Consider the following 48,126-nt stretch of genomic DNA (forward strand, 5'->3'; position numbering starts at 1 on the left):
CCCGGATCAGGGAGCACCTGGCCGCCCTGCCGGTGGCGGGCATCGGCCACGGTCTGCTGCGGTACCTGAATCCGGTGACCGGGCCGGAACTGGCCCGCCTCCCGGAGCCGCAGATCCAGTTCAACTACCTGGGCCGCTTCGGCGTCCCGGAGGCGACCGACTGGTCGTGGGCTGCCGAGGCCGAGGCCGCGGAGCCGGGCGACGACCCGGAGACGCCGATGTCCCACGCCCTGGCCGTCAACTGCCTGACCGAGGATCGGCCCGGAGGACCGGAGTTCGTCGCCTCCTGGTCCTTCGCCTCGGGGGTGCTGACCGAGGAGGCGGTCGGCGACCTGGCCGAGACCTGGTTCCGGGTGTTGGAAGCCCTGGTGGACCGCGCGCGAGCGCTGGCCGCCCCCCTACACACAACAGAGGAGAATCCGGCATGAGCAACCCGTTCGACAACCCCGAGGGCGTCTACTCCGTCCTGGTCAACGGCGAGGGACAGCACAGTCTCTGGCCCGACTTCGCCGAGGTCCCGGCCGGCTGGACCGTCGTCCACGGCCCCGGCAGCCGCCAGGAGTGCCTGGACCACATCGAGGCCAACTGGACCGACATGCGTCCCAAGAGCCTCATCGAGTCGTAGCCGTCACCGCGCGCGTTGAAGAAGGGGCCGGGCCGCGAATCGCTTCGCGGCCCGGCCCCTTCTTCAACGCGGCACATCCGGTCAGGACCCCGGATGCTCCACCTTCGTGGCGGTGTCGCCGTCGACCGCCGCCGAGAGCTGCGGGACGAGGCGCTCCAGGACGTACGGCAGGCTCAGCACGGTGACGAACGAGAAGGCCTTGCCGTAGTCGGTGCTCTCACCGATGAAGACCTCACGGCTCTGCTTGGCCACCTTCAGGTCCTTGTAGACGCCGTCTCTGTGAAGCGTGTCCGGGTCCTTGGCGACGTCGGGCACGGTCCACACGATCGCGTCCTGGTCGAGCAGATCGCTGCGTTCCTTGCTGATGCTGACGCCGAACCGATCGCCGACTGTCTTGTCGAGATCGGCCGGCAGCTTGAAGCCAAGCGAGGTGAGGGTACGCGAACGCGAGTCCTGACTGCTGTAGACGAAGAATCCCTCGTACGGCGCGGCGACCACGACGTCGGCCCCCGCGAACTCCGGGTGCTCCTTCTTCGCGGCCGTGAAGGTGGCCTCGACGTCTTCGACGAGCCTCCTGCCCTCGGCCTCCTTGCCCAGAGCCTTGGCGATGGTCTCGGTCTGCTGTTGCCAGGGGATGCCGTAGTCGATGTACTCCTTCGGCTGGGCCACGACCGGTGCCAGCTTCGACAGGGTCTCGTACTGCTCCTTGGTGAGGCCCGCGTACAGCGCGAGAATCAGGTCCGGCGCGAGCGCGGCGATCTTTTCCACCTGGGGGCCCGTGCCGGTGTCGGTCAGCATCGTCGGCGCGGCGGCACCGCCCAGCTTTCCGGTGGCCCAGGGGCCGATGGCGCCGGCGTAGCCGCCAAGCCAGTCGGTGGTGCCGACCGGGATCTCGCCGAGGGCCAGCACGGCGTCCTGGTCGGTCAGGCCGACCGTGACGATCCGCTTGGGTTCGGACGCGATGGTGGTGCTGCCGAACTTGTGCTCGACCGTCACCGGGAAGGCGCCGCTCTTCGGCGCGGTGGTGGCGGGATCAGCGGTGGTGGAGCCGGAGCCGGAGCCGCACCCGGCGACGGCGCCGAAGAGCAGCAGCGCGGAGGCGACCGCGGTGGCGAGCCGGCCGCCTTTCAGGAAGGGGAGCATCAGGGGTCCTCTGTGTTTCCGTCAGGTGGTGGATTCGTCGTGTGCGGGGGGTGATGACGGGCGGTGGTACGGATGTCCGACCATGCCCCCCACAGGGCGGCGTACTGTCCGCCGGCGGCGCGCAGCTCGTCGTGCCCGCCGCTCTCCACGATCCGGCCGCCGTCCATGACGACGACGCGGTCGGCGGTCGCGGCCTGGGTGAGGCGGTGGGCGACGACCAGGGCGGTGCGGCCCTCGATCGCGCGCCTGGTGGCCTTCTCCAGGGTGAGGGCCCCGGTGCTGCCCGCCTCGGCCGTCGCCTCGTCGAGCACGGCGATCGGCAGGTCGGCCAGGACCAGGCGGGCGAGGGCGAGCTGCTGGACCTGTGCGGCGGTGAGGCGGTGGCCGCCTTCCCCCACGATCGTCCGCAGGCCGTCGGGCAGCGCCTCGGCCCAGGTCAGCGCGTCCACGCGGCCGAGAGCCTCGCACAGGTCGTCATCGGTGGCCTCGGGCCTGGCCAGCCGCAGGTCGTCGGCGAGAGTCCCGGCGAAGACGTGTACCTCCTGGGTGACCAGCGCCACCGAACGGCCGATCCCGGGCCGCTCGGCGACGGCCAGCCGTACCGAGCCGGTGGTCGGCCGGTGGATGCCGGCGATGAGCTTGGCGAGCGTGGTCTTACCCGCGCCGCTGGCGCCGACCAGGGCCACGTGTTCCCCGGGCCGCAGGGTGAGGTACACATCGTGCAGCACGGGCCGCCCGGGTTCGTAGGCGTGACCGAGACCGGTCACCGTCACCGCCCCGTCCCGCGGCGCGGCGGCCTTCCGCGGCTCTTCGCTCGGCCGCTCCGGCTTCTCCTGCGCCGGCTGGTCGGCGACCCCGACCAGCCGGGAGAGGCTCGCACCGGCCGACTGGGCGTCGTCCAGCAGCACGAGCGCGGAGTTGACCGGCCCGAACAGGCTGTGGAAGTACAGGGCCGCCGCCGTCGCGGTGCCGATGGACGCGCTCCCGTCGCGCACCAGGAGGAATCCAACCACCAGCACCGCCGCCAGGCCGGTGTACTCGGCCAGATGCAGGCGGCTGTAGAACCGCAGCACCAGCCGTACCCCGCGCATCGTCAGTTCCACCGCCGCCTGGGAACGCCGGGTGACCCGCTCGGTGTGCCCGGCCTCCAGCCGGAACGCCCGCACCGTGGCGGCGCCGCCGATGGTGTCCAGCAGCTGCTGCTGCTGGGCTCCGGCGGCGATGCGCTGCCGGGCGTAGAGCGGCACGGCGTTGCGTACGTACCAGCGCGCGGTGTGCGCCTGGACCGGCACCGCGAGTAGCGCCGCGAGCAGGAACCGCCAGTCGAGCAGGGCCAGCGCCCCGAGGGTCAGCACGATGGCCAGCAGGGAGCGGGCCAGCTCGGGCAGGGCGGTCCGCATCGCCTCGGACACCTGCGACACGTCGCCGGTGACCCGGGCGGTGAGGTCGCCCGAGCCGGCCTTCTCCACCTGTTCCAGGGGCAGCCGCAGGGCCCGCTCGATGAACCGCTCGCGCAGCTCCGCCAGCGCGGTCTCGCCGAGCCGCGAGATCAGCGACAGCCCGAGCGCGGTGGCGCCTCCCTGCGTGAGCGCGACGAGCACCAGGAGCGCCGCCGGCAGCGTGAGCGCCCCGGCCGGGTGCCGGTCGGCGACCAGATCCACGATCTGTCCCAGCAGCGGCTGTGTGAGCAGTCCGACGGCGGTCGCCGCGACCATCACGGCAAACCCGCCGAGCGCCAGTCCCCGATGGGGGTGCAGCAGTTCGCGGACGGCGGCGCGGGTCCGGGCGGGGGCCGCGACGGGCAGCAGTTCGCGGCCTTTCTCCGGTGTCCGCCGCGCGTCCGCCTCCCGGCTCCCCGTCGTGTCCGCCGTGCCGCCCGCGGACGGATCCGGCACCTGGTGGTCCGCCGTGGTCATCGCCTCCGCCCTCCCGGTGACGGGTCCGCCGGTCATGCCAACACCGCCGTCCGGTAAAGGGCGTGGCGCCGTACCAGTTCGGCGTGCGGGGCCTCGTCGACGACTCGGCCGTCGTCGAGCAGGACCACCCGGTCGGCGACCATGAGCAGCGCGGGGCTGGTGGTGACCAGGATCGTCGTGCGGTCCCGGCGGATCTCGCGGATGCCGGCGGCGATACGGGCCTCGGTGACCGCGTCGACCGCGGTGGTCGGGTCGTGGACCACCAGCACGGGCCGGTCGGCGGCCAGGGCCCGGGCGAGGGCCACGCGCTGGCGCTGCCCGCCGGACAGTGAGCGGCCGCGCTCGCTCACCGCCGTGTCACCGCCCTCCGGCAGTGTCCGGGCGATCTCGTCGGCCCCGGCCGCCGCCATCGCCCGCGCCGGATCGGCCGATCCGGGCGCGGCGGCGCCGACGTTGTCGTGCAGGGTGCCCTCGAACAGATCCGCGTCGTGCTCGGCCACCAGCACCGCCATGCGGATGTCGGCCGGGTCCAGGTCGCGCATCGTCACGCCGTCCAGCTCGACGACCCCGGTGTCGGGGTCGGCCTGCCGGCTCAGGCAACGCAGCAGGGCCGCCGCGTCCGCCGGGTCCGTCGCGGCCACGCCGATCATCTCGCCGGGCGCGAGGTCCAGATCGACCTCGCGCAGCCCGCCATGGCTGACGCCGCGCAGCCGTACCCCGCCCCGCACCGGTTGCGGCAGCGGCCTGCCGCCGCCCGTCACGGCCGGCGGCGCGGCCAGGACCCTGGCGATACGCGCCGCCGACGCCCGGCTCTGGGCGAGCTCGGCGTTCACCCAGGAGAACACCTCCAGCGGTCCGAGCAGGAACAGCGCGAGCCCGACCGCCGAGACGAGCTGGCCCAGGCTGATGTCGCCCTGGGCCGCGAGCCGCCCGCCGACCAGCGCGACGACGGCGATGAAGCCGCCGGTCAGGGCGAGGACCATGCCGCTCTGCCAGGATTCCGCGCGCGCCGCGCGCAGCGTGGCCGTCAGGGACTCGCGGCTGGTGCGCCGGTAGCGGGCGACCGCCGCGGACTCCGCGCCGATCCCCTTGAGCACCCGCAGCCCGGTTATCAGGTCGGCGGCGACGCCCGACGCGTGCGCCGCCCGCTCCTGCTCGGCCTCGCTGCGCTGCTCCAGCGGCTTACTCAGCAGGTGGCCGAGCCAGAGCAGCACCGGCGTTCCCAGCAGCACCATCAGGCCGAGCGGCACCGAGGTCCGCAGCAGTACCACCGCGCCGACCAGGAGTCCCGCGAGCGCCGATATTCCCGACATCAGCGCCATGTTCACGGCGCCGACACGCTTGGCGTCCTCGGTCGCGATGACGGTCAGGGCGCCGGGCAGCCGGCCGTTCTCGGCCCCGCCGCGGGGGTCCAGCACGCGGCGCACCAGCTCCAGGCGCAGTGCGTGACCGGCCTGCTCGGCGGCCCGCTCCCCGGCGCGGGCGCCGAAGCGGAAGCTGAACGACAGCCCCACGTAGACCACGGCGAGGACCGCGAGCCAGCGCAGCAGCGCGCCCACGTCGGACTCGGCGACGGCCTGGTCGATAACGAGGCCGATCAGGACCGGCACCAGCGCCTCCCCGGCCTGGTGCCCGGCTCCCAGGAGGGAACCGAGGGCGACGTCGCGCCGCTGCCCTCGGACCGCACGCCCCAGAACGTTCCGTCCCGACGGCCCTGACACGCCCACCACCCCTCCGTGTAGCCGATCAAAACTTAGGTAAGGCTAGTCTAAGTTTGTGGTCGTGAACCAGTCCCGTCGAGGGCTGCGGCCGGTTCGCCTACCGGCCGCGGACGCCTTAGCCGACGGTGACGGGAGGCCGGGAGGCGACGGCCGCGGAAGGCGTCACTAGTACTGCTCGGAACGGCCCATCCGCCAGTAGCCCATGAACGCCACCGACCGCCGGTCCAGCCCGCGTTCGGCGACCAGGTGGCGGCGGAGCGTCCTGATGACGGCCGCCTCGCCGGCCAGCCACGCGTACACCGGGCCGCCCGCCCGCGCCCCCTTCTCCTCCTCCGGCACCTCCCACAGCTCCTCCACGTCGACGTCCACGTCCGTGACATGCCGGGGAGAGAACGGGGAGGGCAGCAGCCGGTCGGCGGCGGCCCGTACGGCGGGCACCAGCCGGCTGCCGTGGCCGGAGCCGTCACGCGGCAGCCAGGTGACGACCAGCCCGCTCGGCGCGTCGATGTCCAGGATGTCGGCCTCGTGCGGCACCTCCAGCAGCGCCTCACCCGAGCAGTGGCGGGGAATGCGCTCCAGGATCGCGGTGATCGCGGGCACCGCGGTCTCGTCGCCGGCCAGCAGCACGGGGCCGCTCTCGGAGGGCAGACGGAACTCCACCCCTCCGTGCTCCCCGTCGTGCCGGGCGTCGGGGCCGAACAGCGCGACCTCGTCGCCGGGCCGTGCGTCGCAGGCCCAGCGGGCGGCGGGGCCGGCGTCGTCGTGCAACTCGTGCATGACGATGTCGACGTCCACCTCGCGCAGGCCGGGCCGGACCGCCCGGGCGGTGTAGGTGCGTACGGAGTTGCGCAGCTCGTCGGGGAGTTCGCGCCAGCGGGCGTACCAGTCGGGGCCGGTCGGCAGCGAGGTCAGCCCGTGCCCGGGCAGCGGCAGGATGATCTTTATCCGCTGGTCCAGCCCGTTGTCGGCGAACAGGTCGAGATCGTCGCCGTTGAAGGTCACGCGCATGAATGTGGGGCTGAGCCGTCTCAGTCCGCTCACCCGCACGTGAAAGATGCGGAAGGGGTCAATCATCGTCTCGGCTGCCCTTTCCCTCGCGAGCACCCCGCCGGCGACAAGGTAAAGTTAGGCTAGCCTATCTTTTGTCTCCGGGGTATTCATCGAGCCCCACTCGGCACCGCCCCACGTCAAGGCCTCCTGCGGTCGGCCGCCCGGTCCGCCTTCTCCGGAATGACCGCTCGGATACCACGTCTGCGCAGGTAGAGGTACAGCCGGAATACGCCGGAACCACACTGACGGCCTGGAAGCCGTTTCTCAGCGAGGTGGACGGTGCGCCGGTCGGTGTTGTGCGTGTCGAAGGATCAGTAGCTGACCGATCTCGGCGACGTTCTTTGTCAGCTCGATGTTCACCCACGCGCACATGTCGGCGACGGTGTGGCCCGCCCCTGCGGGCCAGGGGAACGCCGACCGGTCGTCGAGGCGGTCGGTGGCGGACAGCGCCGTTCGCCACGCCTGGTGGATGTTCCCCAGCCATTCGGTGATCGAGGCGCAGGTGCCCGGCCAGCCGATGTCTTCGCGTGCCGGGATGTCGGTCTGTTCCAGATGAGCGAGTGCTGTGGTCCACCACCAGCCGATGTGCCAGGTCAGCCATGCGATCGTGGGGGCTGGGACAGGAGTGGGCTCGACGTCGGCAAAGTCGGGAACCCAACTCCCCTCGACCCTGTGCATGGTCCAGTGCGACGGTGCCGGTTCCCAGAACAGGTCGTCGTCGGACCACTGCTGTGCGTGGTAGTCGAGCAGTGCCCAAGTGATGGACATCTGCTGTTGGAGTACCTGCTTGACCTCGGCCATTCGGTCCACCTTCGTTTCGGCCGCGTTCACCTTGAACACGAAACCCTCCATACGGGCTCGTCGGAACGCGAGTCGCATGTAATGGGGCTGCGCCGTTCAGCGAACGTGCCAGGGGTGACGCCGCCGATGGGGCGTTCACGGAGCACCATCTGGCGGAGGGTCCGCACGGGCATGGACTTCAGCCTCTGAGGTCATCGTGATGGGGGCCTGAGTTCAGCGGATGCGGCGGCGTCGGGCGGGGTCTGCTTCGGCGGTGATGCGGGCGGAGGTCTCTTCGCCCAGGCGGACGTAGCGGCCGAGGCTGGCCAGGTGCTGGTGGCGGCTCTTGGCCTGCAGTTCGGGCGCGGTGCGGCCGGCTTGCGCGAGGTGCTGCAGCGCCGAGTGGCGGAGCTGGTGCAGGGTCCACCCCTGGCGGTGCGGGTCGAGCGTGGCCGAGGCGGTCTTGAACAGGTATTCGGCGCGCGGGTAGGACAGTCGGCCGCGTTTGGTGACAGGGTCGATGTCGTCGGCCGCCGGCGCGCGGCGGCCGGAGGCGGGGGCGCGCCGGTCGGCCAGGAACACCGGCCCCGTGGTGCGGCCACCCAGCAGGCGGGGCAGCAGCCGGGCGGTGGGGGTGGCCCAGTGAACGTACTCGACGGCGCCGCCCTTGCTGGTGACGCGGGCGCGGCGGAACTCCAGATCGAGGTCCTCGACGTTGAGGGTGAGGATTTCCTCGGCGCGGGCGGCCGTGTCGTACAGGAGCCGCCACAGGACCCGCTCGCGCAGGGCATGCGCGGGGTCGGTGAAGAGCGCGTCCAGCCGGGTGCGCGGGATTGCGCGGTCGCCGCGGCGGGCGCTCTTGCGGCGCTCCAGCCGACGGGCGGGGTTGGTGGCCAGGAGTTCCTGGCGCTGGGCCCAGGCGGTGAAGGAGCACAAGGCGGACAGGTGCCGGTTCCAGGTCGCGGCGGCAGCGGTGTGCCAGCGGTCCATGACCGCGGCGTAGTGCTCGGGGGCCAGCGCTGCGACGAGATGCTGCGGGCTGGTGACGGCGGTCAGCCGGGTGAGGGTCTGGGCGTAGCCGGCCCGGGTGGTGGCCGCGGTGATGGAGTCGAGAAAGCGCTCGACGGCGGCCGCGGTCGTCGGGCCGGGCCGGCTCGGCTGGCCGGGGAAGGCCACGACGGACATGCCGTCCTCCTCCGAGGCAATGTGACACATAATGTTGCCGAGTCGCGGTCGCGGCGTTGGATGCCGAGCTGGGCTGACACGACCCGCCGACTGTCAGTGTGACAGATAATTGGAGTTCTGTGTCACACATCGCGAATGCCTTGTGGCGGCCCTGCGAACGGGTCCGAGAACGGTTCCGAAGCCGAGTGTGCGGGCCGTTACAGGGCGGGACACGGGACCGGTTGTTGGCAGAACACGCTGCTCGCGGTCGGTGCGCGCCCTCGAGGCCGAGTGGCGGCCTGCCAGCGATCGGGTTTCCATCGTTGGCAGGCCGCCCGCCTCAGAGGCCATCCGGGTAGGTGCGTCACAAGGACAGAGCAGCTGTGGTCCAGGAGTTGCCGAGAGCTCAGAACCTCTGGATGGCCGTGGTCTCCTCCCGGAGGGCCTGGGTCAGACTCCGAACGCCGCCGGGTAGCGGATGGTGCCGGTTGGCACCGGCCGGGAAGGGTCGAAGACGAGCGCCATCATGTACTTGTCCTCGACGTCGAAGGGCGGCCGGATGAAGTGGCTGGAGGCCGGGACGAAGCCGAAGCGGGGGTAGTACTCGGCGTGGCCGAGCACGAGCACGAGGTTCTCGCCTTGCTCACGGGCGGCGTCGAGGGCGCCGTGGACGGCGGCCGCACCGGCGCCGCGCCGCTGGTACTCAGGCCGCACGGCGCACGGGCCCAGAGCGAGGGCCGGAGAGCCGTCGACGTGGCAGCGGGTGATCAGCGCGAACCCGGCGATGGAACCGTCGGGCGCCTCGGTGACCCAGGACAGGCCGGGGATCCACGCCTGCGGGTCGGCGCGCAGCGCCTCGACCAGGTCGGCCTCGTGCGAGGTGGGGAAGGCCGCGAGGTTGACCTCGCGGATCTGGGCGAGGTCGGCGGCGGTTTCGGGGCGGGTGATCCAGGAAGTGGTCATGGGAGTGTTCGCGTCCGTTTCTGTGTTTGCCTGGGGGCGCAGGACATAGCCGGTGTACTGGTAGTCAGTGCCGTGCTCGTGGCGCATGGTGATTTCTTGCAGGGTGGCCGCGACCGCTTCGCGCATCCCGGTCACGGTCGGGTCGGCTGAGCGGGTTCGTTGCGACAGCGGCGTGTAGTACTCCTCGAACCAGTCGCTGTCGGGGAGCGGGTGCAGCGCGGCGACGGCGTATCCGGCAGCGCGCGCCGCGGCGGCGTTCTGCTCTTGGGTGCGCAGCTGGTAGTGCCGGTCCCAGAACGCCCGTGCCTCGGCGGACGGGGAATGGGTGGTCCATTCGCATTCGGTGACGACCAGCGTGCCGCCGGGGGCGAGCAGCCGCTGCCAGGAGCGCAGCGCGGTGTCGAAGCCGATGTGGTAGGCGGATCCTTCAGCCCAGATCAAGTCGAAGCTCTCACTGGGGAAGGGCAGATCCGCCATCGACGCCCGAACCGTGCGGATGGCGTGGCCGACGCCGCGGGCGGCGGCGGCTCGCGTCAGCTCGTCGAGGAACGGCTGGTGCAGGTCGATCGCGGTGACCTCGGCGGCGGCCTCCTCGGCCAGCACCAAGCTGGAGCGGCCCGGCCCGCAGCCGATGTCCAGCACGCGCGGGTGCGGCGGAAGCGGTCCGGCCAGGGCGAGCAGGCGGCGGGTGGTCGCGTCGGAGCCGGGACCCTGGCGGGGCAGGCCGTGGTGCAGGGCGAAGAACGCCGTCACGACCGGGTCGGTGATCGTGTCGTGCGGGGCGTCGCTCGCGGCGGCTGTTCCTTGCGGGGAATGGCCCGGCCCGGGGCCGCACTCGGTCGGCGGGTGGGTCTGCTGCGTCGGCGGGATGCGGTCGGTCATGACTGCTGGTCCCTGAACTTGTAGGTGGCGCGCAGATGGCTGGTGATGGCCTTCTGCTGGTTGGTGCGTTCGCCGCGTAGCCGGGCATCGGTGCGCGAGGCCGCCCACGCGTTCTCGCGTTGTAGCTTGCGGTAGCTGTTCAGGCGGCGCTCGGTCAGCTTGCCCGCCTGGATGGCGGCCTGGACGGCGCAACCTGGTTCGGTGCCGTGGGCGCAGTCGCCGAAGCGGCAGTCCCGGGCGAGGCTTTCGATCTCGGCGAAGACCTGTTCCAGGCCGTCGGCGGCGTCGTACAGGCTGATCCCGCGCAGGCCGGGCGTGTCGATGAGGACACCGCCACCGGGAAGGGGAACCAGTTCGCGGCGGACGGTGGTGTGGCGACCCTTGCCGTCCTGCGCCCGTACCTCGCCGATGGCCAGGAGCTCGTCGCCGAGCAGCGCGTTGCCGAGGCTGGACTTGCCCGCGCCCGAGGATCCGAGCAGGACCGTGGTTCCGCTCAGCAACGCGGTCAGTACATCGATGTTCTGGCCGGTGGCCACGCTGGTGACCAGGATGTCCACACCTGGCGCCAGCTCGCTCGCTTCGGCGTGCACGGCGTCGGCGTCGGCGGCCAGATCCGCCTTGGTCAAGACGATCAGCGGCCTGGCGCCGCTCTCCCAGGCCAGGGCGAGCAGCCGCTCCAGTTTGGCCGCGTCCAGCGCGGTGGCCAGGGACAGGGCGAGGACGACGGTGTCGATGTTGGCGGCCAGCACCTGCCCGTGGGAGGTGCGTGACGCCGACGAGCGCACGATCGCGCTATGACGCGGCAGCAGGGCCACCAGTTCCGGCTCGCGGCCCCGGCGCAGCGCGGCCCAGTCGCCGGTGCAGGGCGCCAGGAGCGGGTCCGGCGAGTACAGCGCCGTGAGGGCGGCCCGGACCGGGCCGGACTCGGTGACCGCGTCACACAGGCCGCGATCCACCCGTGCGATCCGGGCCGGTACCAGGCCGGCCTCGCGGTGGTCGGCGAAGGCGTTGTCGAGTGTTTCCGTCCATCCGTACCGGGACAGGCCGGCGTCGGATGGATCGGTGAAGAGGTTTGGCAACGTGAGACACCTTGCGGGAAGGGGCCCCGACGAGACGCAGGCATCACCCCCGCCTCGTAAGCCGGACGGCTACGGCGAGGGAAAGAAGTGGGTCAGACCGGGGCCCGGGACGTGAGGAATGTCCGGGCGCTGCACACGGCAGCGGTCTTCACCGCGGTCATCAAACCTCACCTCCCTCTCATCCGGAAATCCAACACCAAACGATCAATAGCCTAGCACTCCCAGCAGAATGCCCTGTCACGGGTTCCTGCGCTGGAGGGTAAGGAACCTCGTGTTCTGGCTCTTGCCGTAGGCCATCACGGGGCGAACTCGCCAGCGGAGGACGGCCCAATTCTTGGCAGTGCCCGTTGCGCCACAGGGCGCTCTCACCGATCGGACAGTAAGTGGTGTTACCCACCTCGGCGTAGCGTCTGACCAGCCTGAGCGCGCCGATGACGGGCCGACGGGGGGCCAAACCCCTCCCCGCATTCCAGGGCTCCCCCTGGTGCGATGGAAACGAGAACGTACGCCAGCGCCTTCTGCGCAGTGTCGGTCGCGCTATAGCTGAGCTGGGCGAACGGCCCTAGCGTACGTTTTCGTCTCTCCACATTTCGAGGACCGGAACGCGGCGCAGGGCCTGTCAGGGCGTCAGCCCCAGTTCGCGCAGTTGCGCGGGCCGCAGCGGCCGCCATCCGCTGGTGTCGAGCTTGGCCAGTTCCGCCTCGACGTCGACGTTGATGACGCCGAAGAAGTTGATGTTGTCGCTGTGGCCGGGCGAGATGTGCGACAGGATCTCGTCCCGCACCTCCCGGCCCTGCGAGCGCAACTCCAGCACCGCCCGAGAATAATATTCCGTCGTCCACGCGACCACCGAGTTGGTCAAAACGGTCAGGCACCACGCCTGCTCGGTCTGCTGCTCCAGATGCGGGCGGGTGACGGCGCCCTGCTGGGCGTAGTGCAGGTCCCGGCGCAGCGCGTGCAGGCTTTCCCCCTTGTTCAGCTGCCGGGAGATCTTCCTCCGGAAGGCCGGGTCCGACAGGTATTTGGCCAGGTGCACGGTCCTGCGCAGCATCCCCCACTCCTTCAGCGCGGCCGCCAGGGTGTTCTGCCGGGAGGCGGCCGACCACTTGCCGACGATCAGCGACGCGGTGGCCTGGCCGTACTTCAACGAGCCGGCCATCCGCAGCAGGTCCGGCCAGCAATCGGCCACCAGATCCTCATTCCAGCGCGCGCCCAGCAGCGGCCCGGCATGCGGGTAGCGCCTACTGATCTCGGTCGGGGTGTCGTCGCGCACCAGGGTCACCCGGGTCAGATCCCGCATCCGCGGGGTGAGGGCCTTGCCGACCAGGTCGAACAGTGCAAAGTTGATCAGCGTGGCGCCGTGTGTATCGGTCGCGTGCTCGACGATCGGCAGGTCGGTCGCGTTGCCGAGGAAGTCGTCCAGGACGAAGTGCGCCTCCCGCGCCGTCGGTACGATGATCTTCGTGCCGTAGGTCGACCACTGATCCGAGACGTGGGTGTAGGTCGACAACACCTGACCGCCGTGAATGACCATGTTCCGGCCGGTCAGAGTCTTACCCCGGACCGGGAAGCGCTGGCCGTCGGATGAGCTCATGGTGCCGCCGCCGAACACCTTGGCCAGCTCCAACTGATAGTGGTGGTCGACGATGACCGTGTTGGCCTCGCGCAGCGTCTCCTCCCGCACGTACCACTCCATCGTCCAGGCCAGCACGTCGTAGGACACCCCGCATGCCTCTGACATCCGTGCCAGGCCCAAATTCGTGGCCATCGCGATCAGCACAGCGAGGATGTTGCGCTTGGTCTCCGCCGATGTGGCCAGCTTGTGCCCGCCGGCGTGGGTGAAGCAGTCCAGGAAGCCGGTGCGGGCGTCCAGCTCGATCAGCAGCGAGGCGATCGGCGCGAACGGCAGCATCGCGGCCAGCTCGTCCCTCAGCTCCTTGGCCTCTGCCGGCACGTCCTCGGCCGACAGCGGCGGTACCACCAGATGCGCCTCCTCATCCAGCCGGACCGTGCCGGCGTCGTCGGGCGCGGCGCCGGCCAGGGTCTTCTCCAGCTCCTCCAGAGCCTCGTGCAGTTCCTCCTTGCCCTGCTCCAGCGCCTCAGCCGCGTTCGGCGGCTTGCCCACCAGGCGGCAGTACTCGGCCTGCTTGGGCGTCCACTGCTCGGGGGTGTACAGGTAGGTGGCCGGGTCGGCGTAGCGGCGCGAGCCGGGCACGAACACATCCCCGCTGCGCAGCCCGTCGCGCAGGCACAAGATCACGCAGAGCTCCCAGTAATGCCGGTAGGCGGTGTCCTCCCCGGACTTGCGGGCCTTGTCGGGGTAGTCGGCGTACTTTGGGCACGAAGCCGGTCGGCGCGCCCGCGGGCACCTTGCGGCCACTGGTCCGGTTCAGCTCCTTCAACAGGGCCACCGCCTCCATCAGCTCGCCCGTGCCCGGCCCGCCCTGGAAGTCGATCGCGGCCAGCACGATCGGGGTGAACTGACGCAGGTAGGTGTAGGAGGACTCCAGCTCCGACAGCCGACCGTGATCGCGGGGCAGCGGCTTCCACGCATCGGAGGTGATCTCCCGCAGTCGCTGCATGCCGATCCGCTCGCGCAGCATCCCGCCCACCTCATCGTCGGGGATCGACGGGTCGGCCAGCGCGGGCAGGATCTCCTCCATCAGCAGCTGCCGTGTCTCGCCCTTCTTGGCCCGCTCGATCAGCGCCTCATCCGTCTTGGACTTCGCCCGTGACTCCCGCGCCGAGACGGCCTGGTCGAACAGGGCCACCACCTCATCGAGCTGGTCGATGGCGGCTTGGGCCACGAACGCCAGCAGGATCGGGAACTTGCGCTCCTTGCGCCGCTCCAGGCCCTGGTTCGTCGAGCGGCGCGCGACCTGGGCCAGGAACCGGCGTCGTTCGTTCGGCAGCACCGACACATCCATCCGGTGGGCGTCGATCGCGCGCAGCCAGGTCAGCTTGTCGATCGCCGTCTTCACCGAGGTCGCCGAGGCATCCTGGGCCGGGCTGACCAGCCACTCCAGCCGGGTCATCCCCAGCCCCGCATCCACCAGCAGCATCCGCTCCAAGTCAGCGCGGACCTCCTCCGTCAGCAGGTGCCCCACCAGCTGCGAGGTCAGATCGGAGGCGCCCTTGCGGGCCGTGCCGACCATCCTGGCCAAGATGAGCGCGCCGGGCCGGATCACCTTGGCCGCCATCAGATACTCGCGCGCCAGGTTGAACAGCAGCGTCGGCGAGTCGTGCTCCATCGCCCGATCCAGCAGGAACTGCTCCAGCTCCTTCATCGCCTGACCACCCACCGGGGCGGTCTTCCACTCCAGGTACTCGGCGGCCTGCGCCAGATGGTCCGAGCGGGTCTGCGCACGTTGCCCGTACAACGACAACGCCGCCGGCGACACGCCCAGCCGCTCCGCGACCCGGGCCACCGCCACCGGCGGCGCCAAGGCCACATCGTCGGGCACGAACCCGAGCCACGGCAGCGTACACAGCTGAACCAGCATGCCCAACTGGTCCACTGAGCGCCGCCCACGACCTGGATCGACGAACGCCACATCAGCCGACGTCGGCGTGAAATACCGAATCAACTCATCTGCGCTGATCTCCGGAAACGAGCGCAGCTGCTCCAACTGCTCCTCGGAGAACATCTTCTCTGACAACGCACCACCCCACGTGCCGTACCGGACAAAACCGGAACGAACGTAGCGGCAGCGATCACCAACCAGCCACAGGCGGTCAAACCCCTCCGTCACCGCAGGTCAGAGGCTACTTCGTTGGAAATTTCTTCATTACTACCGGGACCCCCGAAGACGCGCAGCTCGCCGTTGCGCTGTCCTTCCTTCAGCAGCGCGATGACGTCGGAAAGCGACGCCGCCACGAGCTCGTCGTAGACGCCGGCCGCCGCTGCGGCGCGGTGGGCGACGACCGCGACCAGGGCGCGCGTCTCCACCGGCCGCCGCGCGCAGTTTGGAGAAGGCTCGCTCGCCCGGTTCTGACGGCGGCGGCGTGGCAAGGCTCCCCTGCTACACGATCGCTCCCTCGGCCCCGGACAAGGGCCTGCGGCCGCTGCCGGCGGCGGCGCTGCCCCAGGACGCTCCTTCCGCCGTCCTGGACGAGGACGGCGTCTAAACCTGAAGTGATCTCGGCGTGGCGTTCGCCCTTGGTAGAGGCTGCTATCAGGCGGTCCTGCGGCGGTAGGTGTTCATGGCGAAGGCGAACGCGACGATGAGGATGCCGACACACCAGGCGAGGGCGACCCAGATGTCGGTGCCGACCGGCTGCTGGGTGAACAGATCGCGGATGGCGTTGACGATGGACGTCACCGGCTGGTGCTCGGCGAAGGCGCGCACCGGGCCGGGCATGGTGTGGGTGGGCACGAATGCCGAGCTGAGGAACGGCAGGAAGATGAGCGGGTAGGAGAACGCGCTCGCGCCGTCCGCGGACTTCGCGGACAGACCGGGGATGACGGCCAGCCACGTCAACGCCAGGGTGAACAGGATCAAGATGCCGGCCACCGCGAGCCACGCCGGCACTCCCGCCGCCGAGCGGAAGCCCATCAGCAGGGCGACGCCCACGACGACCACGAGCGAGATCAGATTGGCCACCAGCGAGGTCAGCACGTGCGCCCACAGCACGGACGAGCGCGCGATCGGCATGGACTGGAATCGCTCGAAGATGCCGCTCTTCATGTCCAAGAAGAGCCGGAACGCGGTGTAGGCGATGCCCGAGGCGACCGTGATGAGCAGAATGCTGGGCAGCAGGTAGTTCACATACGACTCCGACCCTGTTTTGATCGCGCCGCCGAACACGTAGACGAACATCAGCATCATGGCGATCGGCATGATCGCGGTGGTGATGATGGTGTCCACGCTGCGTGTGATGTGGCGCAGGGACCGTCCCAGCAGGACGGCGGTGTCGCCGAGAAAATGCTTGGTCATCGTGGTTCCCTACGCGTTCGTACCGACGTTGCGGTCATGGCCGTTCTTGCCGTTGTCGCCGACGAGGGCGAGGAAGACGTCCTCAAGGGTCGGCTGTTTTTCCACGTATTCGACCTTGGCCGGCGGGAGCAGTTGCTTGAGCTCGGCCAGGGTGCCGTTGACGACGATCCGGCCCTCGTGCAGGATCGCGATCCGGTCGGCGAGGTGTTCGGCCTCGTCCAGATACTGCGTCGTGAGCAGCACCGTCGTACCCTGGTTGGCGAGCTCCCTGACGGCCTGCCACACCTCGATGCGCGCCTGGGGGTCGAGCCCGGTCGTCGGCTCGTCGAGGAAGACGACCGGCGGATTGCCGATGAGGCTCATCGCGATGTCGAGGCGGCGGCGCATGCCACCCGAATACGTCGACACCTTCCGCGCGCCCGCGTCCGTCAGCGAGAAACGCTTCAGCAGGTCATTCGCGACCTTGCCCGGATCCTTGAGGTGCCGCAACCGGGCGACCAGCACGAGGTTCTCCCGCCCGCTGAGGATCTCGTCGACGGCGGCGAACTGTCCGGTGAGGCTAATGGACGCCCGCACGTCCGCAGCCTGCGTGGCGACGTCGAAGCCGTTGACGCCGGTAGTCCCGGCGTCGGCCTTGAGCAGCGTGGACAGGATTTTTATGACCGTGGTCTTGCCCGCCCCGTTCGAGCCGAGCAGGGCGAAGATACTGCCCCGTGCCACGTCGAAGTCCACACCGCACAGCACCCGCAGTGTCTTGTACGACTTCGTCAGGCCCCGCACGTGGATCGCGGGGTCCTGGACCTGATTGACCGTCATCCGGATATCCGTTCTCTGTTTGGTCACGGTTTGTCACCCGTGACGCGATCGATGGCGTCGGCCAGTCGTTTCCGGCCGATCCATGAACCCTCCGGGTGGTTGCGGAGGAGCGCCTCGGCGAACTCCACGGGGTCTCGCTCGACGGCTTCGCGGACCGGGATTTCGTCCGCCGCGCTCTACTCGACCAGGTCGGCCGGATCCTCCACCCCGCGGTCGAGGGCGGCGACCTCTCGGACCGCGTCGGCGATGGCCGGGGCGTCCTTGCGCAGGATGGCACCGTGGTTGCTGGGGACCTTCGCGCTGATCTTGATGTTCGGGTTGCGCTCGACCACCTGAGTGAGGCCGGCGCGAATGCGTTCCTGCTCATCACCGCGGCTTCCGAGGGACGCCCCCGACGCGACCACATACCGCGTGGGGACGGTGATGTTGTCCAGCACGGGGCCCAGCTCGCGCTCGCGGGCGATCCGGCCGATCTCGATGTTGCTGTCGGCGATCTGTTCGGCGGTCATCCGCGGGGTCAGGCCCGTCGGGCGCAGCAACGGCAGGAGCCAGCCCATCCGCCGAAACAGCCTCCGGATCCGCCGCTCCATGGCCTCGTCGAGCCAGTCGTACGGCTGCGCGCCCTCGACCAGGACCGCGCCCAGGGTACGGCCGGGATTGCGGCTGGCCCAGTGCGCCGCGACGAACGCCCCGTAGGACCAGCCCACCAGCAGCGCCCGGTCCATACCCCTGGCGGCGAGAACGGCATCGACGTCCCGGACGTTCGTCTCGAACGAATAGTCCGCCGAACGCTTCGATTTGCCGCGGGCACGCATGTCGTAGGTGATGTGCCGCCACCCCGTCCCCAATTCGGCGATGACCCGCCGCCAGTACCCCTGAGTGGCGGTGTGGCCATTGAGGTAGATCACAGGGATACCGGCACCGCCGGTGTCGGTGACGGCCAGGGCCGTATCGTCAACCGGCATCATGCCGGTCCACTTCGCGTTGGTCATGGTTCCTCGTCTCTGTTTTCGTTGTCTTGTGGGTTCGTCGGAGTCGCCGGGCGGAGACCGGGAGCACATGTCACCGGTGTTGGTGTACGCGTGCCTTGACGATCTGCTCGGCCTTCTCCGGGGTCGTCGGCGGTGCCCGGCTCGTCGCGCACGTTGCCGGCCATGGCGTTCACGTCGAGCCGGCCGGCGGTGCTCTCGCGGATGCCGACCTCGCGGTTTCCGGCGTAGGTGTGGAGGAACACCTCTCCGGCCCGGATGGCGCCCGAGGCGGTCTTCGCGGTGAGCGCGCCGTGCGCACGCTCGACGACGATGTCGCCGCTGGGTGAGTTCACCCGGCAGGTCGCCGGTGGCCTCGCCGATTCGGGGCATCCGCCGGAGTTTATCGATGGCGCCGCAAGCGCCGATCGCGCGGACGCGGAGCGCGCCGTTGCCGGTGGAGATGTCGACCGGGCCGCGCCGATGAGCGGGCCGGCGAGGGCTGGAGTTCGGATTCAAGATGACCGAGGCCGCGCTGGAGGCACCGACCGAGACGGTTGAGGACGTCATCTATCCCGCGGTGCCCGGCGGCTACAAGACTCTGGTGACGCCGCTGCACGGGCTTGATTCAGATCATCGAGGCGCTGGAGTTCGGGTCGACCAACACCGTGCACGCGCCGATGATGCAGGCGACGGCGCTGATCAAGCGGTATAAGGCCGGGTCGACGGGCGTTACCTCTCGGCCGTGCCGGGTTCCCCTCTGATGGACTCCTGATAGATGTCCGCGTGGGTGCGCGAGTCCTTGACCACGTCGTCGCAGAAGGCGGCGACGTCGTTGCCGATGAGTTCCAGGACTCCCTTGCCGGCCGCGACGCCCTCCTCGAAGAAATCGACGATCCCTGAGAGCAGGGACCCGTCAAGCAAGTCGATCGGTCCAACCTTGAAGATGTACCTCTGAATCTCCTTGTAGACGATCTGGTAGTCCGGCGGGAGCGCCTTGACCCGCGCCATGTGCGCCCGCCACTGCCTCTTGCCCTCGATGATGTCTTGGATGCCCACGTCAGCCTCCTAACTGGCCCAATTTCCTTGCGACGTTCCTGTTCAACTGCTCGCGCCACCGGTCGCGAAAGTTTCGAGCCCCTTCTCCGCCGGCCAGCGCCGCGCAGAAGCCCTCGATGTCGTCACCCAGCACCTCGTGAATGCTCCGCCCATCGGCCGATGTCTCTTCGAGCAGCCCCAGAGCACCGTCGAGAATCGGCATCAGGTTTCGACCTGTGAAGTCCGAGTAGGGAGAAAGATGACCCTTGATCTCTTCCCACGCCGCCCGGTAGTCGGCCGACAATGCCTCGGCCCGAACTTCGAACGCCTTCCATTCCCTGGTGAGATCGCTGCCTGTCATGGTCTCCCAGAAGTTCATCTCCCGCCCTCCTTGAGCTTGTCGATCCGTGATGTGATGTACTCCCATTTCGCCCAGAATGTCGAGAGTTCCTCGCGCCCCGCGTCGTTGAGCGCGTAGAACTTGCGCGGCGGGCCCAGCCCGGACGGTCGTTTCGTCACCTGGACGAGCCCGTTCTTCTCCAGTCGCAGCAGGATGGTGTAGACCGTCCCCTCGACGACGTCGGCGAAGCCGAGTTCGTTCAGCCGACGCGTGATGGCGTACCCGTAGGTCTCCTCGCTGCCGATGATTTCAAGCACGCAGCCCTCAAGCGTGCCCTTCAGCATCTCCGTCAGGTCGTCCATCGTGGGTCCTCTTCCACCCTCCTGGTACTCGGTGGTACTGAGTACCACTATACAGTACCACGGAGTAGTGGGCCATACCCGGCAAGCGGCGAGCACAGGCCGCGCCGGTCGGCCGGGGGAGCCGCCGCCGCCATGCGGAATCGCGCAGCACGATCTGGATCAGACGCGCGTTGAGGCAGGTGATGGCGGCGACCAGGCGCAGGGCGAGGGCGGAGACCCCTGCGTGCTCGCGGTCGCCGCCGGTCAGATCGCCGCCGAGGGTGAAGCGGGCAGCATCTGGTGCGACTCGACGGTACGCAGCCGCAGTGCGGTGGCGTGCTTGATTATCACAGCCGTTGGGTTCGGCCGTCTTGGCTCTGGCACAGCCCCGAGCCGTTCACCCTGACCCGGGTCAGGGGCTCGTGAGGATGACGAGTCGCTGGGTCGCCCGGGTCATCGCGACATAGCGGTCGACCGCTCCTTCGATGCCCTTGCCGAACGCCTCCGGGTCGATGAGGACGACCAGGTCGAATTCGAGCCCCTTCGACAGTTCCGGGGTCAGTGACCGGACGCGGGACGTCGCCCGGAACGTGGGGTCGCCGATGACGCAGGCGATCCCGTCGGCATGCGCGGCGAGCCAGGTGTCGAGGATCGAGCCCAGGTCCGAAACGGATCCGTGTACGACGGGGACGTCGCTGCTGCGGATGGAGGTCGGCACGTTGGCGTCCGGGAGCACCGCCCGGATGACCGGCTCGGCTTCCGCCATGATTTCTTCCGGCGTCCGGTAGTTGATGCTCAGGGAGGCCAGGTTGATCCGGTCGAGCCCGATCCGCTCAAGCCGTTCCTGCCACGACTCCGTGAACCCGTGCCTGGCCTGGGCGCGGTCCCCGACGATGGTGAAGCTCCGCGACGGGCAGCGGAGCAGCAACATCTGCCACTCTACGTCGGTCAGTTCCTGAGCCTCGTCCACGACGATGTGCGCGAACGGGCCGGCGAGCAGGTCCGGTTCGGTGCTGGGCGGTGCGGTCTCGTCGACCAGGGTGTCCTGTATGTCCTGTCCGCGCAGCATCGTCACCACACCTTCACCGTCGTCATCGGCCTCAAGCAGAGCGTCGACGACCTTGGCCATGTGCTCGCGTTCGGCGGCGACAGAGGCGTTGTGCCGACGCTTACGTCGCGACGCCTCCGGGTCGCCCAGCCGCTGCCGTGCTGCGTCCAGGAGCGGCAGGTCGGACACCGTCCAGGCCTGGGCGTCCCCGCGCTGCAGCGCCTGAACGTCGTCGGGGCTGAGCCAGGGAGCGCACTTCCGCAGGTAGGCGGGTACCGACCACAGGTCTCCGACGAGGTCAGCCGCTTCGAGCAGCGGCCACGCGCGGTTGAAGGTCGTGAGCAGCTCCCTGTTCCGCAGCAGCGACCTCCGAAGCAGGTCAGCCGGGGCGTCGCCGTCGTGCTTGTCCACCAGGATCGTGAGCAGCTCCTCCCAGATCTGGTCGCGCGCCTCGTTGTGCGGAGTACCGGGTTCCGGTGCTTCGAACGCCTCGGCCCAATCGTCGGCGCTCAGCCAGATGTCGGACCAGTGTGTCGTGACCGTCATCCCCTTGGTGGGCGGGTTCTCGTAGAACCCGACGGCCGCCTCGATCGCCTTCACCAGGTTCGCGGACGACTTCAGGAGGGCCGCGTTCGGGTCGGCCTCGATCGCTGCTGCGGCTCCCTCGGCGACGAGGTCCCGCAGGGTGCAGGTCTGTACGCCCTCCTCTCCGAGGCTGGGGAGGACGTCGGCGACGTAGGCCAGGTAGGGCTGGTGCGGACCGACGAACAGCACGCCGCCCCGGCGGTGACCGAGGCGAGGGTCGGAGTAGAGGAGATAGGCGGAGCGGTGCAGAGCGACGACGGTCTTCCCCGTCCCCGGACCGCCGTCGACGACGAGAGCGCCGCGGGATCCCGCGCGGATGATGGCGTCCTGGTCTGCCTGGATGGTGCCGAGCACGTCTCGCATCCGTGCCGACCGGTTGCCGCCCAGGCTGGCGATGAAGGCGGACTGGTCGTCGAGCGCGGCGTGCCCTTCGAACCCGTCCGCGGTGAACACCTCGTCCCAGTAGTCGTTGATCCGGCCGCGGGTCCAGCGATACCTGCGGCGGCTTGCCAGCCCCATCGGGTTGGCGTGGGTGGCTCCGAAGAACGGCTCAGCCGCGGGGGAGCGCCAGTCGAGCAGCAACCGACGACCCGCGCTGTCCGTGAGGCCGAGTCGTCCGACGTACACGGGCTCGGGGTTGTCCACGCTGACCATGTGCCCGAGGCACAGGTCCAAACCGAAGCGACGCAGGGCGCGCAGGCGAGCGGTCAGCCGGTGGATCTCCAGGTCCCGGTCCATCGCCTGCCGGCCTATGCCGCCGGGCGCCTTGCGTTCGGCGTCGAGGCGGTCTGACAGGTCGGCGATCGACTGCTCAAGGCTCTCCGCGACGGCCGCGAAGTGTTGCTCGTCGCGGGCGATCAGCGTCGGGGCGGCCTTGGGGGTGAGGTGGTCGGGAAGGTCGAACGCGCTGGTGGTCAGGGGATTCACGTCATCGGCTCCGATCTGAGGTGGACAAGGCACTTTCCCGGCTCGACGATCCCGCGTGGTTCACGCGGGACACCGGTGGCCTTTCTCGGCTGATCGCGTCGAACGGCAGTGTCGCGGCCACCGTCGCCCCGTCGGTGCGGGTCTCGGGGCCAGGTGGGCCCAGCCGCGGTTGAGCGCCGCGCCGAACAGCGCGTTCACACTCTGGGCGTCCAGGTCCACAGCACCCGGTTGCCGCTCACCTTCGGTGGGAACGGCCGGCCCGGCCGCGCCTGCGGCGGGTGGTACGGCCAGCGGTTCGACGTCCCCGCGCGACCCACACGTCGACAACAACACACGCACCTCGCATCCCCTGTTTCCGCAGGTTCCGGCCTCGGCCGACGATTCTGCGGCACGACCCGGGTCTTGCCGCAAGCCCCCCGGTGCGCTATACGTTGAGAGTGGAAAGGAGTGGGTACTCCCCTTTCCACTGATCGTCCGTTGCGGACGGACAAGCCCTTCGGGAAGCGGCGCCGCGCCGCGTACGGCGATGCCGCCGGCCCAGGAGGATCTCCCATGGACCTGCGGATGCGGCCCGGGAACGAGAAGTTCTCCACTCTACTCACGCAGCCGGGCCTGTGACACCGGCCGCCAAATGGTTGACCTCGGGAGGAGCGGCACGGGGCCGGCCGATGCCGGGTCCGGGGCCGGATGGGTCGAAGGGCAGGGACACAGGAAGCCCCCGATCAGACGGGCACGGGGTGGGGGCGGGTGAGGCGGCGGCGCAGGGCCAGGGAGAGGTAGACCAGCGCGAGGAGGACGGGCACCTCGATGAGCGGGCCGACCACCCCGGCCAGGGCTTGGCCGGAGGTGACGCCGAAGGTGGCGATCGCGACCGCGATGGCGAGTTCGAAGTTGTTGCCCGCCGCGGTGAACGCCAGCGTCGCGGTGCGCGCATATCCCAGGCCCACCAGGTGGCCCAAGGCGAAAGCGCCGACCCACATGAGCGCGAAGTAGACCAGCAACGGCAGCGCGATCCGGGCGACGTCGAGCGGCTTGGAGATGATCGCGTCGCCTTGCAGGGCGAACAGGATCACGATGGTGAACAACAACCCCCACAGCGCCGCCGGGCCGATCCTCGGCAGGAACCGGGTCTCGTACCAGGTGCGGCCCTTGGTCTTCTCCCCCAGGCGGCGGGTGAGGTACCCGGCGGCCAGCGGAAGGCCGAGGAAGATGAGCACGGAGCGGGCGATGTCCCATATCGACACGTCCAACCCGGTGACGGGCAGGCCCAGCCGGCCCGGCAGCAGGTCGAGGTAGAACCAGCCGAGCAGCGCGAAGGCGAGGACTTGAAAGGCGCTGTTGAGGGCGACCAGGACGGCGGCGGCCTCCCGGTCCCCACAGGCCAGGTCGTTCCAGATGATGACCATGGCGATGCACCGGGCCAACCCGACGATGATCAGCCCGGTGCGGTAGGCGGGCAGGTCGGGCAGCAACAGCCAGGCCAGGGCGAACATCAGCGCGGGGCCGGCCACCCAGTTCAGCACCAGCGAGGTGGCCAGCAGCCGCCGGTCGCCGGTGACCGTCTCCAGCCGGTCGTAGCGGACCTTGGCCAGCACCGGGTACATCATCACCAGCAGGCCGAGCGCGATCGGCAGCGAGATGCCGTCGACCTGGACGGCGTTCAGCGCGGCGCCCAGGCCCGGGATCGCCCGGCCCGCGACCAGGCCGGCGGCCATCGCGGCGGCGATCCAGACCGGCAGCAACCGGTCCAGCATCGGCAGCCGCCCCGCTGCCGGCGCCGCTTCGGCCACCGCGGGTGGCTGAGTGGACGGTGTCTGCGCGGTGTCGCTCACGCCATCGCCGGGAGGCGCGGCCCCAGGATCGCCGACAGCCGCGCCAGCACTCCCGGGTTGACCCAGTAGTAGACCCAGGTGCCGCGTCGCTCGCAGTCGATCAGCCCCGCTGTGCGCAGCACCTTCAGATGGTGGCTGATCGTCGGGCCGGTCAGGTCGAAGGCGCCGGTCAGGTCGCACACGCACGCCTCGCCGCCCTCGTGGCAGGCGATCAGCGACAGCAGCCGCAGCCGCACCGGATCGGCGATCGCCTTGAACAACGGCGCCAGCTCCTCGGCCTCGGCCGCGTCCAGCGGCTCGCACACCAGCGGCGCGCAGCACGCCTGCCCGGCCTGATCGACCTGGTCGGTCCCGGCCAGGCTCACGATCGGCAACGCTTGTTTCGACATACCTCTAAGTTGACAGATCTCTAAGCAGCATTGCAAGCTGAGGCCGAATCACTGTCTAGATGTTCATCTAAACAGCACCGGGTGGTGACCGTCACCACCCGCCAGAACTCTGCGGAGGATCGCCATGTCCCGTATCCAGCTCGCCCTGCGCGTCGCCGACCTGGAAGGCTCGATCGCCTTCTACTCCAAGCTGTTCGGCGTCGAGCCCGCCAAGCGCCGCCCCGGTTACGCCAACTTCGCGATCGCCGAGCCGCCGCTGAAGCTGGTGCTCCTGGAAGGCGAGGAAGGCCACGACACCCGCCTGGACCACCTGGGCGTCGAGGTCACCGACACCGCTCAAGTGCAGGCGGCCACCCAGCGGCTGAAGGACGCCGGGCTGGCCACCTTCACCGAGAACGACACCTCCTGCTGCTACGCCCTGCAGGACAAGGTCTGGGTGACCGGCCCCGGCGCCGAGCCGTGGGAGGTCTACGTGGTCAAGGCCGACGCCGACGTCCTGGGCAAGTCCGCGAGCGCCACCCAGGACCCCGCAGCCCCATGTGCCTGCGGACCGGACACTCAGCAGGCACATGGTCAGCCGGTCGGCGCCGCAGCGAGCACCGGCTGCTGCTGAGGACCCGCGGGAGACCCCCTGCCCGCCACGGCGTGTACCTCGGCAGGACTCCCGCCCTCAGGTCGGCTCGCAGCAGACTTTCGGCTGTACCGCCCGGGGCCGCCGGACGGTACAGCCAGCCTCCCTGCCCACCTCTTGAAGATACGGCCGTAGTGAGCGAACGCCTCGCCCAGGCCGGTGGTGCGCCCATCGGCCGACAACATCCGGAGAACGTGCTGGGCCGCTACCCCTCCGCGCCCCCATCCCGGCTGGCGGCGGCATCGCCGTACGCGGCGCGGCGCCGCTTCGCGAAGGGCTTGTCCGTCCACAACGGACGATCAGTGGAAAGGGGAGTACCCACTCCTTTCCACTCTCAACGTATAGCGCACCGGGGGGCTTGCGGCAAGACCCGGGTCGTGCCGCAGAATCGTCGGCCGAGGCCGGAACCTGCGGAAATCAAGAGTTCGCGAAGTGCGTGTGCTTTTGGCGACGTATGGGTGATGCGGTTGCGGGCGCCCGGCGTGAAGGCGCGGGTGTGCGCGCCGCCGGACCGCGCGGAGCGGCCGGCCGAAACGCAGCCTTGTCGAATGGGGGTTTCATGATTGACGTGATCGTTGCCGGCGGCGGGCCGACCGGCTTGATGCTGGCCGGCGAGTTGCGGCTGCACGGCGTGCACACGCTCGTGCTGGAGAAGGAGGCGGAGCCGACCGGATATGTCCGCGCGCTCGGCCTGCACGTGCGCAGCATCGAGGTGATGGACCAGCGCGGTCTGCTGGAGCGGTTCCTCGCGCTCGGCCGGCGGTTCGCGGTCGGTGGTTTCTTCGCCGGCATCACCAAGTCGTGGCCCGACCGGCTGGACACCGCGCATCCGTACATTCTCGGCATCCCGCAGACCATCACCGAGCGCCTGCTGGCCGAGCACGCCGGCGAGCTCGGCGCCGAGATCCGGCGCGGCTGCGAACTGGTCGGGCTGAGCCAGGACGAGCACGGGGTGACCGCCGAGCTGACCGACGGCACGCGGCTGCGCTCGCGCTACCTCGTCGGCTGCGACGGCGGCCGCAGCACGGTGCGCAAGCTGCTCGGCGTCGGCTTCCCCGGCGAGCCCTCCAGGGTCGACACGCTGCTCGGCGAGATGGAGCTGACCGAGGATCCGGCGGCGCTCGCCGCCATCGTCGCGGAGGTCCGCAAGACCCAGCTGAGGTTCGGCGCCGGGCCCCTCGGGAACGGGACGCACCGCGTCGTCGTGCCCGCCGCAGGGGTGGCCGGGAACCGCACGGTCCCGCCGACCCTGGAGGAGTTCAAACAGCAGTTGCGGGTGACCGCGGGTACCGATTTCGGTGTGCACTCGCCGCGTTGGCTGTCCCGGTTCGGCGACGCCACGCGGCTGGCCGAGCGCTACCGGACCGGCCGGGTGCTGCTGGCTGGCGACGCGGCGCACATCCACCCGCCGATGGGCGGGCAGGGGCTCAACCTCGGTGTTCAGGACGCGTTCAACCTCGGCTGGAAACTGGCCGCCGAGGTGAACGGCTGGGCGCCGGAGGGGCTGCTGGACAGCTACCACACCGAACGGCACCCGGTGGCCGCCGAAGTGCTGGACAACACCCGCGCGCAGATGGAGCTGCTGTCCACCGAGCCGGGTCCGCAGGCGGTGCGCCGGCTGCTGGCGGAACTGATGGACTTCGAGGAGGTGAACCGGTACCTGATCGAGAAGATCACTGCGATCGGGGTGCGCTACGACTTCGGCGAGGGGCATGACCTGCTCGGCCGGCGGATGCGGGACGTGAAGCTGAAGCGGGGGCGCTTGTACGAGCTGATGCACGGCGGCCGCGGGCTGCTGCTCGACCAGACCGGCCGGCTCTCGGTGGCGGGCTGGGCAGAGCGGGTCAACCACGTCGTCGACGTCAGCGAGGAACTGGACGTGCCCGCGGTGCTGCTGCGGCCGGACGGCCACGTGGCGTGGGCCGGTGACGATCAGCAGGAGCTGCTCAGCCGGCTCTCCAGGTGGTTCGGCGCCCTCGGGTAGGACGGGCAGGTCGTCGACGGCGATGCCACCCCAGCCGGACACCAGCACCGCGCGCATGCCGGTCGGGCGGTTATGTCGCCACTGGCAGGCATGCGAGCATTGCGGTCCATGACGGCCTTGGAGCGAGAGACGATCACCGCTCGCCTGGCGGCGGGCGCGGTGGAGTACCGGCTGGAAGGTGACGGCCCTCAGACGGTCGTGATCTTCCACGGCGGTCACATGCGGGCCGGGCTGGCCCTGGGGGAGGAGGTCTTCACCACCTCGGGCCACCAGGTACTCGCGCCTTCTCGCCCCGGATACGGACGAACCCCCCTGAGCACCGCCACCACGCCCGCAGCCTTCGCCGACGTCACCGCGCAGCTGTGCCGCAACCTGGGCATCGAGCGGCTCGCCGCGGTGGTGGGCATCTCGGCGGGCGGGCGCACCGCCTTGACCATGGCCGCCCGCCACCCGCACCTGGTGGGCGGGGTGATCCTGCAAAGCGCGGTCGGCTTCGCGCCCTGGCCCGGCGACCGGCGCACCCGCCTGGGCGGTCGCCTGATGTTCAACGCCCGCGTCGAAGCCGCGACCTGGGCGGCTGTGCGGCTGCTGATGCGCACGACGCCGCGGGCGGGGTTGCGGTTGTTGCTGCGCGACCTGTCCACCCGGCCCGTCCGCCGGGTCATGGCCGGCCTGAGCGAGCACGACCAGGCCGAACTCCTCGCACTGTTCACCCTCATGCGCTCAGGTGAGGGCTTCGTCAACGACATGCTGCCCGTACCGGACTGCGCGAGGCAGGTCACCCAACCGGCCCTGGTCATCGCCACCCGCACCGACCGCTCGGTCCCCTTCACCCACGCCGAATCCCTCGCCGTGACCATCCCTCGGGCCGAGCTGGTGGAAAGCCGGGCCGATGGCCACATGATCTGGTTCGCCCCGGACTACCCCGCGATCGCCGGGAAGATCAAGGATTTCCTCGCCACGGTCTGAGCATCTGCGGCGGCCCTTCCGACCCGCGGTGGAATGCCGTTGATCCCGCCGAGGGCACACCGACTCACGATGATCATGTCGACGAATGTGACATCAGCCCGGGCTCACCGTTCCGTTCCTACCGGACCCCCATGTCGACACCGTCCTGGTGACCGGGTCGTGGCGGCGGCCGGCCGCCGTGACCGTTCGCATGGTTCAGGCCCACAACGCCATTGGGGAGGGCGCTGCGGGCCTGTCCACTGTGCCGCCGCGCTCAAAGAGCGTCAGCCGAATGGGTTACGGCGGCCTGGGTGGATTCCCGTGACCGCAGTCCGTCACGCCGGTTCGACGGGTAGCCACAGCTCGCATGTCGCGGTGCTGAAGTCGTCCGCGCGCTCGACGACCACGACGATCGAGGGACCTGGCCGCAGACGCCACGGGTTGGAGGGGAACCACTCGGTCGCGGTCGCGGCCCAGGTCGTCTGCAGGGCCTGCGGATGCGGTCCGGCAGTGCGGAAGACCGCCCACATGCCGGCCAGTACCTCGATGGCGTCGAGGTCGTCGGGGGCCGGCGTGTTCCGGGAGACAGCGACCCCGTGCAGGTAGGTCAGCTCGCTCCCCTCTGTGCCGTCGGGGTCGAGGTCGTCGCAGACTTGCAGCAGACCCCCCGGTTCGGTGTCGCCGAGGGCCTTCAGCCGGAGATGCTCCTCCTGTGGCAGTGCGGTGATGTGCCGCTGGATGTGCGGGTTGATGCCCTGGTGGATGAGCGGAACCCGGGTTGCGTGTCCGACCAGCCGGAACGCGGGGCGGTCGATGAGGCGGGTGTCCATGGGGGTGCTCCCTTCGACGGTCAGGCGGAACCTGATCTGTGGTTGTGTGCGCAGGGGGCCTCCGGCGCGGCGCACGTCACCGGGACCGGAGCCGTGAACCGCGCGAAACGCGCGTCCGAACGCCTCGGTCGAGCCGTATCCGTGCCGGACGGCGATGCTCAGCAAATCGTCCTCACCCCGGACGACGTCGGCGGCGGCGACGGTCATGCGGCGGCGGCGCACGTACTCCGACAGCGGCATACCGGCCAACGACGAGAACATCCGGCGCAGGTGGTACTCGGTCGTGCCGAGCTCCCCGGCCAGCCCGTGGACGTCGAGATCCTCGGCGAGGTGCTCCTCGACGAGATCGACAAGCTGGTTGAGTGCCGAGATCATGAGGCCTCCTTTCGATGTCAACCCTGCCGGAAGAACCCCGGCCGTACCCGACCGCCGCGATCCGATCCGATCAGGCGCCTGGACGGACGCGAAGCCGGCGCACACCCATGCCGATGGGCAAGCGCTTGCTTAAGGACAACGCGTTCCCGACCTCCGCCGCAGTAAATGCCGGATTTACTGCGGCGGAGGCCCTACGGTGATCCTCGCCACCCGCGGCGGGACGATCCGGCCGCACCCGCGGCCCGCTGTTCCTCACCGACCGCGACCCCGCCGCCGGGGCTGAGCCGCACACCAGTGCCCCGGGCGTACGGCGGGACATGACCGTCGAGTACGCCTTGTAGACGGCCGGTAAACTCGACGGCTGTGGCGGACACCCAGTACGAAGACCTGTTGCGGCTGGTGCTCACCTCCGGGACGGCCAAAGCCGACCGGACGGGCACCGGTACCCGAAGTGTCTTCGGGCACCAACTACGCTACGACCTCTCGCGGGGATTCCCGCTGGTCACCACCAAAAAGGTGCATCTCAGGTCCATCGTGTACGAGCTGCTCTGGTTCCTGCGTGGCGACTCGAACATCGGCTGGCTGCGTAAGCACGGCGTCACCATCTGGGACGAGTGGGCCGACGCGAACGGCGAACTCGGCCCGGTTTACGGCGCACAGTGGCGTTCTTGGCCCGCCCCGGACGGCAGGCACATCGACCAGATCAGCGAAGTTCTCGACACTCTGCGCCGGGACCCGGACTCCCGCCGGATGATCGTCTCCGCCTGGAACGTCGCCGATCTGGACAAGATGACTCTCGCGCCCTGTCACGCCTTCTTCCAGTTCTACGTCGCCGACGGCGAGCTCTCCTGCCAGCTGTACCAGCGCAGCGCGGACCTGTTCCTCGGCGTACCGTTCAACCTCGCCGGCTACGCCCTGCTCACGCACATGGTGGCGCAGCAGGCCGGCCTCAGGCCGGGCGACTTCATCTGGACCGGCGGCGACTGCCACATCTACGACAATCACGTCGAGCAGGTGACCGAGCAGCTCTCGCGCACCCCATTCGAGTTTCCCGGGTTGCGTCTGCGCCAAGCCGACTCGCTTTTCGACTACGCCTACGCCGATGTGGAGGTGCTCGACTACCGGCACCACCCGGCCATCAAAGCCCCGGTCGCGGTGTGAACGTCGGGCTGATCTGGGCGCAGACCCTCAATGGCGTGATCGGCTCGGACAACGCGATTCCGTGGCGACTGCCTGAGGACATGGCCCATTTCAAGGCAACCACCCTGGGGCATCCAGTGGTGATGGGGCGCAAGACCTGGGATTCGCTGCCTCCGCGTTTCCGGCCGCTGTCGGACAGGCGCAACATCGTGGTGACTCGCGATCCACACTGGGTGGTCGAAGGCGCGGAACGTGCCGGTTCCATCGTCCAGGCTCTGGAACTCGCGGCCGAGCCGTCGCAGACAGGCGCCCCTGCGGCGGCATGGGTGATCGGTGGCGGGGAAATTTATCGTGCCGCCCTGGAGTACGCCACGATGCTCTCGGTGACTGAAGTCGACTCGACAGTGAACGGCGACACCTACGCCCCGACACCGGACCCGACGTGGAAAGTCGCCGAGGACAAAGGCTGGCAGTCCTCGACGTCCGGGCTGCGCTACCGTATCCGCAGATACACGCGGTGACAGTCAATTCACAACCTTGATTACCTCCTGAACCGGCCCTGGTGCTCAAAACACGAAGGTCACGGGCTTGGGCTTCCGACCGACCGGCCGAAGTCGCGATCGTCTCATCCTGCTGGGACCGCCTCCAGTCCCAGGTCCGCGAACACCCGAGTCGCCACAGGCCATCTCCTGCCAAAGCCCGAAGATCTTCAGCTTGAGGCTGTTGGCCATATCCGCCCGATTTTCGGCGATCACTACGGCAACCCCGGCGAGCGCACCCTCTGACGTGCGGGTTCCGGAGCCGGCCTGTCGTGTCGTGATCGGCTGAACATCCAGCCTGAGCCAGAATGGCGCCAATCTGAGCCAATATGGCTTGTTGATGGCATCACGATGTGCCATAGTGATGCCATGGACCTGACCCCGTATGTGGCCTCCCTCGGTCGCGAGCTGCTGACCGCCGTCGAGACCGGTGATGGTGACGCCAGTGCGCTGATCGAGCGGTTGACCGTGTCGATGGAGTCTGCGATCCGGCTCACCCTGCTCGAAGCGTTGTCGGCGGCTGCCGACGAGATCACCCGAGACCTGGCTCCCGGTTCGGTCCAGGTGCACCTGCGTGGGCGTGACCCGAGCTTCGTCGTGACGGTTCAGCAGGCGGAGCAGCCGCTTGAGGACACCCCGGATCTGGGCGCGGTGTCGGCTGACGACGCCGCGGCGAGCTTCGAGGACGGCCCGGTGGCACGGATCAACGTCCGCCTCCCGGAACAGCTCAAGGCCGCGATCGAGGAGGTGGCGGGCAAGGAGGGGCGCTCGCTCAACGCCTGGCTGGTGCGGGCCGCCTCGACCGCGCTGCGTTCCCCGGAGCGCGACCGCGGCTCCGACCGGCGCGGCAAACGCGGCACGCAGCGTTACACCGGCTGGGCTCGCTAGCCCGCGCCGACACCCAGAACTACTTTCTTCGTACATCTCCGACCAGCGGAGATGTTCTTCTGACTCATTCTGAGGGGATAGCCATGCCTGTTTTCGCCACGCCTGAACCGATTTCCGCCACGATCGAGCTCTCCGTCGGTGACGTGCAGATCATCGCGAGCGACCGGATCGACACCGTCGTCGAGGTACGGCCGAGCGACGAGTCCGATGAGTCCGATGTGGACGCCGCGCAGAAGACGCGCGTCGAGTACGCCAACGGCACGTTGACGGTCCGTGGGCCGAAGACCCGCATACTCGACTTCTCCAAGAAGACCAGGTCGGTCGACGTACTGATCGAACTTCCCGCCGGCTCGCACGTGCACGCGGACCTGTCGGTAGCGGACCTGCGCGGCGTCGGCACGCTGGGGGAGTGCCGGCTCAAGGCGTCGGTCGGGCATTTCCGCCTCGACCGGACCGGACCGCTTCGACTGGGCACCTCCGGCGGAGACATCACCGTCGAAACGGTCGCGGGCAACGCCGATGTCTCCACCGGCACCGGGCGCGTGCACATCGGCGAGATCGGCGGCACCGCCGTCATCAAGAACTCCAACGGCAACACCGACATCGGCACCGTCACCGGCGAACTGCAGGTGCGCTCGGCCAACGGTGACATCTCCGTCGACCGGGCCGACGCCATGGTGGAGGCCAAGACCTCCAACGGAACCATTCGCGTCGGCCAGGTCACGCGCGGCACCGTCACGCTGCACACCTCGACGGGCCACCTCGAAATCGGTGTCGCCGCCGGCACCGCCGCATGGCTCGACCTGAACACCTCGCACGGGCGGGTGGAGAACTCGCTGGACGGTCTCAGCGAAGCACCGGAGAAGTCCGAGCAGACCGTCGAAGTCCGCGCGCGCACGTTGTTCGGAGACATCACCGTCCACCGTTCCTGACCAGATCTCGAAGGGGTTCTCATGACCATGCCATCCCAATCTGCGATCACGGCGACCGGACTGCGCCGGTCGTACGGCGACCACGTCGTGCTCGACGGTGTCGACCTGAACGTCCCGCGTGGCACCGTCTTCTCGTTGCTCGGCGCCAACGGCGCCGGCAAGACCACCACAGTCAAGATCTTGTCCACCCTGATCCGTGCCGACGGGGGAAGCGCGCGGATCGCGGGTCATGACCTGTCCGCCGAGCCGGACGCGGTGCGTGCCGCGATCGGCGTCACCGGCCAGTTCTCGGCGGTCGACAACCTGCTGACCGGTCAGGAGAACCTGACCCTGATGGCGGATCTGCACCACCTCGGCCGGAAGGCGGGCAGGCGCAGGGCCGCCCAGCTGCTCGAACAGTTCGATCTTGTCGATGCGGCCAAGAAGACGGCGGCGACCTACTCCGGCGGGATGCGGCGGCGGCTCGACCTCGCGATGACGCTGGTCGGCTCACCGCAGGTGATCTTCCTCGACGAGCCGACCACCGGGCTGGACCCGCGCAGCCGCCGCGCCATGTGGCAGATCGTGCGGGAGCTCGTGGCGGGTGGCGTCACCATCCTCCTCACCACCCAGTACCTGGAGGAGGCCGACGAGCTCGCCGACCGGGTCGCGGTGCTCGACCACGGGAAGATCGTCGCCGAGGGCACCGCGGACGAGCTCAAGCGGCGCATTCCCGGCGGCCACGTCCTGCTGCGGTTCGCCGACGAGCGCGCCCTCGAATCCGCCGCGCGCGCCGTGGGCCAGGTGTCCCGCGACAGCGACACGCTCGCCCTGCGCGTACCGCACGACGGCAGCCTCAGGTCGCTGAAGGCGCTGCTCGACCGGCTTGACCAGAACGCGGTCGAGGTCGACTCGCTGAGCGTGCACACCCCCGACCTCGATGATGTCTTCCTCGCTCTCACCGGCAACAAGGAGAAGGTGACCGCACGATGAGCACTGTGCCGTACGCCCTGACCGACTCGGCGACGATGCTCCGCCGCAACCTCAAGCGCATGGTGCGCTACCCGTCCATGACACTGACGCTCATCGGCATGCCGATCGTCTTCCTGCTGCTGTTCGTCTACGTCTTCGGCGGCACACTCGGCGCCGGGCTCGGCGGCGCCTCCGGCGGACGTGCGGAGTACGTCAACTACGTCACCCCCGCGATCATCCTGATGACGATCACCGCCGCGGTCCAGGGCACCACCATCTCGATCGCCATGGACATGACCGAGGGCATCGTCGACCGGTTCCGCACCATGGCCATCGCCCGCGTGTCCGTCCTAACCGGACACGTCATCGGCAGCCTCATCCAGACGATGCTCAGCATCACGGCGGTCATCGGCGTAGCGCTGCTCGTCGGCTTCCGGCCGTCGGCGGGGCCCGGCGACTGGCTCGCCCTCATCGGTGTCCTGGTGATGATGGCCTTCGCCTTCATCTGGCTGTCGGTCGCGTTCGGCCTGGCCAGCAAGACCGTCGAGTCGTCGAGCAACGTCGGTATGCCGCTGATGCTGCTCCCGTTCCTGGGCAGCGGATTCGTCCCGACCAACTCGATGCCCACCGTGCTGCGCTGGTTCGCCGAGTACCAGCCGTTCACGCCGCTCATCGAGACCCTGCGCGGCCTGCTGACGGGCACGCCGATCGGGAACAACGCCGCCATCGCGGTCGGCTGGTGCGTCGTCATCGCGCTCGGCGGCTACCTCTGGTCGAAGAAGCTGTTCAACCGCGAGCCCACCCGCTAAGCCGCACGTGAGCCAAGGAGAAACGATGCGGCACCAACAGATTCCGCCGGTCGAATCGCCGCCCATCACCCGCCCCGGGGGCTGTCCATTCGATCCGCCACAGAAACCGGGCCGCATCCGTGAGGCGAACCCGATCACGAGGATGACCTAATTGCCTTGATCGGCGCTAATTACCCGCCTGAATGCACTTCCTGCGGTTGACGGAAACCTTGAATGCAACGCGGCTTTCGAGCCGTGCCAAATACGTACTATCGCGAGTAGAACCTAAGTCGATAAGAGGAATGGTCATGGGTGAATCCCTCCACACCGTCACGACGCTGCCGGCGGCGCGCCGGCCCGGCTGCCCCTTCGACCCGCCGGCAGAGCTGATCGACGCCCGCCTGCACGGCCCGATCAGCCGCTACACCTTTCCCGGCGGAAAACCCGGCTGGCTGATCACCGGATACGACCTGGTCAGGTCGGTCCTGGCCGACTCGCGGTTCAGCTCGCGCAAGGAGCTCATGCTCCACCCGTCCATCGACATCACCGGCATGGAGATTCCTCCGGCGCCGCCCGGCGAGTTCCTCCTCATGGACGAGCCACAGCACGGGCGCTATCGGAAACCACTGGTGGGCAAGTTCACCGTACGGCGGATGCGACTGCTCACCGAGCGCGTCGAGCAGATCACCGCCGACCATCTGGACGCCATGGAGAAGACCGGGCCGCCGGTGGACCTGGTGACCGCGTTCGCCAAGCCCATCCCCGCCATCATGATCTGTGAGCTGCTGGGGGTGCCGTACCAGGACCGGGGCTCCTTCCAGGAGCAGATCGAGTCGTTCCTCAGCGGGGAGACAAGCGACGAGGACCTGATAGCGGCCTACACCGCGACCCAGCACTACCTCGCGGAGCTGGTGGCCGCCAAGCGCGCGAACCCCACCGACGACGTGCTCAGCGACCTCATCGACAGCGATCTGACCGATGAGGAGCTGAGGGGGATCAGCCTGCTTCTGCTGGCGGCCGGGTTCGACACCACCGCGAACACGCTGGCGCTGGGCACCTTCGCGCTGCTGCGCAACCCGGCGCAGCTGGCCGCGCTGCGCGCCGATCCCGCGCTCGCCGACCGGGCCGTGGAGGAACTGCTGCGGTATCTGAGCGTCGCCAAGACGTTCATGAGGACGGCGCTGGAGGACGTCGAGCTGGGCGGCCAGACCATCGAGGCCGGTACGACGGTCATCCTGTCGTACAACACCGCCAACCGCGACCCCGAGCGCTTCGCCGACCCCCACGTGCTCGACCTCCGCAGGCAGGACGGCGGCCACCTGGCCTTCGGCCACGGCATCCACCAGTGCCTGGGGCAGCAGCTGGCCCGCGTCGAGATGCGGGTCGCCTTCCCCGCGCTGGTCAACCGCTTCCCCACTCTGCGCCTGGCCGTACCGGCTGAAGAGGTCGGCCTGCGCCCGGAGACCGCGGACATCTACGGGGTGAAGAGCCTCCCGGTCACCTGGGACGTGTGATCCGCGGCAGCGGCGCCACAGAAGCCGGGTGGGGACGCACCATGAGTCACCGGTCGAGCACGGTGACCGCGCTTGCTGGAGGCGGTGGAGCGCCGGGGAGGCCTGCAGGCGGGCGGCAGACGCACGACCGTGCGCTCTTCGTAGCCGACCACGATCGGCCGACGAGTCCGGGCGCATGCCGGACACAGGCGTGGCGATCGTGAGCATGGACAAGCCGTCCCTGACCGGTTCCCGCAATCTGTGCCCGGTGAGGTGGCGATCGTCGAGTGGCACGCGGGCACTACCGGAGGCCGGGAAAACGCAGAACGGAGCGTTTTCCTGATCGTCCTATGCGACTGCGCACCCTGGCCTGGCATGGCGAGCGAACCTCCAATGGAAAGCAGCGAGATGCCTGCGATCGGCTTCTGAGGCTCCGTGACCAAACACAGGACCGCATTTTTTCACCGGATGAGTCGAGCGCACCGAATCACGGGCCGGTCACCTGGGCGGCGGGCATAGACCGCGCCGACCCTCATGAGAACAAGAAGCGCGACAACGGTGTTCGGGGTCCGTTCGCCTCGCACGACCACCAGTTTTCCGGAGGATATGACCATTGTTACGAGAGCGGCGGCTCAATCCGCATTCGCGAACCGTCTCACCGTAGGTGAGCGTAGTGTCTCGATGTCGTACGGCGGGCAGGTCGGGATGACGGCCGGCTGCCGGCTCCCCAAGCCTGTCGATGCGCTCTCCCGGGGGATATGGCGATCGCGGATCGTACAGGACCGACGGGAAAATCCGCTGCGATTACTTGTTTCCCCAGGATGACCATCACAAGTCCGGCTTGGTGACCTTAAGCCTAGACTGAGGGGCGTCTATATCCCTTCGGGAGATTGGAGCTCGATGGCCAGGGTTTCCCACGTCGTACGGTCCGAAGTTGATGACGGCCGGGTGCCGGCGGTCACAGCTAAAGGTGTGTGCGTTGCCTTGGGCGCTTTCACAGTACTCGACCACTTTGACCTCAAGGTGGATTCAGGGGAAATCATCGCACTGATGGGTGTGAACGGTGTCGGAAAATCAACCCTGCTGCGCTGCTTCGCCGGTCTCCAACGGGTAGCGGAGGGAGAGATTCTGGTCTTTGGCGCTCCGCCGAGGGACGATGAGGCGTTCTGGCGTGATGTCGGCCTGGTCACGGAGGAACAGGCGTGGTATCCGTGGCTCACGGTCCGTGAGCATCTGGAATTGGTCAGAAAGATCCACGCGCCGATTGAGGACTCGTGCCTGGAATCGGAGGCGCTGCTCAAGATGTTTGGTCTGTCCGACCGGGTCGACGTCGCACCGATGATGCTCTCGACCGGCCAGCGGCAACGGCTGTCGCTGGCCGCGGTGTTGGCCAGGCCGAGCCGTCTCCTCCTGCTTGACGAACCTGAGCAGGGGCTGGATCAGGCTTTCCGCCGTAGCCTCGGCACTCTGCTCACGAAGTACGCCGACAACGGTGGCACCCTTGTGATGGCGACACACGATGCGCAACTTGCCGAGTCCGTGGGGGCGCGTGTGGTCACACTCCACGGAGGGGGGCGGGCGTGATGACGGTTGCTCAGCTGACCCGACGTCGCCGACCGGTTCGGGAGTCGGGTTGGCAGCGAGCGTATTACTGGCTGATCGCCGTGGGGCTCGCCGCCGCGATCGGCGTCCCGCAGTTCGTCCGATTCACCTCCTGGCTCTTCAGCGGGGCCGGACTGGCCGGCCCCGCGTTGGGCCTGGCACTCCTCCTGACCCTTCTGGCCGGTCTCCTCATGCTCCTGGCGTGGGCGGGGCCGGTGGTGTCGTCGCCCGCTGATGTACGGTGGCTGGTTCTCTCCCCACTGAATCGCCGTTGGGTACTCGCCCGTAACGCTCTGGTGCTCCTGGCATCCTCAACGGTCGCGGGACTGGTCCTGGGCTCCTTGGGCGCGGCCGTGTTCGGCAGGCCGCAGGATGTGATTGCCGGCGTGTCCCTGGGCATTGCCTCCGCGGTCACCGCGGGTTCGACGGCTGTGCTGGTCCAAGCAGCCGAAACCAGACGTGACTGGCTTCGGCTCACCGTGATCCTCTTGGCCGTGGTGGTGGGGGCGCTCATCTTGCTGCGTCCGGCCCTTCCCGGTCCGCCCATCACTTTGATCGCGTGTTCGGCTCCGGTGATCGCGGCGTTCCTGGCGTGGCGTGCGTGGCAGGCGCTGGCGCGCTTCCCCTCGCGTGCACTCTTGGACGCTTCAGCTCGGATGGGTACGCTGGTCGCCTCTTCCTTCAACCTCGAACCTGCCGTGTTGACATCGATCGCCGAGCAACGGTTCTGGCGGTCTAAGCGGCTGCGCTCACGTGCCTGGCCGACGGCTGGTCGGTCGGCGATGGTGCGGTCGGATGCGCGCATGCTGAGTCGCCGTCCGGGCCGACTTGTCGTACTGGCAGCCCTGACCTCACTGCCTGTCCTCGTCTGCTCCGCTGGAGGAACGACCAGCCTGGCCATGGTCGTGCTCTTCTGCGGAGGCCTGGCAGCAGCGACAGCGGCAGCCGCCGGAGCGCGCTGGGATGCTCAGCATCCTGAACTGGCCCGTCTGTTCACCATGAAATGGTCCACTACGAGGGCTGTGATGCCTGCCGTTCTCGCGTTCCTCTGGATTAGCCTGGCTCTCACCCTGTTGTCCATCGCAGGGTTCATGCCTGCTTGGAGTTGCCTGTACGGCTTGGCGACGGCTCCCAGCCTCGCTGCGGGAGCCCTGCGCATGGCGCGGCGGAGTGCGATCAACCATGCGATGCCCGTCATCGACCTCGGCTTGGGAGGGATTCCCACCGGTCCCGTACTGTGGGCGATCGCGGGAATAGACCTGGCCGCTCTCGGCAGTGCGCCGCTGCTGCTGGCCGTAACGCCGACCTCGCTGGCGATCGAGGCTCTGCTGAGTACCGTTCTGCTCGGCGTCTACCTGCGCCGTCAACGTAGGAGCCGGTGAACCAGTCGAGTGCCGCCGCGCACGCCTCGGCGGCGTACCCGCACCCCCACGCCTCCGGCAAGAACATGTAGCCGAGCTCGGCCTCCCCGGCATCCGGACGGACGTGACCCGGGCGCTCTGCGTCGCGCCGATCGAACGTGATCATGCCGATCATCGCTCCGCCGAGACCGATCACGAAAAGGCCAGGGCGTCGCCCGGGCGCCTCAGACAGCGTCCGCTCAAGCTCATCACGCGGTCGAGGGCCACCGATATAGGTGCCCACCTCTGGCGAGGCGAACAGCTCGATGAACGCCGCACGGTCCCGGGCCTCGGACTCGCGGAGCACGAGCCGTTCGGTCCTTATCGGGGCAGGTGGCCAGGCGACGGGGCCGAGCTCAGTCATGGCGGGCAACCTACCGCACGCCCGCCGAGCAACTCGCGCTGTCACGACTCACGAACAAAGCGCGGTGTCTCAGATCACGCACCCGTCCTTGTGGAGGTTTTGGGGTCCAGCCGAGGCCTCCGCTATCCGCCGGTAGTCGGGGCAGTGGGTGAAGTCGTCCGCTGTGCACTGCATAAGGTGCTCGATGAGCGCCTTGGAGGCCGATATTTCGTGAAGTCGACGTTCCAGTTCCGCGTGGTGCCGCTGGAGGAGTGCCTGGCGCCCGGCCTGGCCGGAGACGGTGAGGATCTCGCAGATCTGCTCCAGGCTCATGCCCGCCGCTTTGGCGCGGATGATCGTCATGACGCGGATGACGTGGTCGCGGGTGTAGCGGCGGCGGCCGTTGACTCTGGTGGCGGGGACCAGCAGACCCATGGCCTCCCAGTGGCGCAGGACATGCGGGGCGAGGTCGAACCGCTCCGCGAGTTCCCCGATCCGCATGGAATCGCTTGACTTCATGTTGACATTAACTTGCAGACTTGCCTTCACGTCAAGCGATGACCGCTTATTGGAGGCAAGACATGTTCGACGTCGTCATCGTCGGCGGAGGTCCGGCCGGCATGGCCGCTGCTCTGGCCCTCGGACGGGTCCACCGTACGGTGCTGTTGATCGACACCGGGGAGGGCCGCAACGCCGCCGCCGACAACGTGCACAACTTCCTGACCCGGGATGGCACACCCCCCGCTGAGCTGCGCAGGCTCGGCCGCGAGGAACTGGTCGCGTATCGGACGGTGCAGACAAGAACGGAGATGGTCACCGATGCCCGCGTGCTGGACGGCGACGGCTTCCAGCTGGACCTGTCCGACGGTGGGACTGCGGCCGCGCGGCGCCTCCTGCTGGCTACCGGGCTGGCCGACGAGCTTCCCGGCCCGCGTGGGGTGGAAGCGCTGTGGGGCCGTTCCGCCTTCCACTGCCCCTACTGCCACGGCTACGAATGCACCGGCAAGCAGGTCGCCGTGCTCGGCACGGACCAGGCACGGATCCGGCTGGCGCTGCAGCTGAGCCGCTTCGCCGCCGACGTCGTACTCTGCACCGGCGGCCGGCCGCTCGACCCGGCGGCGCAGGCCGCGCTGGCATCGCACGGTGTCGCGGTGCGCTGCGAGACCATCGCCCGCCTGGAGGGGACGGGCGGTCGGCTGGAGCAGATCGTGTTCGAAAACGGCCCCTCCCTGGCCAGGGACGCGGTGTTCGTCGTCAACGTGCCACGCCAGCGCTCCGATCTGGCTGATCGCCTCGGCTGCGCGACCTTCACCGACGGGTGCGTGGAGGTGAACGAGTTCGGCCAGACCAGCGTGCCCGGCGTGTACGCGGCCGGTGACATGGCGCGGCGGTCCGGCGTGCCGATGCCCATGGCCGCGGTCATCGCCGCGGCGGCCAGTGGCACCGTCGCCGCGGCGGTCATCGACCAAGATCTGCTGTGCGCCGACTTCGGCCTGCCCAACCCGCTCGCGCGGGCAAGGGGCTGATCATGGTGTCCGCAGACCTCGCGCAGACCGCCTCCGCACCGCCGAAGGACAGCAGCAATGTGCCGATCGCCACGGCCGGCCTGCTGATCGGCATGCTGCTGTCGGTCCTGGACCAGACGGTGGTGGCCATCGCCCTGCCCGACATCGCCGCCGACCTGGGTGGCATGGACGCGATCGGCTGGATCGTCACCTCCTACGTGCTGGCCTCGACCGCGACCGGCGCGCTCTACGGCCGCATCAGCGACCGGTTCGGCCGGCGCCCGGTGTTCGTCACGGCGGCCGCCGTCTTCGTCGCGGGCTCCGTACTGTGCGGCCTGGCCCAGACGACGCCCCAGCTGATCACCGCCAGGACCTTCCAGGGCATCGGAGCCGGAGCGCTGTTCGTGCTGCCCACGATCGCGCTGTCGGAACTGTACCCGCAGCATCTGCGCAGCAGGATCCAGGGCTTCACCGGCGGCGTCTTCGCGCTGGCCGGCGTGGGCGGCCCGCTCGCCAGCGGCGCGATCACCGACGCATGGGGCTGGCGGTGGATCTTCTACATCAACCTGCCGCTCGGCCTGCTCGCCGTGGCGCTCACCGCGTTCGCGCTGCGGCTGCCCAAGACCGGCGGGGACGGCAAAGTCGACCTGGCCGGGGCCGCGCTGATCGCGGGCGCGACGGTGAGCCTGCTGCTGGTGGCCGAATGGGGCGGCCGCGTGTACGCCTGGACGTCCGGCGTGATCCTGACGCTGATCGGCGCGGTGGCGGCTCTGGCGGCCCTGTTCGTGTGGCGGGAACGCCGGGCGGTCAACCCGCTGCTACCGCTGCGGCTGTTCGCCGACCCCACCCTGCGCGTCGCGTTCCCCGCCACCGCGCTGCTCGGCGCGCTGCTCGGCGGCTCGATCGTCTACCTGCCCACCTATCTGCGGGCCGCGTACGGCATGGGGGCCACCCAGGCGGGTCTGGCGCTCACCCCGTACGTGCTGACGTTCATGGCGGTCTCCTCGCTCGCCGGCGCCCGCGTCGGCGCGAGCGGCCGGTTCAAGCCCTACCTGCTCGCTGGCTCGGCGATCGCGGTGCTGGGATTCGCGCTGCTGAGCCGGCTCACCCCCGGCACCCCCTACGCCCTGCTGGCCGTGGAGATCGCGATGCTGGGGGCCGGGTTCGGGCTGCTGATGCAGAACCTGGTGGTCGTCGCGCAAAACGCGGCCTCCCCCTCGGATCTGGCTGCCACCACCTCCGCCGCGGTGTCCGCCCGCGGCCTGGGCCTGTCGCTCGGCGTGGCGGTCTTCGGCACCCTCCTCGCCCGGGAACTTCAGGGCCGGGCCCCGAGCCCGGCGGCGACCGCCGCCGCCATCCCGGACATCCTGTTCTGGGGCGCTCCGGCTGCCGCCGCCCTGGTGACGCTGATGGCCCTGCTGCCCTGGAAGGCCCAGCCCCCCACGTCGGGAGAGGCGACGGCATGAGCACCGACAAGCAAACCATCATGATCGAGGGATACGAGACCGTAGTGCGCGCCTACGACCTGCTGCGCATGTTCGCCCGCCAGGGCCGACCGACCTCGCTGAGACAGGCGTTCACCGAGTACGGCCGCATCGACGAGACCCTGCGCCTACTGAGCATGCTGGACCCGATGGATTCCACCTACCGTCGGAGCCCGGGCAAGCAGCTGTCGGTCCAGGAGTCCCGACCCCGCCGTCCCTGACGTCGGCCACGACCACATCCCCAGACTCAGCACTCAACGGAGATCCAGTGTGTGACGGATGGTGGTAGAAGATCACCCGTTCTACCGGATCTCCGTTGTCATGTCTTCATCATCTGCGGTCTTGCAATCCCAGCCCTGGCCTGGCTAACCGGCATTGCCATTAGCCGGGGTGACTCACCGCTCCGGGCAGGGGCGTGGCGCAATGAACCTGGGCATCACCGGTGATCAGGCGGGCTACAGAGTAGGTGCATAACGGCGCAGCAGAGTCACGCCAAGGGCGACCTGGGCGGGTTCCAGCGTGCTCTTGCCGTCCTCGATGTCCCACAACGCGTTCTGCAGGATGCGGCCAAGCGTCCACCCGGTCGCCCTCTGCCGGTCCAGGCCGAGCACCTCGGTGAGGAGGTCGAAGCGGCGGAGGATCGTGCGGGTCACGTCGCCGGTCGCCACCACCGCCTCCCATCGGCTGTCCAGCGCCGGCCACAGGTCGAACCCGGGGTCGCCTGCCAGCGGTTCGGGGTCGATGGCCAGCCAGGGTTCCCGTTGCCCGGCGAGGATGTTGTCGTAGTGCAGATCCCAGTGCAGCAGGCGGTCACCGGGTTCGCCGATCAGTTCGGTCACGGCGGACGCGCAGGTGCGTACCAGTTGTTGCTCGGCCGGGTCGCGCAACGCCGGTACAGCGTGTGGAACCTGGTCCAGCATGGCGGCGGCGATGTCGGCCAGGTGCCGCAGACCAGGTGGGGCGGGCACCGCGACCAGGCGCGCCATCAGTTCGGCGAGGATCTGCATGGCGGCATCGTCGTCAGCCACTGACGACAGTGGCCGGGCTGCGTCCAGTCGTTCCAGCAACATGGTGCCGGTGTCCGGGTCGTGGTCGAGCAGGCGCACCACGCCGTTGCCGTCCCATGCCCGCAGGCCGAGCACGGCGCCGGCGTTGTCTTCGCCTGCCTGCTGGAATTTCAGCACCGCGGGCGCACCGTCTGCGCGGATCACCGGTAGCACGAGCGAGGCCTGGCCGTGTTCTGCGGGGCCGTCCGGCCGCAGTGTCCAGCGTTCCATGAAGTCCGCGGCCAGCCGGGGCAATTCGGCGATCCAGGCACGGCCGGACGCATTGTTCTTGCCGTACGCCGCGGCGAACGCGCCGGGGACGTCGACGGGGATCGGCGTGCTCATGTCAGGTATCTCCTTCGTGGGTTTCAGGGTGTTCGGGATACGAAGGAGGTCCTGGGGGTGCCCGGCTTCCGGGCCCTCCACTCGGGTCGCCGCCACCAAGGACAAAGTAGCCCATCGTGACGATGGTGACGTTGTGTAGCTGCACGCATGGGCCGGGTAGGGCAGGGCGAGCCCGGCGGTGAACACGGGGTCTGCACCGCGGCATGGGCGTGCGGGCCAGTGCGGCCCGCGGCGCCGGTGAAAGCGAGCCGTCCGGGTTCCAAGGTGGTCGTGCCTCGCCACCCGCGGGTGGCCTGTACGGCCGGGGTGGTCACGGCATGCCCTCCTGTGCCGGCTGAGGAGCGGCGGGCGTCGGTGGCGGGATGACGGTGCTTGGGTTGCTGTGGCGGGCCACCACCCGGTTGCTCGCCTGGCTCCCTTGAGCTCACCTTCGATTCTCAACACTCGCGTCATCGGTGGGGCAAGGGCTGCGAGACGCCCTCTGAAGGAGCCCACGCTACCGGCTCAGTCGTGTGCCGCCGGTGTTAGGGAAGCGTTCCAGAAGTCTGCGTAGCGGTCGCCGCGGCGGAGCAGGTCGTCGTGGTGTCCTTCTTCCACGATCCGGCCGCGATCGAGAAAGGCGATGCGATCGGCGCGTTGGACCGTCCGCATCCGATGAGCGACCATCACGACCGTCCAGTCGGCCATCAGGCGTTCGATGCCCTCGTGGACGGCTGCCTCTCTGGACACTTTGACTTCCTCTCGGCCCTAAAGGACCGGGATTCCCTGTGCCGCGGGCGCGGCATGCTGCCGCGCTGGTGGCCGGGGTGGTTGACGTTTCACAGACCGGGTTGCCCCGAGGTCTCCGCGTCCTGACACGGGCTGCCCGCCCGCGTATCGGTGCTTGATGTTGAGGGCGGCGTTCACGTCGGCGTGCGCGACCATCCCGCAGGAGGTGCAGGCGAATCGTGCTTGGCTCTCACGCGATGCCGCATTCACCGCCTTGCAGGTCGAGCACGTCTGCGATGTGTACGCGGGGTTGACCTTCACGATTTTCGTGCCGGTGTACCGGGCCGCGCCCGTGAGGGCGAGTTCGAGTCCGTGCCAGCCCTTGTCGAGGATGGCCCGGTTCAGGCCCGCTTTCTGGGCGACGTTCCTGCCGGGGGCCTCCACGGTTCCGGCGGCCGAGCGGGTCATGTTCGCCGTCTTGAGGTCTTCCAGGACGACCGTCCCGTACCGGGAGGTGAGCACGCTCGCGGTGCGGGCGTTGAAGTCGGCCCGCCGGGCGCGGACCCCGCCCATGAGCTTCCCGATCTCCGCGAGGACCTTCTTGCGCCGCGCGGAGCCCTTCTTCGTGCGGGTGAGTCGCTGCCGAAGACGTCGCAGGTGTTTGGCCTGGCCGGGGGTGGCGAACGTCCGGTCGTGGAAATCGCCGTCGGAGGTGACGGCCGCGGCCTTCACCCCCCGGTCCACGCCGACTATGGGACCGGGGTGCGCAGCGGGGGTGGTCTTCCCGTCGTCGATGAGGAAGCTGAAGTACCAGTGCGCGCCGTCCCTGCTCACGGTGGCCGAGCGGATCGTGCCGCCGAGCGCGCGCGACCAGCGGAACCGCACCCACCCAAGCTTGGGGAGTTTCGCCCGCCCCCGCTTGCGGCCCAGCCGCTCCACTGTGATGAGGTTGCCTGCGGGGAACCGGAACGACGGCTTCCACCTGCGGTGGGACCGCCAGTGGACTTTCCACGTCCCGTGGGTTTTCACCGCCCGGTCGAGGTCCTTGAGCGTCTGCTGGACGACCTGTGACGGCGCGTGGCCCAGCCACGGGAAGTCGGCCTTCGCGTCGGCGAGTTCCTTGCATTGCCCGGCGTACCCGATGAACGCCCCACGCCGCCGGTACTCCCTGCGCTGCTCCAGGCCGGTGTTCCACACCGACCGGCAGATCCCCGCGATGCCTTCAGCGAAGGCGGCCTGCTCGGGAGTGAGGTCCAAGCGGTACCTGCGGCCTGCCAGCATGAACCCCGCCCCCTCTCCGGCCCGCCCTTCACTCGAACAAATTATCATCTGGTCTATGAGTGATCCAGCCGAATACCGGCGCGGACGACACGTGGTTTCCGCGCTCCACGTCCATCTGGTCTTCGTCACCAAATACCGGCGGGACGTGTTCGACGACGCGATGCTGCGCCGCTGTGAGGACATCATGGTCGAGGTGTGTGACAGTTTCGAGGCCGAGCTACAGGAGTTCAACGGCGAACACGACCACGTCCGTCTCCTGGTGCACTATCCGCCCAAGGTCGCGATCTCCAAGCTCGTCAACTCACTGAAGGGCGTCTCCTCGCACTACCTGCGCAAAGAGTTCACCGGCCGGGTCAACCGCGCCCACATAGGCGGGGTGTTCTGGTCCCCGTCCTATTTCGCCGCCTCCTGCGGCGGAGCGCCACGGTCGATCATCAAGGCGTATATCGAGCGACAGCGCCGACCCGCCTGACGCCCGGAGCGAACCTGCCGGGTTCTGGGTCCGCGCTCCGCGCTCCGGTCTGCCCCGGCTCCGCCGGGCCATCCCCTACCGGGGACCGAATTCATCCCCGGCCTGAAGGCCGAGGCTTTCTCCGGACCTTCGGTAACGACCAGGCACGACACCGTCCAGAAACCTCTGTCCAGAAAGTCGGTGTGAAGGCCCTCCGCTCCCGAAGGTGTCCCCAGCCCCAAAGTAGACCGTGTCCACCAACCCCACCCACAACGGACCAAACCAAGATCTTCAGTGATCTTCTAGAGCCTGCCCGGCGGGTCATGGCTACTCGCTAGGGTGTGCCGATGGAACGTGCACCTGAGGTTTCCGAGAGCTTCGCCCAGTCTGCAGATCGGGACCAGGTGAATGACTACGACAGCTTCGCCGAGGCGTACTCGGTGGAGAACGAGGACAGCCTCGTGAACGCTTATTACGCGCGGCCCGCGATGTTGGCCCTCGCCGGAGACGTGGAGGGCCGTCGGATCCTGGACGCCGGCTGCGGTTCAGGCCCCCTGTCCGCTGCACTACGCGACCGCGGTGCCGTCGTCACCGGCGTCGACGCCAGCGTTGGGATGCTGGCGCTGGCCAGGCGGCGGCTCGGTGACGACGCGGACCTGCACGCGGTTGACTTGAGCGACCGTCTGCCGTTCAACGACGGTGCGTTCGACGACGTGGTCGCCTCGCTGGTACTGCACTACCTGGAGGACTGGGGGCCGACGCTGGCCGAGTTGCGGCGCGTGCTCAGGCCCGGCGGCAGGCTGATCGCGTCAGTAGAACACCCTTTCTCGGCCTTCACGATCCAAGAGTCTCGGCCCGACTACTTTGCGACCACCAGCTATATCGTCGACTGGACGTTCAACGGACGGCCCTTCCCGATGAAGTTCTGGCGCAGGCCGTTGCACGCGATGACCGATGCCTTCACCACCGCCGGCTTCCGTCTTTCCATCATCGGCGAGCCACAGCCCGATCCGGCCGCCCGTGAGCTGTTCCCCGGCGACTTCCATGACTTTTCGACCAACACCTGCTTCCTGTTCTTCGTCGTCGAGGTACCACCCGTGGCTACCGGCTCGGATGACTAGTAGTGCTTTTTAAGTGACCAGTGACTGCTGCTCCGAGCCCATGGGCCCTCTACCTGGCGGTTGAGGACACGTTCAGGAGCAGAGGGCCTTCTTGTGGATCGCCGCCATCCGCTTACAGAACATCGTCACCACGTCGTCGCGGACACCGGTCCGCACCGTGTGCAACAGGCCGGTGATCAGCGTCAGGCGCTTGTCCTCATCCAGTACCTTGCGCAGGTCGGCGACTTCGGTCACCCGCGCCTCACCCGCTAAGTGCGAGATCTTTCCCGGAGGGACGCCCTCCAGCCATACCTCGGTCGCCCTCAGGGCGTTCAGGTCCCGCAAGAACACCAGGCGGCCCTTGAACTTGCCCAGCGACGCGGCCTGCGCCACGTCCTTCAGCCCGTCGTAGGGGGACGGCCGGAATACGCCGGAAAGACACCGCGGGGCTTGAAGGCCGCTGAGGACGTCGCTGCCGGGTTCGGCATCGCCAAATCCACCTTGTACCGGGCACTGAGTAAGCAGCGTGAGGAGGCCCAGGCTGCGCTGCTCGCTGACGATTTGTGCCTGAGGACGGGGAAGCACAACGAGCCTCGCTTGTTCAGCCGGAATTTCATCCTGAGGATCGTTAATGGAGAAAGGTGAGGTTGTCCCGCAGTTCGTGGAACTTGAAGAGCGGTCCCGCGGTCAGGCGACGTTCTCGTTGTAGCAGTTTGAAGTGGCGTTCTGGGGCGTGACGTGCCGTTCGAGCGCGACTCTGAGTTTGGGCAGGTGCAGGAAGCCGTTCACACGGCGAAACTGCTTGGAGGCCTCGGCCA

The 48,126-nt window shown here is 68.9% G+C and carries 47 protein-coding genes and 3 pseudogenes (1 of these 50 cut by a window edge); 21 read left to right on the forward strand and 29 right to left on the reverse strand.

Annotated elements, in window-relative coordinates; translation table 11 throughout:
- On the forward strand, window positions 1-428 hold the 3' end of the coding sequence (locus ACWEF2_RS23580; RefSeq protein WP_453818486.1) for a non-ribosomal peptide synthase/polyketide synthase. It extends 21,829 nt beyond the left edge of the window; the window shows 428 of its 22,257 coding nt (coding positions 21,830-22,257); its start codon lies beyond the left edge, outside the window; the stop codon is at window positions 426-428.
- Window positions 425-625 carry an MbtH family protein gene (locus tag ACWEF2_RS23585; protein ID WP_453818488.1) on the forward strand — a complete coding sequence of 67 codons (201 nt, stop codon included), beginning with the start codon at window positions 425-427 and terminating at the stop codon, window positions 623-625. Before ACWEF2_RS23580 ends, ACWEF2_RS23585 begins: the two co-directional genes overlap by 4 nt.
- An 81-nt stretch (window positions 626-706) precedes the next feature.
- On the opposite strand, the gene ACWEF2_RS23590 is transcribed toward ACWEF2_RS23585, so the two are convergent.
- The 12 genes and pseudogenes from ACWEF2_RS23590 to ACWEF2_RS23645 all read right to left on the reverse strand — a co-directional run bounded on the left by ACWEF2_RS23590 (window position 707) and on the right by ACWEF2_RS23645 (window position 15,272).
- Window positions 707-1,768, reverse strand: a complete 1,062-nt coding sequence (locus ACWEF2_RS23590) for an iron-siderophore ABC transporter substrate-binding protein (protein ID WP_453818490.1) — start codon at window positions 1,766-1,768, stop codon at window positions 707-709.
- A complete protein-coding gene (locus tag ACWEF2_RS23595; protein ID WP_453818491.1) occupies window positions 1,768-3,720 on the reverse strand; it encodes an ABC transporter ATP-binding protein in 1,953 nt (650 codons plus the stop codon). The genes ACWEF2_RS23590 and ACWEF2_RS23595 overlap by 1 nt, the downstream gene beginning before the upstream one ends.
- Window positions 3,717-5,405, reverse strand: a complete 1,689-nt coding sequence (locus ACWEF2_RS23600; RefSeq protein WP_453818493.1) for an ABC transporter ATP-binding protein — start codon at window positions 5,403-5,405, stop codon at window positions 3,717-3,719. The genes ACWEF2_RS23595 and ACWEF2_RS23600 overlap by 4 nt, the downstream gene beginning before the upstream one ends.
- Window positions 5,406-5,570: 165 nt before the next feature.
- Window positions 5,571-6,479: a siderophore-interacting protein gene (locus tag ACWEF2_RS23605; protein ID WP_453818495.1), complete on the reverse strand. Its 909-nt coding sequence runs from the start codon at window positions 6,477-6,479 to the stop codon at window positions 5,571-5,573.
- 240 nt (window positions 6,480-6,719) lie between these two features.
- Window positions 6,720-7,295, reverse strand: coding sequence for a DinB family protein (locus tag ACWEF2_RS23610; protein ID WP_453818497.1), 576 nt, complete (start codon window positions 7,293-7,295; stop codon window positions 6,720-6,722).
- Window positions 7,296-7,469: 174 nt separating this feature from the next.
- Window positions 7,470-8,420 (reverse strand): tyrosine-type recombinase/integrase, encoded by a 951-nt coding sequence (locus tag ACWEF2_RS23615; RefSeq protein WP_453818499.1) that lies wholly within the window; start codon window positions 8,418-8,420, stop codon window positions 7,470-7,472.
- A gap of 429 nt (window positions 8,421-8,849) precedes the next feature.
- Complete coding sequence (locus tag ACWEF2_RS23620; RefSeq protein WP_453818567.1) at window positions 8,850-9,362, reverse strand: GNAT family N-acetyltransferase; 513 nt, start codon at window positions 9,360-9,362, stop codon at window positions 8,850-8,852.
- Between the two features lie 231 nt (window positions 9,363-9,593).
- Window positions 9,594-10,244, reverse strand: a pseudogene (locus ACWEF2_RS23625) (class I SAM-dependent methyltransferase); the annotation flags it as partial.
- Window positions 10,241-11,323 carry a ribosome small subunit-dependent GTPase A gene (rsgA, locus tag ACWEF2_RS23630; RefSeq protein ID WP_453818501.1) on the reverse strand — a complete coding sequence of 361 codons (1,083 nt, stop codon included), beginning with the start codon at window positions 11,321-11,323 and terminating at the stop codon, window positions 10,241-10,243. The gene rsgA and the pseudogene ACWEF2_RS23625, both read right to left, overlap by 4 nt.
- A 619-nt stretch (window positions 11,324-11,942) precedes the next feature.
- On the reverse strand, window positions 11,943-13,703 hold the full coding sequence (locus tag ACWEF2_RS23635) for a Tn3 family transposase (RefSeq protein WP_453818503.1): 1,761 nt from the start codon (window positions 13,701-13,703) through the stop codon (window positions 11,943-11,945).
- 772 nt (window positions 13,704-14,475) lie between these two features.
- A pseudogene (locus ACWEF2_RS23640) lies at window positions 14,476-14,970 on the reverse strand (DUF4158 domain-containing protein); the annotation flags it as partial.
- Between the two features lie 101 nt (window positions 14,971-15,071).
- Window positions 15,072-15,272 (reverse strand): hypothetical protein, encoded by a 201-nt coding sequence (locus tag ACWEF2_RS23645; protein ID WP_453818505.1) that lies wholly within the window; start codon window positions 15,270-15,272, stop codon window positions 15,072-15,074.
- 56 nt (window positions 15,273-15,328) lie between these two features.
- Here ACWEF2_RS23645 and ACWEF2_RS23650 point away from each other — a divergent pair, with 56 nt between their 5' ends.
- Window positions 15,329-15,451, forward strand: coding sequence for a hypothetical protein (locus ACWEF2_RS23650; protein WP_453818507.1), 123 nt, complete (start codon window positions 15,329-15,331; stop codon window positions 15,449-15,451).
- Window positions 15,452-15,498: 47 nt separating this feature from the next.
- Here the strand turns inward: ACWEF2_RS23650 and ACWEF2_RS23655 are convergent, their stop codons facing one another.
- From ACWEF2_RS23655 to ACWEF2_RS23670, 4 genes are all read right to left on the reverse strand, one after another.
- Window positions 15,499-16,260, reverse strand: coding sequence for an ABC transporter permease (locus ACWEF2_RS23655; protein WP_453818509.1), 762 nt, complete (start codon window positions 16,258-16,260; stop codon window positions 15,499-15,501).
- Window positions 16,261-16,269: 9 nt separating this feature from the next.
- The gene (locus ACWEF2_RS23660; RefSeq protein ID WP_453818511.1) at window positions 16,270-17,076 is read right to left on the reverse strand and encodes an ABC transporter ATP-binding protein; all 807 of its coding nucleotides are present in this window, start codon (window positions 17,074-17,076) and stop codon (window positions 16,270-16,272) included.
- A gap of 176 nt (window positions 17,077-17,252) precedes the next feature.
- Window positions 17,253-18,068, reverse strand: a complete 816-nt coding sequence (locus ACWEF2_RS23665; RefSeq protein ID WP_453818513.1) for an alpha/beta fold hydrolase — start codon at window positions 18,066-18,068, stop codon at window positions 17,253-17,255.
- Window positions 18,065-18,400, reverse strand: a complete 336-nt coding sequence (locus tag ACWEF2_RS23670; RefSeq protein ID WP_453818515.1) for a hypothetical protein — start codon at window positions 18,398-18,400, stop codon at window positions 18,065-18,067. Before ACWEF2_RS23670 ends, ACWEF2_RS23665 begins: the two co-directional genes overlap by 4 nt.
- A gap of 164 nt (window positions 18,401-18,564) precedes the next feature.
- On the opposite strand from ACWEF2_RS23670, the gene ACWEF2_RS23675 reads away from it, so the two are divergent.
- On the forward strand, window positions 18,565-18,759 hold the full coding sequence (locus tag ACWEF2_RS23675; protein ID WP_453818517.1) for a hypothetical protein: 195 nt from the start codon (window positions 18,565-18,567) through the stop codon (window positions 18,757-18,759).
- A 17-nt stretch (window positions 18,760-18,776) separates the two neighbouring features.
- Here ACWEF2_RS23675 and ACWEF2_RS23680 read toward each other — a convergent pair whose 3' ends face one another.
- The 6 genes from ACWEF2_RS23680 to ACWEF2_RS23705 all read right to left on the reverse strand — a co-directional run bounded on the left by ACWEF2_RS23680 (window position 18,777) and on the right by ACWEF2_RS23705 (window position 24,544).
- Window positions 18,777-19,103, reverse strand: coding sequence for a DUF1048 domain-containing protein (locus ACWEF2_RS23680; protein WP_453818519.1), 327 nt, complete (start codon window positions 19,101-19,103; stop codon window positions 18,777-18,779).
- 1 nt (window position 19,104) lies between these two features.
- Window positions 19,105-19,461 (reverse strand): DUF1048 domain-containing protein, encoded by a 357-nt coding sequence (locus ACWEF2_RS23685; protein WP_453818521.1) that lies wholly within the window; start codon window positions 19,459-19,461, stop codon window positions 19,105-19,107.
- Window positions 19,458-19,784, reverse strand: coding sequence for a PadR family transcriptional regulator (locus ACWEF2_RS23690; protein WP_453818523.1), 327 nt, complete (start codon window positions 19,782-19,784; stop codon window positions 19,458-19,460). The genes ACWEF2_RS23685 and ACWEF2_RS23690 overlap by 4 nt, the downstream gene beginning before the upstream one ends.
- 391 nt (window positions 19,785-20,175) lie before the next feature.
- On the reverse strand, window positions 20,176-22,323 hold the full coding sequence (gene helR, locus ACWEF2_RS23695) for an RNA polymerase recycling motor ATPase HelR (RefSeq protein WP_453818525.1): 2,148 nt from the start codon (window positions 22,321-22,323) through the stop codon (window positions 20,176-20,178).
- A 722-nt stretch (window positions 22,324-23,045) separates the two neighbouring features.
- Entirely contained in the window at window positions 23,046-24,077 is a 1,032-nt protein-coding gene (gene arsB, locus ACWEF2_RS23700; RefSeq protein ID WP_453818568.1) for an ACR3 family arsenite efflux transporter, read from the reverse strand.
- Window positions 24,078-24,151: 74 nt separating this feature from the next.
- Window positions 24,152-24,544, reverse strand: coding sequence for a metalloregulator ArsR/SmtB family transcription factor (locus ACWEF2_RS23705; RefSeq protein WP_453818527.1), 393 nt, complete (start codon window positions 24,542-24,544; stop codon window positions 24,152-24,154).
- Between the two features lie 124 nt (window positions 24,545-24,668).
- Here ACWEF2_RS23705 and ACWEF2_RS23710 point away from each other — a divergent pair, with 124 nt between their 5' ends.
- From ACWEF2_RS23710 to ACWEF2_RS23720, 3 genes are all read left to right on the forward strand, one after another.
- Entirely contained in the window at window positions 24,669-25,157 is a 489-nt protein-coding gene (locus ACWEF2_RS23710; protein ID WP_453818529.1) for an ArsI/CadI family heavy metal resistance metalloenzyme, read from the forward strand.
- Window positions 25,158-25,734: 577 nt separating this feature from the next.
- The gene (gene rox, locus ACWEF2_RS23715) at window positions 25,735-27,159 is read left to right on the forward strand and encodes a rifampin monooxygenase (RefSeq protein ID WP_453818531.1); all 1,425 of its coding nucleotides are present in this window, start codon (window positions 25,735-25,737) and stop codon (window positions 27,157-27,159) included.
- 108 nt (window positions 27,160-27,267) lie between these two features.
- Window positions 27,268-28,128 carry an alpha/beta fold hydrolase gene (locus ACWEF2_RS23720; protein WP_453818533.1) on the forward strand — a complete coding sequence of 287 codons (861 nt, stop codon included), beginning with the start codon at window positions 27,268-27,270 and terminating at the stop codon, window positions 28,126-28,128.
- 314 nt (window positions 28,129-28,442) lie between these two features.
- On the opposite strand, the gene ACWEF2_RS23725 is transcribed toward ACWEF2_RS23720, so the two are convergent.
- Window positions 28,443-29,312, reverse strand: a complete 870-nt coding sequence (locus ACWEF2_RS23725; protein WP_453818536.1) for an AraC family transcriptional regulator — start codon at window positions 29,310-29,312, stop codon at window positions 28,443-28,445.
- Window positions 29,313-29,675: 363 nt separating this feature from the next.
- Here ACWEF2_RS23725 and ACWEF2_RS23730 point away from each other — a divergent pair, with 363 nt between their 5' ends.
- The 9 genes from ACWEF2_RS23730 to ACWEF2_RS23770 all read left to right on the forward strand — a co-directional run bounded on the left by ACWEF2_RS23730 (window position 29,676) and on the right by ACWEF2_RS23770 (window position 39,027).
- Window positions 29,676-30,473, forward strand: coding sequence for a thymidylate synthase (locus ACWEF2_RS23730; RefSeq protein WP_453818538.1), 798 nt, complete (start codon window positions 29,676-29,678; stop codon window positions 30,471-30,473).
- Window positions 30,470-30,973: a dihydrofolate reductase gene (locus ACWEF2_RS23735; RefSeq protein WP_453818540.1), complete on the forward strand. Its 504-nt coding sequence runs from the start codon at window positions 30,470-30,472 to the stop codon at window positions 30,971-30,973. Before ACWEF2_RS23730 ends, ACWEF2_RS23735 begins: the two co-directional genes overlap by 4 nt.
- A gap of 387 nt (window positions 30,974-31,360) precedes the next feature.
- Window positions 31,361-31,879 carry an Arc family DNA-binding protein gene (locus ACWEF2_RS23740; protein ID WP_453818542.1) on the forward strand — a complete coding sequence of 173 codons (519 nt, stop codon included), beginning with the start codon at window positions 31,361-31,363 and terminating at the stop codon, window positions 31,877-31,879.
- A gap of 83 nt (window positions 31,880-31,962) precedes the next feature.
- Window positions 31,963-32,811 (forward strand): DUF4097 family beta strand repeat-containing protein, encoded by an 849-nt coding sequence (locus ACWEF2_RS23745; protein ID WP_453818544.1) that lies wholly within the window; start codon window positions 31,963-31,965, stop codon window positions 32,809-32,811.
- Between the two features lie 21 nt (window positions 32,812-32,832).
- Window positions 32,833-33,783, forward strand: coding sequence for an ATP-binding cassette domain-containing protein (locus tag ACWEF2_RS23750; RefSeq protein ID WP_453818546.1), 951 nt, complete (start codon window positions 32,833-32,835; stop codon window positions 33,781-33,783).
- On the forward strand, window positions 33,780-34,571 hold the full coding sequence (locus ACWEF2_RS23755) for an ABC transporter permease (RefSeq protein WP_453818548.1): 792 nt from the start codon (window positions 33,780-33,782) through the stop codon (window positions 34,569-34,571). The genes ACWEF2_RS23750 and ACWEF2_RS23755 overlap by 4 nt, the downstream gene beginning before the upstream one ends.
- 287 nt (window positions 34,572-34,858) lie before the next feature.
- On the forward strand, window positions 34,859-36,064 hold the full coding sequence (locus ACWEF2_RS23760; protein WP_453818550.1) for a cytochrome P450: 1,206 nt from the start codon (window positions 34,859-34,861) through the stop codon (window positions 36,062-36,064).
- Window positions 36,065-36,943: 879 nt separating this feature from the next.
- Window positions 36,944-37,627 (forward strand): ABC transporter ATP-binding protein, encoded by a 684-nt coding sequence (locus ACWEF2_RS23765; RefSeq protein WP_453818552.1) that lies wholly within the window; start codon window positions 36,944-36,946, stop codon window positions 37,625-37,627.
- Window positions 37,627-39,027, forward strand: coding sequence for a DUF6297 family protein (locus tag ACWEF2_RS23770; protein WP_453818569.1), 1,401 nt, complete (start codon window positions 37,627-37,629; stop codon window positions 39,025-39,027). Before ACWEF2_RS23765 ends, ACWEF2_RS23770 begins: the two co-directional genes overlap by 1 nt.
- 55 nt (window positions 39,028-39,082) lie before the next feature.
- Here the strand turns inward: ACWEF2_RS23770 and ACWEF2_RS23775 are convergent.
- Window positions 39,083-39,409 (reverse strand): annotated as a pseudogene (locus tag ACWEF2_RS23775) (GNAT family N-acetyltransferase); the annotation flags it as partial.
- 69 nt (window positions 39,410-39,478) lie between these two features.
- Window positions 39,479-39,907, reverse strand: a complete 429-nt coding sequence (locus ACWEF2_RS23780) for a helix-turn-helix domain-containing protein (RefSeq protein ID WP_453818555.1) — start codon at window positions 39,905-39,907, stop codon at window positions 39,479-39,481.
- Window positions 39,908-39,969: 62 nt separating this feature from the next.
- Here ACWEF2_RS23780 and ACWEF2_RS23785 point away from each other — a divergent pair, with 62 nt between their 5' ends.
- Genes ACWEF2_RS23785 through ACWEF2_RS23795 form a run of 3 tightly spaced genes read left to right on the forward strand, consistent with a single transcriptional unit; the run spans window position 39,970 to window position 42,598 of the window.
- Window positions 39,970-40,914 (forward strand): NAD(P)/FAD-dependent oxidoreductase, encoded by a 945-nt coding sequence (locus ACWEF2_RS23785; protein WP_453818557.1) that lies wholly within the window; start codon window positions 39,970-39,972, stop codon window positions 40,912-40,914.
- Between the two features lie 2 nt (window positions 40,915-40,916).
- On the forward strand, window positions 40,917-42,359 hold the full coding sequence (locus tag ACWEF2_RS23790; protein ID WP_453818558.1) for an MDR family MFS transporter: 1,443 nt from the start codon (window positions 40,917-40,919) through the stop codon (window positions 42,357-42,359).
- Window positions 42,356-42,598 (forward strand): Tn3 family transposase, encoded by a 243-nt coding sequence (locus tag ACWEF2_RS23795; protein WP_453818559.1) that lies wholly within the window; start codon window positions 42,356-42,358, stop codon window positions 42,596-42,598. The genes ACWEF2_RS23790 and ACWEF2_RS23795 overlap by 4 nt, the downstream gene beginning before the upstream one ends.
- A gap of 234 nt (window positions 42,599-42,832) precedes the next feature.
- Here the strand turns inward: ACWEF2_RS23795 and ACWEF2_RS23800 are convergent, their stop codons facing one another.
- The 3 genes from ACWEF2_RS23800 to ACWEF2_RS23810 form a co-directional block, all read right to left on the reverse strand.
- Complete coding sequence (locus ACWEF2_RS23800) at window positions 42,833-43,768, reverse strand: aminoglycoside phosphotransferase family protein (protein WP_453818560.1); 936 nt, start codon at window positions 43,766-43,768, stop codon at window positions 42,833-42,835.
- Between the two features lie 504 nt (window positions 43,769-44,272).
- On the reverse strand, window positions 44,273-44,497 hold the full coding sequence (locus ACWEF2_RS23805) for a hypothetical protein (protein ID WP_453818561.1): 225 nt from the start codon (window positions 44,495-44,497) through the stop codon (window positions 44,273-44,275).
- 18 nt (window positions 44,498-44,515) lie between these two features.
- Complete coding sequence (locus tag ACWEF2_RS23810; RefSeq protein WP_453818562.1) at window positions 44,516-45,757, reverse strand: RNA-guided endonuclease InsQ/TnpB family protein; 1,242 nt, start codon at window positions 45,755-45,757, stop codon at window positions 44,516-44,518.
- 55 nt (window positions 45,758-45,812) lie between these two features.
- On the opposite strand from ACWEF2_RS23810, the gene tnpA reads away from it, so the two are divergent.
- Complete coding sequence (gene tnpA / locus ACWEF2_RS23815) at window positions 45,813-46,229, forward strand: IS200/IS605 family transposase (protein ID WP_453818563.1); 417 nt, start codon at window positions 45,813-45,815, stop codon at window positions 46,227-46,229.
- Window positions 46,230-46,555: 326 nt separating this feature from the next.
- On the forward strand, window positions 46,556-47,329 hold the full coding sequence (locus tag ACWEF2_RS23820) for a class I SAM-dependent methyltransferase (protein ID WP_453818564.1): 774 nt from the start codon (window positions 46,556-46,558) through the stop codon (window positions 47,327-47,329).
- A 72-nt stretch (window positions 47,330-47,401) separates the two neighbouring features.
- Here ACWEF2_RS23820 and ACWEF2_RS23825 read toward each other — a convergent pair whose 3' ends face one another.
- Window positions 47,402-47,893, reverse strand: a complete 492-nt coding sequence (locus ACWEF2_RS23825) for a hypothetical protein (RefSeq protein WP_453818565.1) — start codon at window positions 47,891-47,893, stop codon at window positions 47,402-47,404.
- Window positions 47,894-48,126: the final 233 nt, after the last annotated feature.

The sequence above is a fragment of the Streptosporangium sp. NPDC004631 genome (assembly GCF_053601935.1).

Coding starts and splice junctions, on each gene's coding strand:
- ACWEF2_RS23810 (WP_453818562.1), bottom strand. CDS start 45,757: ATGCTGGCAGGCCGCAGGTACCGCTTGGACCTCACTCCCGAGCAGGCC.
- ACWEF2_RS23780 (WP_453818555.1), bottom strand. CDS start 39,907: ATGAAGTCAAGCGATTCCATGCGGATCGGGGAACTCGCGGAGCGGTTC.
- ACWEF2_RS23655 (WP_453818509.1), bottom strand. CDS start 16,260: ATGACCAAGCATTTTCTCGGCGACACCGCCGTCCTGCTGGGACGGTCC.
- ACWEF2_RS23770 (WP_453818569.1), top strand. CDS start 37,627: ATGACGGTTGCTCAGCTGACCCGACGTCGCCGACCGGTTCGGGAGTCG.
- ACWEF2_RS23590 (WP_453818490.1), bottom strand. CDS start 1,768: ATGCTCCCCTTCCTGAAAGGCGGCCGGCTCGCCACCGCGGTCGCCTCC.
- ACWEF2_RS23765 (WP_453818552.1), top strand. CDS start 36,944: ATGGCCAGGGTTTCCCACGTCGTACGGTCCGAAGTTGATGACGGCCGG.
- ACWEF2_RS23675 (WP_453818517.1), top strand. CDS start 18,565: ATGACCGAGGCCGCGCTGGAGGCACCGACCGAGACGGTTGAGGACGTC.
- ACWEF2_RS23745 (WP_453818544.1), top strand. CDS start 31,963: ATGCCTGTTTTCGCCACGCCTGAACCGATTTCCGCCACGATCGAGCTC.
- ACWEF2_RS23690 (WP_453818523.1), bottom strand. CDS start 19,784: ATGGACGACCTGACGGAGATGCTGAAGGGCACGCTTGAGGGCTGCGTG.
- ACWEF2_RS23740 (WP_453818542.1), top strand. CDS start 31,361: ATGGACCTGACCCCGTATGTGGCCTCCCTCGGTCGCGAGCTGCTGACC.
- ACWEF2_RS23725 (WP_453818536.1), bottom strand. CDS start 29,312: ATGATCTCGGCACTCAACCAGCTTGTCGATCTCGTCGAGGAGCACCTC.
- ACWEF2_RS23760 (WP_453818550.1), top strand. CDS start 34,859: ATGGGTGAATCCCTCCACACCGTCACGACGCTGCCGGCGGCGCGCCGG.
- ACWEF2_RS23785 (WP_453818557.1), top strand. CDS start 39,970: ATGTTCGACGTCGTCATCGTCGGCGGAGGTCCGGCCGGCATGGCCGCT.
- ACWEF2_RS23720 (WP_453818533.1), top strand. CDS start 27,268: ATGACGGCCTTGGAGCGAGAGACGATCACCGCTCGCCTGGCGGCGGGC.
- ACWEF2_RS23620 (WP_453818567.1), bottom strand. CDS start 9,362: ATGACCACTTCCTGGATCACCCGCCCCGAAACCGCCGCCGACCTCGCC.
- ACWEF2_RS23615 (WP_453818499.1), bottom strand. CDS start 8,420: ATGTCCGTCGTGGCCTTCCCCGGCCAGCCGAGCCGGCCCGGCCCGACG.
- ACWEF2_RS23790 (WP_453818558.1), top strand. CDS start 40,917: ATGGTGTCCGCAGACCTCGCGCAGACCGCCTCCGCACCGCCGAAGGAC.
- ACWEF2_RS23605 (WP_453818495.1), bottom strand. CDS start 6,479: ATGATTGACCCCTTCCGCATCTTTCACGTGCGGGTGAGCGGACTGAGA.
- rox (WP_453818531.1), top strand. CDS start 25,735: ATGATTGACGTGATCGTTGCCGGCGGCGGGCCGACCGGCTTGATGCTG.
- ACWEF2_RS23710 (WP_453818529.1), top strand. CDS start 24,669: ATGTCCCGTATCCAGCTCGCCCTGCGCGTCGCCGACCTGGAAGGCTCG.
- ACWEF2_RS23685 (WP_453818521.1), bottom strand. CDS start 19,461: ATGAACTTCTGGGAGACCATGACAGGCAGCGATCTCACCAGGGAATGG.
- ACWEF2_RS23660 (WP_453818511.1), bottom strand. CDS start 17,076: ATGACGGTCAATCAGGTCCAGGACCCCGCGATCCACGTGCGGGGCCTG.
- ACWEF2_RS23800 (WP_453818560.1), bottom strand. CDS start 43,768: ATGAGCACGCCGATCCCCGTCGACGTCCCCGGCGCGTTCGCCGCGGCG.
- arsB (WP_453818568.1), bottom strand. CDS start 24,077: ATGCTGGACCGGTTGCTGCCGGTCTGGATCGCCGCCGCGATGGCCGCC.
- ACWEF2_RS23755 (WP_453818548.1), top strand. CDS start 33,780: ATGAGCACTGTGCCGTACGCCCTGACCGACTCGGCGACGATGCTCCGC.
- tnpA (WP_453818563.1), top strand. CDS start 45,813: ATGAGTGATCCAGCCGAATACCGGCGCGGACGACACGTGGTTTCCGCG.
- ACWEF2_RS23595 (WP_453818491.1), bottom strand. CDS start 3,720: ATGACCGGCGGACCCGTCACCGGGAGGGCGGAGGCGATGACCACGGCG.
- ACWEF2_RS23820 (WP_453818564.1), top strand. CDS start 46,556: ATGGAACGTGCACCTGAGGTTTCCGAGAGCTTCGCCCAGTCTGCAGAT.
- ACWEF2_RS23705 (WP_453818527.1), bottom strand. CDS start 24,544: ATGTCGAAACAAGCGTTGCCGATCGTGAGCCTGGCCGGGACCGACCAG.
- ACWEF2_RS23665 (WP_453818513.1), bottom strand. CDS start 18,068: ATGACCAACGCGAAGTGGACCGGCATGATGCCGGTTGACGATACGGCC.
- ACWEF2_RS23585 (WP_453818488.1), top strand. CDS start 425: ATGAGCAACCCGTTCGACAACCCCGAGGGCGTCTACTCCGTCCTGGTC.
- ACWEF2_RS23795 (WP_453818559.1), top strand. CDS start 42,356: ATGAGCACCGACAAGCAAACCATCATGATCGAGGGATACGAGACCGTA.
- ACWEF2_RS23750 (WP_453818546.1), top strand. CDS start 32,833: ATGACCATGCCATCCCAATCTGCGATCACGGCGACCGGACTGCGCCGG.